Origin of the sequence: Streptomyces silvae, from assembly GCF_016745505.1 — a bacterium.
In the GTDB taxonomy this organism is placed as follows: domain Bacteria; phylum Actinomycetota; class Actinomycetes; order Streptomycetales; family Streptomycetaceae; genus Streptomyces; species Streptomyces silvae.
Genome location: NZ_JAERUC010000022.1, coordinates 1 through 45,527, shown reverse-complemented (window position 1 = coordinate 45,527; position 45,527 = coordinate 1). Strand labels below are relative to the sequence as shown.

The 45,527-nt window shown below is 71.6% G+C and carries 30 protein-coding genes; 12 read left to right on the top strand and 18 right to left on the bottom strand.

Features of this window, described 5'->3' with window-relative positions; genetic code table 11:
* The first annotated feature begins 294 nt into the window (after window positions 1–294).
* Window positions 295–567, top strand: coding sequence for a hypothetical protein (locus JKV81_RS03600; protein WP_030809790.1), 273 nt, complete (start codon window positions 295–297; stop codon window positions 565–567).
* Window positions 564–956, top strand: a complete 393-nt coding sequence (locus JKV81_RS03595) for a type II toxin-antitoxin system VapC family toxin (protein WP_129265567.1) — start codon at window positions 564–566, stop codon at window positions 954–956. Before JKV81_RS03600 ends, JKV81_RS03595 begins: the two co-directional genes overlap by 4 nt.
* 589 nt (window positions 957–1,545) lie before the next feature.
* Here JKV81_RS03595 and JKV81_RS03590 read toward each other — a convergent pair.
* The 7 genes from JKV81_RS03590 to JKV81_RS03560 all read right to left on the bottom strand — a co-directional run bounded on the left by JKV81_RS03590 (window position 1,546) and on the right by JKV81_RS03560 (window position 10,648).
* Complete coding sequence (locus JKV81_RS03590) at window positions 1,546–2,160, bottom strand: TOPRIM nucleotidyl transferase/hydrolase domain-containing protein (protein WP_129265566.1); 615 nt, start codon at window positions 2,158–2,160, stop codon at window positions 1,546–1,548.
* Window positions 2,153–3,949 carry a non-ribosomal peptide synthetase gene (locus tag JKV81_RS03585; protein WP_129265565.1) on the bottom strand — a complete coding sequence of 599 codons (1,797 nt, stop codon included), beginning with the start codon at window positions 3,947–3,949 and terminating at the stop codon, window positions 2,153–2,155. The genes JKV81_RS03590 and JKV81_RS03585 overlap by 8 nt, the downstream gene beginning before the upstream one ends.
* Entirely contained in the window at window positions 3,946–5,367 is a 1,422-nt protein-coding gene (locus JKV81_RS03580; protein ID WP_202074892.1) for a lysine N(6)-hydroxylase/L-ornithine N(5)-oxygenase family protein, read from the bottom strand. The genes JKV81_RS03585 and JKV81_RS03580 overlap by 4 nt, the downstream gene beginning before the upstream one ends.
* 18 nt (window positions 5,368–5,385) lie before the next feature.
* On the bottom strand, window positions 5,386–6,246 hold the full coding sequence (locus JKV81_RS03575) for a hypothetical protein (RefSeq protein ID WP_129265563.1): 861 nt from the start codon (window positions 6,244–6,246) through the stop codon (window positions 5,386–5,388).
* An 81-nt stretch (window positions 6,247–6,327) separates the two neighbouring features.
* Entirely contained in the window at window positions 6,328–7,626 is a 1,299-nt protein-coding gene (locus JKV81_RS03570; protein WP_202074891.1) for a trans-sulfuration enzyme family protein, read from the bottom strand.
* A gap of 115 nt (window positions 7,627–7,741) precedes the next feature.
* The gene (locus JKV81_RS03565) at window positions 7,742–9,457 is read right to left on the bottom strand and encodes a DUF885 domain-containing protein (RefSeq protein ID WP_129265561.1); all 1,716 of its coding nucleotides are present in this window, start codon (window positions 9,455–9,457) and stop codon (window positions 7,742–7,744) included.
* Window positions 9,458–9,625: 168 nt separating this feature from the next.
* Window positions 9,626–10,648, bottom strand: a complete 1,023-nt coding sequence (locus JKV81_RS03560; RefSeq protein WP_202074890.1) for an ornithine cyclodeaminase — start codon at window positions 10,646–10,648, stop codon at window positions 9,626–9,628.
* 79 nt (window positions 10,649–10,727) lie between these two features.
* On the opposite strand from JKV81_RS03560, the gene JKV81_RS03555 reads away from it, so the two are divergent.
* Window positions 10,728–11,495 carry a thioesterase II family protein gene (locus JKV81_RS03555; protein WP_129265559.1) on the top strand — a complete coding sequence of 256 codons (768 nt, stop codon included), beginning with the start codon at window positions 10,728–10,730 and terminating at the stop codon, window positions 11,493–11,495.
* A gap of 72 nt (window positions 11,496–11,567) precedes the next feature.
* Here the strand turns inward: JKV81_RS03555 and JKV81_RS03550 are convergent, their stop codons facing one another.
* The 10 genes from JKV81_RS03550 to JKV81_RS36645 all read right to left on the bottom strand — a co-directional run bounded on the left by JKV81_RS03550 (window position 11,568) and on the right by JKV81_RS36645 (window position 35,021).
* Window positions 11,568–13,877, bottom strand: coding sequence for a penicillin acylase family protein (locus JKV81_RS03550; protein WP_202074889.1), 2,310 nt, complete (start codon window positions 13,875–13,877; stop codon window positions 11,568–11,570).
* Window positions 13,874–20,215 (bottom strand): non-ribosomal peptide synthetase, encoded by a 6,342-nt coding sequence (locus JKV81_RS03545; protein WP_202074888.1) that lies wholly within the window; start codon window positions 20,213–20,215, stop codon window positions 13,874–13,876. The genes JKV81_RS03550 and JKV81_RS03545 overlap by 4 nt, the downstream gene beginning before the upstream one ends.
* The gene (locus tag JKV81_RS03540) at window positions 20,212–20,475 is read right to left on the bottom strand and encodes a phosphopantetheine-binding protein (RefSeq protein WP_164992720.1); all 264 of its coding nucleotides are present in this window, start codon (window positions 20,473–20,475) and stop codon (window positions 20,212–20,214) included. The genes JKV81_RS03545 and JKV81_RS03540 overlap by 4 nt, the downstream gene beginning before the upstream one ends.
* Before the next feature lie 5 nt (window positions 20,476–20,480).
* Window positions 20,481–23,546, bottom strand: a complete 3,066-nt coding sequence (locus JKV81_RS03535; RefSeq protein ID WP_129265555.1) for a non-ribosomal peptide synthetase — start codon at window positions 23,544–23,546, stop codon at window positions 20,481–20,483.
* Window positions 23,547–23,548: 2 nt separating this feature from the next.
* The gene (locus tag JKV81_RS03530) at window positions 23,549–29,917 is read right to left on the bottom strand and encodes a non-ribosomal peptide synthetase (RefSeq protein WP_202074887.1); all 6,369 of its coding nucleotides are present in this window, start codon (window positions 29,915–29,917) and stop codon (window positions 23,549–23,551) included.
* A complete protein-coding gene (locus JKV81_RS03525) occupies window positions 29,914–31,098 on the bottom strand; it encodes a cytochrome P450 (protein WP_164992719.1) in 1,185 nt (394 codons plus the stop codon). The genes JKV81_RS03530 and JKV81_RS03525 overlap by 4 nt, the downstream gene beginning before the upstream one ends.
* A gap of 2 nt (window positions 31,099–31,100) precedes the next feature.
* Window positions 31,101–32,051, bottom strand: a complete 951-nt coding sequence (gene sbnA, locus JKV81_RS03520; protein WP_241748524.1) for a 2,3-diaminopropionate biosynthesis protein SbnA — start codon at window positions 32,049–32,051, stop codon at window positions 31,101–31,103.
* Between the two features lie 34 nt (window positions 32,052–32,085).
* On the bottom strand, window positions 32,086–32,931 hold the full coding sequence (locus JKV81_RS03515) for a formylglycine-generating enzyme family protein (protein WP_129265552.1): 846 nt from the start codon (window positions 32,929–32,931) through the stop codon (window positions 32,086–32,088).
* A 9-nt stretch (window positions 32,932–32,940) separates the two neighbouring features.
* Entirely contained in the window at window positions 32,941–34,557 is a 1,617-nt protein-coding gene (locus JKV81_RS03510; RefSeq protein WP_129265551.1) for a DUF885 family protein, read from the bottom strand.
* An 86-nt stretch (window positions 34,558–34,643) separates the two neighbouring features.
* A complete protein-coding gene (locus JKV81_RS36645) occupies window positions 34,644–35,021 on the bottom strand; it encodes an MbtH family protein (protein ID WP_129265550.1) in 378 nt (125 codons plus the stop codon).
* A 515-nt stretch (window positions 35,022–35,536) separates the two neighbouring features.
* Here JKV81_RS36645 and JKV81_RS03500 point away from each other — a divergent pair.
* The 4 genes from JKV81_RS03500 (at window position 35,537) to JKV81_RS03485 (ending at window position 39,929) form a co-directional block, all read left to right on the top strand.
* Complete coding sequence (locus tag JKV81_RS03500; RefSeq protein ID WP_202074886.1) at window positions 35,537–36,436, top strand: cupin-like domain-containing protein; 900 nt, start codon at window positions 35,537–35,539, stop codon at window positions 36,434–36,436.
* 50 nt (window positions 36,437–36,486) lie between these two features.
* Complete coding sequence (gene ectB, locus JKV81_RS03495; RefSeq protein WP_129265548.1) at window positions 36,487–37,749, top strand: diaminobutyrate--2-oxoglutarate transaminase; 1,263 nt, start codon at window positions 36,487–36,489, stop codon at window positions 37,747–37,749.
* 115 nt (window positions 37,750–37,864) lie between these two features.
* Window positions 37,865–39,151 (top strand): MFS transporter, encoded by a 1,287-nt coding sequence (locus JKV81_RS03490; protein WP_164992717.1) that lies wholly within the window; start codon window positions 37,865–37,867, stop codon window positions 39,149–39,151.
* Between the two features lie 19 nt (window positions 39,152–39,170).
* A complete protein-coding gene (locus JKV81_RS03485; RefSeq protein WP_129265546.1) occupies window positions 39,171–39,929 on the top strand; it encodes a thioesterase II family protein in 759 nt (252 codons plus the stop codon).
* An 83-nt stretch (window positions 39,930–40,012) separates the two neighbouring features.
* On the opposite strand, the gene JKV81_RS36060 is transcribed toward JKV81_RS03485, so the two are convergent.
* Entirely contained in the window at window positions 40,013–40,990 is a 978-nt protein-coding gene (locus tag JKV81_RS36060) for a ketoacyl-ACP synthase III family protein (protein WP_164992716.1), read from the bottom strand.
* A gap of 415 nt (window positions 40,991–41,405) precedes the next feature.
* On the opposite strand from JKV81_RS36060, the gene JKV81_RS03475 reads away from it, so the two are divergent.
* From JKV81_RS03475 to JKV81_RS03455, 5 genes are all read left to right on the top strand, one after another.
* A complete protein-coding gene (locus JKV81_RS03475; protein WP_129265544.1) occupies window positions 41,406–42,974 on the top strand; it encodes an AMP-binding protein in 1,569 nt (522 codons plus the stop codon).
* Entirely contained in the window at window positions 42,971–43,240 is a 270-nt protein-coding gene (locus JKV81_RS03470) for a phosphopantetheine-binding protein (protein ID WP_129265543.1), read from the top strand. The genes JKV81_RS03475 and JKV81_RS03470 overlap by 4 nt, the downstream gene beginning before the upstream one ends.
* A gap of 49 nt (window positions 43,241–43,289) precedes the next feature.
* Window positions 43,290–43,991 carry a hypothetical protein gene (locus tag JKV81_RS03465; RefSeq protein WP_129265542.1) on the top strand — a complete coding sequence of 234 codons (702 nt, stop codon included), beginning with the start codon at window positions 43,290–43,292 and terminating at the stop codon, window positions 43,989–43,991.
* On the top strand, window positions 43,988–44,233 hold the full coding sequence (locus JKV81_RS03460; protein WP_129265541.1) for an acyl carrier protein: 246 nt from the start codon (window positions 43,988–43,990) through the stop codon (window positions 44,231–44,233). Before JKV81_RS03465 ends, JKV81_RS03460 begins: the two co-directional genes overlap by 4 nt.
* Before the next feature lie 92 nt (window positions 44,234–44,325).
* On the top strand, window positions 44,326–45,483 hold the full coding sequence (locus tag JKV81_RS03455) for a cytochrome P450 (RefSeq protein WP_129265540.1): 1,158 nt from the start codon (window positions 44,326–44,328) through the stop codon (window positions 45,481–45,483).
* Window positions 45,484–45,527 lie beyond the last annotated feature (44 nt).

Below are 45,527 nucleotides of genomic sequence, written 5' to 3'. Positions count from 1 at the left end.
ACGGCGCGGGGCGGGCTCGCGGTGAACATCATCGAGTGCTGAGGTCCTAGGCCCTGACCAGCGCGTTTACGTCTTTCAGCGCTGTCAGGGCCTTCCCTGCTTACGGGGCGGAAAGTCCCTGGAATCTCCCTGCGACAGACGTGGAAGTCCCTGCAAAGTCCCTGAGGATCCCTCGCCGATGTGGCGCTTGACCTGGAAGTTCGCGACACCCGCTCAGCGATGGATGTCCCTCCGACACACCCGCTCGGAGAATCACTCTCCTCCAATAACAAGAGTTTTGTTAAACTCGGCCCCATGGCTACCTCCCAGGCGCCCGGCGAAGGACCCGTCCGGCCCGTATCGGTCTCCCTCCACGAAGGCACCATCGCTGCCCTCAAGGCACGTACGGGCAAACGAGGCATGTCCGCCTACGTCGAGACCCTCATCCAGCGCCAACTGGAACGGGACCGACTGCGCGAGCTCATCGAAGACGCGGAAACCGAACACGGCCCGGTCGATCAGGCGGCGGTCGACGCCAAACGCGCCATTCTCCGCGGCGACGCCGCGGGCTCGGCGGACGCCGCGTGAGCGGCACGCTCGTCCTGGACTGCGAAGGCCTGTCCAAACTGGTGCGACGCACGCCCGAGACCACCGAGTGGCTGGCCGCGGCCGAAGCCGAAGACATCCGCGTCGTCACCAGCTCCGTCACCCTCGTCGAAGCACGCGACCCCAGGGTCAACCAGGCCCGCTTCGACTACGCAGTCTCCCGCGTGAACATCATCCCGCCCACCGAAGCCATCGCCCGTCATGCGAGCAAGCTCCTGGCCGCGGCCGGACTGCACGGCCACAAGTACGCCCTCGACGCCATCGTGGCCTCCACCGCACTCACCTCGCCAGCCCCAGCGACCGTCCTGACATCGGACCCCGAAGACCTCCTGATGCTCTGCGGCCCCAGCATCCGCGTCATCAAGGTCTGACCGCGAGGCCGCGACTCGACCCACCTCTTGTACGAATCAGAGCGCTGCGCGGAAGGCCTCGGGCATTGACATCCTCATCGCCCTGAAGGACAGCGAGGCCCGCCTACCGCGCCGTTGAAGGCTGCGGTGTCGGCCGGGTTCCTGCTTCGCTGCGAGAAGCCGACGCTCGCAGCACAGGGGGAGGATTGGCTTCGCGAGATCCAAGAAGAACTGCTCTGGCACCTGAAGGATGTCCCGGCGCTTGGCAAGGACCGACTACGCAACGACTTCGGCGCGCCTGCGCTCTTCCGCTCCCTGCTGGTCACGCGAATCGCCGTCCAACTCGCCCGGGGCAAGAACACGACGAACATCAGGGACATGCTGGCCTCCAGTCCGGTCTTTGCCGCGTCCGGCCCCAATGTTGACGAGCTCACCGCCTCCCGGGCCGGCCAGGCGCCCTTGGGGCTGGGCGAACAGGCCTGGTTTCAGCTCGGTGAGGTCGCTCCTGAGGAGCCGGCGATTCTGACCGAGGTCCGCATGAACGCCCCCCGGCCGCCGGTCCCCGGCCGCCTGTGGGGCGGCCGGGCCGCAGCGGGTACTGCCCCCTGCCTCAGACGAAGTCGATCAGGTCCCGCAGCGGCGGGGGCACGAGCTCGTGCGGGAGCGCCTCGACCAGCACCGTGCCGTAGTGGATCTTCCGGCCCTTCTTGGTCCCGATGAACCGGCGCAGCTGCTGGTGCGTGCTGCGCTCCCGCTGGGCGGGCTGGGACTGGAAGGTGAGCAGCGGGCGCAGGTCGCCCTGCTGCCGGACGAGCTCCGTCACCTGTTCCACCCCGAGAGCGCGGATGAGCTCGTCCTCCAGGTCCACATCGCACACGAAGAAGTCCGGCTCCAGCCCGGCCCGCGCCCAGGCGCGGGCGAAGTAGCCGCGTTCCCCCTCGTCGCACAGACCCGTCAGCTGCACATTCAGGCCGTTGGGTCCGGCCCGGTCGACGAAGCGGGCCACGTTCATGGCGCCGCCCATCGCCAGGACGCAGATCTCCTCCTCCGCCAGGTCCCGGCCGTAGCCGTGCGCCAGCGCGTCGACCGCGGCGACGTCGCTCGGCCCTTCCACCAGAACGATCCCGCGGACGGGCAGCAGCGTGGCGAGCTCGTACGCCGGGGCGGCGGGACCGCCCCACGCCCACGAGGTGATCGCGTCCCGGAAGGACCTCATATCAGCCAACAGACACATCCATTCGTGCTCTGGCGGTATGCCGCTCGACCAGCTCCGCAAGTCCGGCCACCGTAGCGTCGTCGAAGAACTCCGCTGCCGGCAGGTCCACGTGCAGGAGGGTCCTGATCCGGGCGAGGAGATCCATGCCCGACAGCGAGTTGCCGCCCATCTCGAAGAACTCGTCGTCGATGCCGACCTCCTGGAGGACGAGCGCGTCGGCCACCAGGTCCGCCAGCAACTCCTCGGTGGGAGTACGCGGGGCCGCGAACGGCGTGGGCACGGTCCGCGGCAGGTGGGCGGGGGCCGGCAGCGCCCGCCGGTCCGTCTTCGAGCCCAGCGTGAGCGGGAACTCCTCCATGACCACGATGACGGACGGGTGCATGTACCGGGGCAGTCTGTGGTGCAGGGCCAGCCGCAACCTCGGCACCAGCCCTTCGGCGGAGCCGCTCGGCACGACGTACGCCACCAGGATCTTCCGTCCGGGCACGACGTCCTCCCGGGCCAGCACGACGGCCTCCTTGAGATCCGGCAGCCCGGACAGGGCCGCCGCGACCTCACCGGGTTCGATGCGGTAGCCGTCGACCTTGACCTGATCGTCGATCCGTCCGCGGAACTCCAGGGCACCGCGGGCGTCGAGACGGACCATGTCGCCGATGCTGTACATCCGCTCGCCGGGGACGAACGGGTCGGGCACGAACTTCTCGGCGGTGAGCGCCGGGCGGCCCACATATCCGCGGGCCACACCGCTGCCGCCGGTGTAGAGCAGACCCCACTCGCCCTCGGGGACCCGCTCCAGGTTCTCGTCCAGGACGTACAGGCGGGTGTCGGTGACGGCACGTCCGATCGGGACGCTGTCACCGATGCGGTCGTCGATGACGTGACAGGACGTGAAGCAGGTGTCCTCGGTGGGGCCGTAGCCGTTGACGATCAACAGCTCCGGGTAGGCCTCGCGGAGCGAGTTCATGTGCAGAGGGGACAGCGGTTCTCCGCCGCCGAGCATCTGGCGCAGTCCGGCCATGCTGTCGAGGTGGTCGTCGACCAGCCGGTGGAACAGGCCCGTGGTCAGCCACAGCGTGGTGATCCGCTCCTGTTCCAGGAACGCGGCCAGCTCGTGCATCGCCACCGTGCCCGGCGGATAGACGACCAGCTTGGCGCCGTTGAGCAGGGAGCCCCAGATCTCGAAGGCGGAGGGGTCGAAGCGCAGCGAGCAGAACTGCAGGAACGTCTCGTCCGCCGTCAGCGAGGCGTAGTCGCCGTCCTGCACCAGCCGCACCACCCCACTGTGCCGTACGGCCACGCCCTTCGGCATGCCGGTCGAGCCGGAGGTGTAGCAGATGTAGGCCAGGTTGTCGGGGCCGGTGCCGGGGGTGATCGGTCCCGGGACGGGGTCCGTCTGCCACGGGTGGTCGAGGTTGACCACGGTGCCGTCGATCTCGGGCACGCGGTCGCTCAGCCGGTCGTGGGTGAGCAGGACGCGTGCCTGCGCCTGATCGAGCATGTACCGGAACCGCTCGGGGGGCTCGTTCTGGTGCACGGGCAGATAGACGCCGCCCGCCTTCAGGATGCCGACGAGCGCGACGACCATCTCGAACGAGCGCTCCACGAACAGGCCGACCACGCTCTCCGTGCCGACGCCGAGCCCGCGTAGCTGCCGGGCCAGCAGATCGGCCCGCCGGTCGAGTTCCGCGTAGCTCATGTCGACGCCGTCGAAGCGCAGGGCGATCGCCTCGGGGCGAAGGCGCACCTGTTCGTCGAACAGATCCGTGATGCTCGCGCTCCGCCAGTTGTCGATGGTCATCGGATGCTCCCCTTGTCGAACGCCGCTTCCAGCTGCCGCTCCGGGGAGCCGGCGAGGTCGAAGACCTCTGTTTCCCACGCATACGCTTCCGCGTCCGGTGCAGGAGCCGTCCCACCCGCCTCCCTGAGACCATTCAGAATGGTCTCGGCACGCAGCGACAGCAGACTGAACGAACCCGCGTCACCGATGCCGTGGCTCGATTCGCACAGTCCGTTGAGGAACAGCGGCGGGGTGCTGTCGCTGTGGGACCGCAGCCGGTAGTCCGGCTCGACGACCAGATGGCCGTCGTCGTCGACCTGGAAGCGGTCGATCACGCCGGCCAGCAGCGCCGGATACGGCTCCTGGTGCTCTCCCGGTCCGAGGTCACGGAATCCGGTCGCGAGGATCACCAGGTCCGCGTGGTCCGTCGACACCTCCTTCGTGTGCACCTCCTCCACCTCGAGGCGCACTCCGGTCCCGGCCGGTTCGGCGGTCCTGATCGCGCTGTTGCCGCGGACGAACACCCGCTGGTCGCCGTCCAGGCGCTGCTCGTACATGAGCGCGTACAGATGGTGCAGGACATCGGCGTCGGTCGACGAATAGTTGGTGGGCCGCATGTACGCGTCGAGCTCGCGCTTGCTCGCCCGGTCCGCCCGGTAGTAGTAGTCCGTGAACGAGGGGAAGAAGCCCTCCTCGCTGAACGGGCTGGTGTCCTTGAGCCGCAGCCCGAATTTCCGCACGTAGTTGACGATTTTCGCGTGCGGGAAGCGGTGGGCGAGGTCGAGGACGATCTCGACGGCGCTCTGGCTGCCGCCGATGACGGCGATCGACCGCGGGGGCTCGCCGGTCAGCTCGCGCACGGTGTGCAGGTAGCGGGTGAGGTGGCACACCCGGGGGCTGTCCAGGCCCGCGAACGGCTCGGGGACGAACGGGGTCCGGCCGGTGCCCACCACCAGCGACCGGGCCCGGTGCTCCGATCCGTCCGCGCACGTCACCACGTACTGCGCGGTGCCGCCGGTCCCGGACACGGCGACGTCCGTCGCCCGCGCGCCGAACGCGACCTGTGGCCGGAACTGCCGGGTGACCCAGTCGATGTACTGCGCGTACTCCTTGCGCAGCGGGAACTCCAGGGGCAGGTTCAGGTGCTCGATGAGCCTGCCCTGCTCGAAGAGGTAGTTGAGGAAGCTGTAACGACTGCGCGGGTTGCGCAGGGTGACGAGGTCCCGATTGGGATGGTTCTGCATGTTGGAACCGTCCAGCAGCAACCCTCCCTGCCACACCGGGTGGGCTGCGGCCTCCAGGAAGAAGGCGCGCGTACCCGGCTGCTCCTCCTGGAGCGCGATGGCGAGCGACAGGTTCGCGGGTCCGAACCCGACACCGAGCACATCCACGGGTTCGGAGGTCGGCGCGGTCGCCTGGACGTCGGATCGATCAGTCATGCGCCACCTCGGATTGCGTCATCCCGCGTCAGCATTGTTCTCCCGTTCCGCGGACCGGCCGACGATCAGTGCCGGGTCCGCCCGCATCTCCTCGTACCAGTAACGCCACTTCGCCACGTCGCCCGCGAGGCCGGCGGCGGCGATGATCTCTTCCTCTTGCTCCCAGCGGACCTCGCCCCGGGGCTGAATTCCGCTGCTGCCCAGGACCTTGCGGTAGAAGGGGTCGTCCCCCTTGCGGACGTCGCTCATCAGGGCGCCCACCTCGGGCGAGACCAGTTGCAAGCCGGGGCGGGGCGCCCAGCTCTCGAGACCGACGACCGGGGGCAACCCGAGCGCCGCCATCAGAGCGGCCGTGAGTCCGGCAGGGTCGGCCCGCAGGTCGTCGGAGTCGACGAGGACGTACGGGACGCCCCGTGACCGGCACTGCTCCACCTGCTCGCGCAACGACTGCCAGCCGCTCTCGAAGACCGGGAAGGTCTCCGCGCCGTTGAGCTGGCGCACGATCCGCAGCCGGGAGGTCGTGGACAGGCGGGGGTCGCAGATCACGAAGACCGGCGCGGCCGTGGCGAGCCCGACGAGCTGCCCGAACTGGGCCTCGCTGAGCTGGAAACTCATCTCCTTCATCAACAGGCCGCCGCCGTGCGGCACGTCGGCCAGCGCGACCCGGCGGCCGGACGCCACTTCCATGGGGTTGGCCAGGACGCTTTCGACGGATTCCGGACCCTGGTCGCCCCAGTAGCAGGCCTCGAAGGGTTCGTGGCAATGGTGGGTCACCGCGGGGTGCTGCCACAGCAGCCGCGCCACGGCGGTCGACCCGGTGCGCGGCGGCGATATCAGCGCCAGCCGGGTCCTGTACACGGAGGTCAACGCAGCGTCCAATTCCACTGTCTCCTTACTGCCAGCTCGGCCCGGCAAACGGCCGGAGCCATGGGGTTCGTCAGGGGGTGGTGTCACGAAATCTCACGGCGCTCGGAGCGCTTGGTCGAGATCGGCGACGATGTCGTCCAAGTGCTCCATGCCGATGCTCAGCCTGACCATGTCCGGCGGCACCGGAACCCGGGCCGTGCCGGCGTCCGCGGCCTGCTTGTGTGTGGTGGCGCCGGGGATCGTGGCCGTGCTCCTGACCTGGCCGAGGTTGTTCGCCCGCCAGACGAGCGCGAGCCGGTCCATCACCTCGTGGGCGGCCCGGACGCCGCCGGTCGGGCGGAAACAGAGCAGGAAACCGAACCGGTTCTCCGCCTCTCCCCCGTCCAGTTCGCTGTCGACCAGCCACATGTCGCGCTTGGCGATGTGGTTCGACCGGTGGCTCTCGAGTCCGGGGTGGAAGACCTCGACGACGCCGGCGTGGCCCTCGAGGTGGCGTGCCACCTCGAGCGCGGTGCGGGACATGACGTCCACCCGGCCGCGCAGCTCCCGGATGTCGGCGAGGATCGTCCACGCGTTGAACGGGCTGATGACCGCGCCCATGTCCCGCAGCGGACCGCGGCGCAGGTGTCCCGCGTAGTCCGCCGAGAGCTCTGCGGGCTGGCCGCGCAGCTCCAGACCGTGCCGGGCGATCACCGCTCCGCCCATGCTCCGGCCGCTGGCGCCTGCCGCCTTGGTGAGCGAGTGCACCACGATGTCCGCGCCGAGCGCCAGCGGCCGGAGCAGGGCGGGCGTGGCGAGGGTCGCGTCGACGATGAGCGGGACCCCAGCCGCCCGGGCCAGCTCCGACAGCGCGGGGATGTCCACGAGCTGGACCGTCGGGTTCGACGGCACCTCCGCGTAGAGGAACCGGGTCCGCTCGTCGATGTGCCGGGCCCAGTCCCCGACCGTCAGCGGGTCGTCGACCCAGCGCACATCGACGCCGCGTTCCTGCCCGTACCGCTTGTCGAAGACCATGGTGGTGGAGCCGTAACACTGCGGCGACGCCACGATGTTGGGCCTGTCACCGGCGGCCGCGGACAACAGCGGCATCGTGGCGAGGGTGATCGCGCCCATCCCGGTCGCGGTGAGCGCGGCGCTCACCGAGGCGTCGACCCGGTATCCCTCCAGGGCCGCCACGGTGTGCTCCAGGATGCGGACCGTCGGGTTGCCCCGCCGCGTGTAGACCCACCCGTCGCCGTCCTCCGCGGTGGCGGCGAGCATCGCCTCCATCGACGGGAAACTCTGCGCGGTGGCCAGGTGCGCGGGCTCGCTCAGCGCACCGAGGTGGTGGGCCGACTCCGCATGGTCGTAGGCGCCGCTGACGGCCAGGGTCGTGAATCGGGCGCCCGTCACAACAGCGCCTCGTCTTCCACCCGCGTCGGCCCGTTGCTCACGGTTGCTTCCTTTCCGTCACAGTGTTGCGGTGAACTGGTGGTCTGTGGGGCAGGAGGGTTTTCGCGGGCGCGGCCTAGAGCCGGGCCAGCTCGTCCTGGAGGTCGTCGAGACCGAGCGGGCCGAGCGACAGCGCGGCCGAGTGCCAGGACTTCAGGTCCAGCTTTCCTCCGCGCTCCGCGTGGGCCGCCGCGGCCGCGGTCCGGCCGTCGATCCAGGCCTTCTCCCCGAGCTTGTAGGAGATCGCCTGGCCGGGCAGGCCGAGGTAGCGGTTGACCTCGCTGTCGAGGTATTCGGCGGACTGTCCGCTGTGGGCGGCGAGGAACTCCCGCGCGAGGCCGGGGGTCCAGCTCTGTCCGGCGGAGACCGGCGCGTCCTTCGGGATGTCCAGGGACAGGTGCACCCCGATGTCGACCAGGACCCGCACGGCGCGCAGCATCTGCCAGTCGAGGAAGCCCAGGCGCTCGCCTGGGGTGCGCAGGTGGCCGAGCTCGTCCATCAGTCGTTCCGCGTACATGGCCCAGCCCTCGGTACAGGCGTCGATGCTGGCGAGGGCCGACTGGTACGTCGACAGCTCGTTTCCCAGATGCCGCCACTGGGCGAGTTGCAGATGGTGGCCCGGTACGCCCTCGTGGTACCAGACACTGCGCAGGCTCCACAGGGGGAAGCGCGTACGGCCCTGGGTGGGCAGCCAGGTACGGCCGGGGCGCGTGAAGTCGACGCTCGGCGGGGTGTAGTAGGCGGCCGAGCCGGTGCCCGTCGGCGCGATGGCGGCTTCCACCACGCGCACGGGAGGCGCCAGATCGAAGTAGGTGCCGTCGAGGTCGTCGATCGCCTGGTCCATCCAGTCCTGCAGGCGCTGCCGCACCGCTTCCACCCCGTCCACGGCCTCGCCGTGGAGGTCGAGATGGCGCATCGCCTCGACGGCGGTGGCCCCCGGCAGCACGGACGCGGCCTCGGCCCGCATCTCGGCCCGGATCCTTCGGTACTCCTCCCACGCCCAGGCGTAGGTCTCCCGCAGGTCGAGCGTGGCGCCCGTCCAGAACCGCGCCCAGGTGCGGTACCGGTCGGCGCCCACGCCGTCAGGGCGGCCCTCGGTCGCGGGCAGATGGTCGGCGCGCAGCCAGTCCCGCAGTCCGGCCAGTGCCGCCGCGGCCTTGCGGGCCGCGGTGTCGAGTTCGGCCCGCAAGGCCGGCGGCACGTCGGCGGCCTCGCAGAAGCCCGCGTACCAGCCTCGGCCGTCGCAGTCGCGGCTCCAGGCGTCGAGCTGGTCGGCGATGACCAGGATCTGTCGCGGGGCCGCGACGAAGGTGCGCTTGTCCAGGCCCTGGGCCAGGGACTCGCGGAAGCCGTCGAGCATCCGCGGGACGAGACTCATCCGGCGCGCGACCGCGGTCCAGTCGTCCGCGGTCTTCGTCGGCATCAGCTGGAAGATGTCCTGGACGCGCTGTTGCAGGCCGAAGACATTGACGATCTCCCGCAGGTACTCGTCGTCGACGCTGATGGCCAGGTCGGCCTCCAGGCGCTCGCGTAGCAGGCGCCCGCACCGTCGCTCCTCGGGCGACAGGGCGCCGGCCGCGGCCCGCTCCGCCCGGTCCAGATCGCGCAGGGACGTGCGGAACACATCGTCCATGCGGGCGCGGCCCTGCGGAGAGAGGTCGGGCATCTCGCCCCGGCCCTGCGGAACCCCCAGCCATGTGGCGATGCCCGGCTCCACCCGGGCGAGCTGCGTGACGTAGGCATCCGCCACCTCGCGCACCGCACGGGAGCCGGCGGATATGTCGTCGCCCATGTGTCTCCACCCCACCCTGAATCGTTCGGTCGTCGGCACTTTCCGGGGGCACGGCGATGCGCCGTGGACCACGCAACGGACTTGGAAAACGCGGTGCGCCGCACCGCCGGGAAACAGACTGGCCCGGCCCGATCGGCCGGTCAATGAAGGCCGGATTGAACGCGGCGATCAGCGGGGCAGAAGCATTCCGGCGCCCTTGTCACGGGCGAGGGAGTGGACGCGGGTCGCAAGAGCCACGTCGTGGACGCCCATGCCGAAGGGGTTGATCACCGTCCGGTCGGTGGAGGTGATCGGGCGCTCGTAGGCGCCCGCCAGCAGTGTGGCGAGGTCCGCGTCGACCTGCCGGGCCCCCGGCGCCTCCGTCCCCGGACCGGTGGCCCGCCCGGCTCCGGCGAGGCGGCCCAGGAGGCGGGTGTCGTCCTCGCTGACGAGGTGCCAGTCGTCGACGAACAGGTGCTCCACGCCAAGGAGTACGTCCTCGGCGGCGTCGTCGAGGGACACGTTGACGAAGACGGAACCCTCCGGCAGCCAGGCCAGCGGGACGTAGGGGGTCGTGGTCGTCGTGCAGGCGAGGGTGACCGGGGCCGAACGGACCGCCGATTCGGGGTCGGTCGCGATCTCGAACTCGATCTGGGGCAGCGATGTGCGCAGGTCCTCGGCGAACGCCCGGCTTCTGGCCGGCGACAGGTCGAAGACGCTGACCGACTTCACCGCGCCGTGCGCCGCGAGCAGACCCAGGTGCGTGCGTGCCTGTACGCCGGACCCCAGCAGGGCCACCCGGTCCACGGTGGACAGCGGGCGGACGGCGCGCAGCGCGGCGACGGAGACGGCTGCGGTGCGCAGCGCACTGATGTGCGCGCCCTCCATGACGCAGACCGGTTCGGCCGTTTCGCTGTCGAAGAGCAGGATCAGACCGGCGGCACGCGGCAGGCCCCGGTCCGGATTGCCCAGGCTGGCGTTGATGACCTTGCATCCGTACGCGCCCTCGTGCCAGGCGGGCAGGACCAGGCTGCGGGCCGCGGCTCCGTCGGGGGCCTGCCAGCGCAGCGCCGCCTCGGCCGCCACTCCGGACCGGTGCGCGCGCACTCCGAGGAAGGCCTCGGTGACCGCGGTGAGCGGGTCGATCTCCGCGCACAGCGACCGGACGGTGGCACCGTCGAGGTACCGCAGAGGTCTGGGTTCGGCTCGCATGGACTGCTTCCTCTCGTTTCGGAACATGGGTATCTGCGCCCCTTGAGGGGCTCGGACGGGCTCCCTTACGGTCGCCCGCATGACATCTCCGCGACCTCGTCCCAAGAAGCCTCCGCGCTGGCTCCTGCGCACCCCGGACCCGGACGCAGCGGCCCGGCTCTTCCTGTTTCCCTACTCGGGGTGCGGCGCCTCGATGTACCAGGCGTGGCCGCGGCGCATCGGGGCGATCGACGTCTGTCCGATCCAGCCGCCGGCCCGGCAGAACCGCATCGCCGAGCCGCACTACGGCACGTACGAGAACATGGCGCGGGACCTCGTCGAGTACCTGCGGCCCTACCTGGACCGGCCCTTCGCGTTCTTCGGGCACTGCGGAGGGGCGCTTCCCGGGGTCGAGGCGGCCCGGCAACTCGCCGCGGCCGGGCTCCCGTTGCCCCAGCGGATCTTCGTCTCGGGACAGGTTGCGCCGCACGACGGGCCGTACAGCCGGCTCTTCGCGCTCGGCCGCGACGGGCTCCGTGCCGAACTGGGCCGCATCATCACCGCGCTCGGTGGTGAGCCGAGCGGCCCGCTCGTCGAGATGGGCCTGACGGTCCTCGCCGACGATCTGGAGGCGAACCGGCGGTACTCCCCCGGCCGGATCGTCGCCCCTTCGGGGATCACGGCGATCGGCTGGTCCGAGGACACCGAGATTCCCACGAAGCTCATGGACGGCTGGCCGGACGTGTCGGTCGACTGCCGGTCCGTCGAGCTGAGCGGCGACCACTTCGCGTTCCTCTCCGCGCCAGAGGCCCTGCTCGCCGAGATCCGTCGGGACCTCGGTCCGGTGGCCGGGAGCCCGTCCGAGTAGGAGTGGGTGGCCGGTCGGGCCGCGGGCGGCGGGTGTCCCACGCCGCCCACACGCTCTTTTCCGCCGGCCACCTCAGCGGCTCTCCAGAGGCCGCAGCGCATGGCGGCAGCCGGTCCGGCGGGCCCGGGGCCGAAGCGGCACCGGGCTCGCCCACCCTGCGTGGCGGTCCGCGTAGTGCCGGCTCAGCGGATGCCCCGACTGCCCGGCGGGCAATTCTGCGGTGACGAGGTCGTCCACCGTGACCACGACCCGGCCGGCCGCGCCGAAGCCCGGCACGGCGGTGCGCACGGTGTGCAGCGTTCCGGCCTGTGCGCGGGGGCGGATGCCCAGCAGCCCGTCCGCCCACGGCGCGAGTGCGGTGAGGGGATGCCGGAAGCCGACCCTGTTCAGCCGGCCCCATTTCTGCGGGCGTGCGGGCAGCGCCGCCCGCACGCAGTCGGCGACGAAGCTGTCCACGTCGCTGGTCCCGGCCGGCAGGAGTGCCGGATCACGGGCGCCGAGGATCGCGAGCACGGGACGGTCGTAGTCCCGGAACGGGAAACGGAACGAGGCTTCGTGCTCGCGGCAGACCGCCACGTACGGGGCGAGGACGCGCCGGGCCAGGATGTCGCGCAGGCGCACGAGGACACCGAAGGCACGCGAGCCGGTCGATGCGGTGCCGTCCCACTCCGCGAGCAGGGCCCGGACCGGATCACCGCGCCGGAGCGCGGAGACCGCCAGGTCCCGGTAGGGCAGGTACAGAGCGGCCGTGACGTCGTGCTGCAGCGCGCGCATGCCCGCCGCGTCGTGCCGCTCGGCCGTGCCGAGGACCTCGCGAATGCGGCGCGCACGATGGCCCGGGTCCAGGTCGAGGCTGATCCGGAACTCGTCCTCGGGCAGGGCGCCGTCGTTCGCCGAGACGAGGACACCATCGGCGGGTTCGACGATCCGGGGGCGCTCCTTACCGGTGAGGTGGCCGTCGGCCGGTTCGCCGCGCGGGCTGCCGGCCGGGCGGCGGGGCAGCAGCCCCGTCGCCACGTGCCTCAGCCGGTTCCGGTCCGTGACGAGCACGTTGAGCGCGACCCCGTGGGCGTCGTCCAGGACCGAGACGGCCTCGTCGACGTCACAGGCGTGGGCGAGCCGCTGGAACCGCAGGTCGGCGGCGCGCGGATCGTGCCCCGCCCAGCGGACGGCGACCTTCTCCCCGCTCAGCGCGTCGGGCGCGACCGGCATCGTGCCGACGGTGGTGACGTCCACGGTGACCGGCCTGCGGCCGCGTATGCGGATCTCCTCCGTCCGCGTCCGCAGGTCCTGTTCCTCGGCCGGCACGAGGTCGAGCACGTCGGCAGTGAGGTTGGTGACGCCCCAGGCGATCCGTCCGTTGGTACCCGCCAAGACCACCGGCAGGCCCGGGCTGGCCAGGCCGCGCAGGCGGGTGCCGGGCCACGCGAGGTCGACCTCGTACAGGACATTGGGCACGCCGAGGGCCAAGTGCAGGTCGTTGGCGAGCAGTGGCCCGTCGTCCCCGGGCGCGATCCAGCAGTTGGAGCCTGGAATGGCGCTGTCCAGGGCGAGGAGGTCGTCGGTGACCTGCTCGGCGCGGTGACGTGCCAGGCCGGGGGGCGGGCCCGCGGCGCTCCCGCCAGGCAGCAGGAACTCGGCGACGGGTGCGGGCAGCGCGCGGCGCACGACCGCCTCCGCCCGCTTGGCGTCCTCGTTCCAGGAAAGCGAATGCGACAGCACGAGCGAGGTGAGAACGCTGTCCTCCACCCGCCACGGCTGTGGCCGGTACGACAGGAAGCTGCACTCGAACGGGGTGTCGTGCGCGTAGGCGGCGTTGACCCCGTCGGCGAACGCTGTCAGCAGCTCCCGCTCGGGCTCGGCGAGCTGCTCGGCCGCGACCCGGGCGGCGGTGTCGAGCCCGAGGCGGCGGTACACGGTGTCCACCGGCAGCGCCGTCCTGCCCCACACCTCCGAGAGCCTGCCGCCCCCGGTCCGGCGTACGAGGTCGAGCTGGAATCCGCGGTCACGGCCCATCGCGTAGCCGAGGGCGCGGATCGCGTCGTGGTAGGTCCGGGCGGTGATCCGTGTGACACCGTCGCCACCGCACTCGACCTGCACCGGCGCGGTCAGCGTGGGCACCTCCGTGTCACCGGGGCAGCGCGGGGCCGAGTCCCTCAGGGCGCGCAGCAACCGCCGCTCAACTGCGACCCGGCCCCAGTTGCGATGCAGGTAACCGGCGATGCCGGCCGCGCCCGCGACGAGCACGGCCGCCGACGCCCAGGGCCACGGGAAGAGCACGGCGGCGAGCAGCACGGAGGCCGGGCCCGCCGCGCCCACCACCCGGACTGTCGGCAGCCGCCACAGGCGGCGCAGGCGCGGACGGTGCGCCGGGCAGGTCACGAGGTCTCCAGCAGGGCGGTGGCGGCGTCCCGCACGGCGGTCGTGATCGCGTGGAGCAGTTCGGCGGCCAGCTCCTTCGGCGTGCTCGCGGGCTTGAAGCGTAGTTCGAGCACCAGGGTGTCGCCGGCGGGCACAAGCCCGAGGACGAAGCCGGACTCGGTGGCCACGACCTGGGCGCCCAGCACCTCGCGGCCGGGTGCGTACGGAGTGAAGACGAGGCCGTCGTCGGGCGCGACGGTGGCGACCTCCTCCTGTCCGACGAGCACCGCCTCGAACACCGGCCCCTCGTCGGGGCACCGGTCCCGCAGGTCGGCGAGCACCTCCTCGAACGGAAGTTCCTGGTTGTCGAAGGCGTCGACACAGACCTCTCGGGCCTGCCTCGCGACCGCGACCGGATCAGTGTCGTCCAGCCGCATCCGCAGGACGACGGTGTTGGTGACGAGCCCGACGACCTCGTCCATGCCCGGCTCGACGCGATTGGCGAGCATGGTGGCGATGCGGACGTCCTCCCGGCCGCTCCACTGTCGCAGCGTCGTGGCGTAGGCGCCGAGCACCAGCATGAAGTCGGTCATGCTGTGGGCGCGGGCCGCGGCGCGCACCGTCCGTACGTCATCGGCGGAGAGCGTCGTCCGGGTGACCGCCGACCGCAGCCGCTGCACGAACGAGGCCTGGGTGTTCAGCTCGGCGAAGCGGCTGCCGGGGCCGTCGGCGAACGCGGGGAACGGGGGGGCGAGCCGGTCGCGCCAGAACTGGCGCTGGCGCGCGCCCTCGTCGGTGGTGAGCCAGTGGGCCCGGTCCCTGGCGAGGGCGCCACTGCCGCGGGGTACCGGCCGGGGCGCGGGTGCGCCGTCGGCGGCGATCTCGCGATAGATCCGGGCGGCTTCGGACAGCAGCACCGAGAGCGACCGGCCGTCGCACACGATGTGGTGCACATTCACGAAGACGACGTGCTGGTCCTCGCCGATCCGGTGGACGACCACGCGCAGGAGCGGAGCCCGGTCGAGAGGGAGCGCCGTTCGGGCGGCGGCGGCCATGCGCTGCTCGCACCGACGGGCCGGATGCCCGTCGGCCGTGTGGTCCTCGATGTCGATCCGGATCATGACCTGGGGTTCGACCACCTGGACCGGGCCGTCGCCAGTGTCCTCGAAGCGGGTGCGCAGCGCCTCGTGACGGGCCGCCAGTTCAGCGAAGGTCCGCTCCAGGAGCGCGATGTCGAGGGGCCCCTCGGCGTGCAGCGCACCCGCCATGGCGAACAGTCCGATGCCGGGGAGCCGGCCGGCCACGTCCCACATCTGGCGCTGGGCGCGGGAGAGCGGGTGGCGGGACGCGGGCCCGGCGGCCGCGGGTGCCGTGGCCGGCACCGTGCCGCCCCCCAGGGCTCTCGCCACGCCCGCGATCGTGGGCTCGGCCATGAAGGCGCGCATCGACAGTGCGCCGTGGCGGGCCCGGAGCCGGCTGACCACCTGCATGGCGGTCAGCGAGTCGCCGCCGGCGTCGAAGAACGGCGTCTCCGCGTCGATGTCCGCGATGCCCAGGACCTCGGCCCAGACCGCGCGGACGTCGGCCTCCACCGCAGCGCGGACGGGCTTCGGTGTGCCCGCCGGGGTGGTGACGGGGGCGGTGACGGGGACACCGGGCACGAGCGGGGCGAGCGCCCGCGCGGGGGCCCCGGCCTCGTCGGCGGCGCCACGGGCCAACAGACGTGCCAGGTCGGCGATGCCCGGCAGCGGCGTCGCGCGGAAGGGCTGCCCGGCGTCCTCGACGAGCGCGGCCAGCGACCTGCGGTGCACCTCGGCCGCGAGGACCATCGTGCTCTCCGGGAGCGCCGCCGCGTCGTACTCCATCAGCAGCCGCAACTCCTGGGTGCGGACGTCGACGGTGTAGGCGGAGCTGTACGTGTAATGCGTGGACTCCAGCTCCTGCGAGTCCAGCAGCTCCAGTCCGCCGGCACCGATCATCCGGCGGGTGTCGTGGTAGTCGGTGAAGTTGAAGCTGGAGTCGAACAACGGCTCCGCGCCGTGCGCGGTCTGGATCGCCGCGTTCGGGTACCAGCGGTGCCGCATAATCTCCCGCTCCTCCTCGTGCAGGCCTGCCGCGAGCTGCGCCCACGACCGCTCGCCCAGCGCGACCCGCAGGGGCAGCTGGTTGAGGAAGAGACCGAGCACGCGGTCGGCGTCGGAGATCTCGGGCCGGCAGCCGAACACCATGCTCGTGGTCACCTCGTCGGAGCCGGTCAGCCAGGACACGACCCGCAGGTGCGCGGCGCTCAGCAGGGTCTTCACCGGCACACCGAGCCGGCCGGCGACGGCCCGCAGGTCGTCGAGGCGGCCCGCGAGATCCACGTGGAACTGTCGCATCACGGGCGTGCCCGACCGCTCCGGTGCGATCAGCCGGGCCTGGCCCGCGGTACGTCCGGCCCAGAACCTCTGGTCCTCCTCATCGGCGAGCGCCCGCTGTTCCAGGGCCACGTAGTCGCCGAAGCCGGCGGGCGGAACCGGCCGCGGTGTCACCGTCCCCGCCGCGTCGAGCAGTTCGAGGTACCGGGCGTGCAGGTCCTCGAAGAAGACGTTCACCGACCAGCCGTCGAGGATGACGTGGTTGTGGGTGAAGATCAGCTGGTAGTCGGTCGCGGACGTGGCGATTCCCACGAGCCGGAACAAGCCCGGCCGGGACAGGTCGAAGTCCTCGGCGGTCTCGCGCGCCACGACCTGCCGGATGCGCTCCTCCTGACCCTCGGCATCGAGCCCGGTCAGGTCCTCGAACACGAACGGCACCTCGACACCGGTGTGCACCCGCTGCACCGGTCCCAGCTCGCCGGCCAGGTCGAAGCTGGTGCGCAGCACCGGATGAGCGTCGGTGACGGCCTGCGCGGCCGCCCGGAAGGCCTCCGGGTCCAGTACGCCGCGCACCCGGTAGCTCAGCATGATGTGGTAGACGCGGGCGTCCGGCGTCATTTCCTGGTGGTACACCATCCCCGACTGCAGAGCGGTCATCGGATAGGCGTCGACGACGTCCGGTGGGAAGACGCCACCGGCCGGCAGGCCAGAGAACGGCTGGCGGACGGTCCGTTCCGCTCCCCCGGTTCCGGCGAGCGGCGCGAGGGCGGCGACCGTCGGCGCAGCGTACACGTCCCTCACCGTCAGGTCCAGGCCCCGGTTCTTGGCGAGGCCCACCACGCGGATCGCCCGCATGGAGTCGCCGCCGACGTCGAAGAAGTCGGTACCGGTGGTGACGGACGGATCCATGAGCACATCGCGGAACACGTCGAGCAGCAGCGCCTCGGACGGATCGGCCGGAGCGGTGTCACCCGGCGCCGACGGCACGCACCCGGGCACCGGGGCGGTGGCTGCGGCCGCGACCACGGCCCGCCGGTCGAGCTTGCCGTTGTGGGTGAGGGGCAGGTTGTCGACCACCACGACGGTTCGCGGGACCATGTAGCGGGGCAGCGTCGAGCGCACCGCGGCCAGCAGCTTCGCCGGTTCGGGCGTGGCACCCGCCTCGGGAACCACGACGGCCACAAGGTGCGCACCGCTGTCGTCCGTGCCGACCGCGACGCCGGCCGCGGCGATTCCGGGCCGTGTGCAGAGTGCCGCCTCGATCTCGGCGAGTTCCACCCGGAAGCCGTTGACCTGTACCTGCTGGTCGCGGCGGCCGAGGTAGGCCAGGGTGGTCCCGTTGCGCCGGGCGAGGTCGCCGGAGCGGTACATCCGGGCGCCCGGGACAGGGGTGAACGGGTCGGGCAGGAACCGCAGGGCCGTCTCCCGGGGTCTTCCGAGGTAGCCGTCGCTGACCTGCGGACCGCCGACGTAGATCTCGCCGACACACCGGTCGGCGACCGGTACTCCGTCGTCGTTCAGCACGTGCAGCGCGGTACCGGGCAGCGGCGTGCCGATGTCGGACTCCACCGTCCGGGTGTCCTCGGGACGCAACCTTCGCCACGACGCGTGCACCGTCGTCTCTGTGATCCCGTACATGTTGACCAGTTCGGCGCGGTGCCCGACCTCCTCGTACCAGCGCTCGACCAGCCGCCGGTCCAGCGCCTCGCCGGCGAACAGCACGTACCGCAGATGCTCGGTGGAGTCGGGCCGCGCGGCGAGCGCGGGCAGCATGACGGTCAGCGCGGACGGGGTCTGGCTGAGCACGGTCACCCGCTCGCGCGCGCACAGCTCGGCGAACTCCTCCGGCTCCCACGTCGTCAGGCGCGGCACCACGACGAGCCTGCCGCCGTGCACGAGGCAGCCGAACATCTCGTACATCGACACGTCGAACGAACAGGCGTGGAAGAGGGTCCACACGTCGTCGGGGCCTAGTCCGTAGCCGTCGGCGGTCGCGTCGAGCAGGCTCAGCACGTTCCGGTGGGTGACCCTTACGCCCTTGGGGCGGCCCGTGGAACCGGAGGTGTAGATCACATAGGCCACGGCATGGGCGGGCACGTGGGCGGGCCGCGTCCGGGCCGCCGGGACCACGAGTTCGGCGGGGGCGGCCCGCTCCCCGGGCACCGTCGCGTCATCGGTGATGGTGAGGCGCGCGCCGGAGTCGGTGAGGATGTCGCTCACGCGCGCCGTCGGCCAGGACTCGTGCAGCACGAGGCCGGCACCCCCCGAAGCCATCACGCCGATGATCGCGACGACGAGATCAAGGCCTCGCGGCAGCGAGACGGCCACCACGTCCCCGGCGCCGATCCCGCGCGCCCGCAGGCCCTCCGCGGTCGCTTCGATCCGCGCCCACAGGTGCGCGTACGTCAGCTCGCCCTCGGGTGCGCTCACCGCGATCGCGTCCGGCCGGGAACGGGCCGTCGCGGCGAGGCGGCCGGTCAGTGATTCGCCGGCGTGCGGTTGCCGGCCGGGCGCGGCGAGCGCGCCGGGGGCGGCGGCACCGAAGGTTCCGGCGGCGAGCGCCGTGCCCGGGGCGTCCGGGTCGGCGCCGGCCGCGGCCAGCACCGCGAGGACGGTGCTCGCGATGGCCTCGACGTCCGCGTCGGCCACGGCCCGGCGATCCGCCTCGACGTACAGGGTGAGGGTCTCGCCCTCGTCGCGGACCAGGAAGTTCAGCCCGTACTTGGCGCCGACCTGTGCCACCTCGACATGCTCGATCGCCAGACCGGGGAAGTCGGGCGCGGGCAGCGCGGTGCCGAGGTCGGTGACGATGACGTTGAATGCGGACCGGGCGGCGGGGACGTCCTCGGGTACGGGCGCGTGCCGGACGCCGCCGAGGACGGCCGTTCGGGTCCGCCGCACCAGGTCGGCGAAGGGGGCGTGGCCGGCATCGAGCCGGACCGGGACCATGTCGATCAGCAGGCCCACGACCCGCTCAAGGCCGGTGCGGTCGCGCCGCGAGACGGGCATGCCGACCACCAGGTCCTCGCGCCCGGTGTAGCGGGACAGCGCGACCGCGACGGCGGTGGTGACCACGGTGAAAACGCCGGAGCGGGTCCGTTCGGCAATCCGCCGCACCGCGGCAGTGGTGCCGGCCGGGACGACCACGCGGTGGGCGTGGCCGCGCCCGGCGGCGGCCCCGTCGAGCAGCGGAGGCAGCGGAAGGCCGCTCAGCTCCGCGTCGTCGAACGTCTCCCGCCAGTACCGGCGGGCGGAGGTGAGATCGGCGTGGGCGACCCGCTCGGCCTCCCAGCGGGCGTAGTCGGCCACGGCGACGTCCCCGGCGGGGGCGGGCGGCCGCTGCCGCGCGATCCGGCTGCCGTAGCAGCGGGCGAGATCGTCGAGGAGCGGGCCGAACGACGTGCCGTCGGCGATCACGTGGTGGAGGACGAAGAAGAAGACGTGGTCCTGCGGCGCGAGCCGGAACAGACGCATGAGCACCGGAGGGGCCGTGTCCATGGGCAGGGGCAGGTCGGCGAGGCGCGCGCACTCGGCCAGGCAGGCGTCCAGGTCCGCCGCGCCGGCCACGGTCAGCGGGGGTTCCACCGACGACAGGACCCGCTGCCTGGGCTCGCCGTCCGTCACCGGGAAGACGGTGCGCAGCGACGGGTGCCGCTCGTGCAGGTCACGCAGCGCCGTGACGAACGCCTCCTGGTCGAGCGGGCCGCGCAGGCGCAGCGCCCCGCACAGGTTGTAGGTGCCGTCCTCGGCGAAGTACGCGGTGGCCCACAACGAGCGCTGGGCGGCCGTCAGCGGACCGGTGTCCGCGCCCGAAGCGGGGGGCCAGGTCAGTGCCTCGCGTCGGCCGACGAGACCGATGAGGTCCTCCCGGTGCTGCTTCATCTGCGCCAGCAGCTCGGCGGACAGTTCCTCGCCCCGGCCGCGGTACCGGAGCCGGTCGTCGACGAGGCTCAGGGTCACGCCGAGGTCGTCCAGGCGACTCAGTACGTCCCGCGCGCTCACAGCTCCCCCTCGAAGACCGGCTCGGCGGAGCGACGGTCGGTGCGCAGGCGGTCCAACTCGGCGGCGACCTCCTCGACCGTGCCCAGCTCGAAGAAGTCCTCGAGCGCCAGCTCGACACCGGTCACCTCGGTGAGCCGGTAGAGCACCTGCACCGCCAGCATCGAGTGCCCGCCCAGTTCGAAGAAGTCCTGGTCGACGGCGACCGTCTCCCTCTCGAGCAACTCTCGCCAGACCGCGGCGACCTGATCCTGTGTCGACACCTTCATCACCTTTCGCCGAAAGTCAGTACCGCGTCGGGGTGGGCCGCGCCGGCGCGCAGCACGTCGGCCATCGCCCGCGCCCAGGCCGCGACGGTCGCGGAGTCGACCGTCTCCGGCCAGAACAGGAGTTCCAGCCGCAGCCGGTCGTTCTCGCCGGAGACGTCGATCATCAAGTCGAGGTCCATCACGGGGTCGGCCAGCTCGCGCGGCTCGACCCGCAGGTCCCCGATCCGCATCCCGGTGCGCCACGCGCTCTGGTGCGTGACCTTCACCTGGAACAGCGGGAACCGGCCCGGGCGGCGCGGCGGGTTCACCGCCGCGACCATCGTGTGAAAGGGGAGCCGGTCGTGCTCCTGCGCGCCGAGCACCTGCCGCCGGGCCAGGTCCAGCAGGTCGCCGAAGGACGGTGCCGCGCCGGGCGCGAGCCGTACCGGGAGCTGATTGACAAACGTGCCGACAAGCTCTTCGCTGCCCGGCCACGAGCGGTTCACCGAGTCGATGCCCAGCACCAGGTCGGTGGTCGAGGTCGCCTCGCGCAACACGACGTACGAGGCGGCGAGCACGGCCATGAACGGCGTGGCGCCGTGGGCCCGGGCCGTCTCGGCGAGCGCCTTGGTGTCGTCCGCCGAGAGGAGGGTGACCGTGTGGTCGGTCTCGAAGGTCGGTTTGGCCGGCCGGGGCCGGTCGAGCGGCAGGTCGAGAGCTCCGGGGGCACCCGCCAGCTCCCCGGTCCAGTAGCGCGTGCACTCCTCGGCGTCGGGGCTCTCCAGCCAGGCGCGTTCGGCGGCGACGTAGTGCGAGAACGCGGTGCGGGGCGGGAACACCCTGGTGTCGCCCGCCAGGGCCCGCTCGTAGTACTCGGCGATGTCCCGCTTGAGTACCTCCAGGGACCAGCCGTCGGCGATCAAGTGGTGCAGGGCGATCGCGAGGACGTGGTGGTCGTCGGCGATCCGCTCCAGCCGGGCCTGCGCCAGCGGTGGTTCGGGGGTGCGGGCGGAGATCTGGAACCCGTCCGCGGTGCCCGGCTCCAGGAGGAACGTGGCAGCGGGCCGCAGGACGGCTTTCGGGACGCCGCGCTCCTGGGTGAAGGCGGTGCGCAGCGGCTCGTGCCGGGCGACGACGGCTGCCAGCGCGTGCTGAAGCGCTTGCTCGTCGAGCGGGCCGTACAGGTCGAGGGAGAGGATCAGGAGATTGGGCGCCTTGCGGCGGTGCAACTGCTCGAAGAACCACAGCCGTTCCTGTCCGGAGGACACGGCGCCCACGGCGCGCGCTTCCTCGCCACGGGTCACCGGTTCCGCGGCCTCCACGGCGGCGAGGAGACCTCGTGGGGTCGGCCGGGACAGGAACGCCCGCAGCGATGTGCCCTCCGCGCCGAACCGGGCGCGGGCACCCGCGACCAGGGTCATCGCGAGGAGCGAGTCCCCGCCCGCGGTGAAGAAGTCCTCGTCCGGACCTGTCACGGCCACGCCGAGTGTTTCGGCGACCAGTTCGCGGACCGCGTCGAGGTCGAGCTCCTGGGCGGTGGCCGCGCCGGTGTCCGCGGCGGGATCGTCGGCGCACAGGACCGCAAGTGCCCGGTGGTCGGTCTTCCCCGAGGTGTTCACGGGCAGTCGCTCCAGCACGGTCACCTCGTGCGGGACAAGGTAGTGCGGGGCGGACGCGCGCACGGTAGCGGCCACGTCGGTCGGAGCGTCCATCGTCACGAAGGCGCGCAGCCGCCCTCCGGTGAACACACAGGCGGCCGACCGGACGCCGGGCACCCGCAGCAGCTCGGCCTCGGCATCGCCCAGCTCGACTCGGTGGCCGCGGATTTTGACCTGCCGGTCGCGGCGGCCGTGGAAGTCGATGGTGCCGTCGACGGCACGGCTCACGCGGTCGGCGGTGCGATACAGCCGTGCGCCCGGCGCCCCGGACAGGCCGTCGGGGACGAAGGTCAGCGCGGTGCGTACCGGGTCGCCGATGTAGCCGCGCCCGACCCCGTGGCCACCGACCAGGAGTTCACCCTCGGTGCCGTCCGGCACCTCGTGGCCCTCCGCGTCGACCACGAACAGCCGGGTGTTGAGCACTTCCCGGCCGATCGACGGCCAGGACCGGGCAGCGCTCTCGGCGGCGGTCACCACGTGGTGGGTGACGTCGTCCGAGCACTCGGTGGGGCCGTAGGCGTTGACGATCGGAATGTCCGGGCAGTGCTCGTACCAGCGTTGGGCGACCGCGCCCGGGAGTGCCTCCCCGGTGGCGACGAGGTACCGCAGCGAGGACAGCCCGGCACGCAGATCGTCGTCGAGCTGTGCGGTGAGCACGGCGAGGAAGGACGGCACGATCTCCAGTACGGTCACTCCGTGCCGGCGGACCCACGCCACGAGCTCGGCCGGCTCGGAGATGTCGCGGGGCGCGGCCACCGCGGTCCGTGCGCCGACGGTGAGCGCGACGAGGGTCTGCCACACGGAGATGTCGAAGGACAGCGGCGCGGTGAGTCCGACGACGTCGGCCGGGCCGAGCCCCAGGTCCGCGATCTTGGCCGCCAGGTGGTTGTCCATGCCGCCGTCCGCGACCATCGCGCCCTTGGGCGTACCGGTGGACCCGGACGTGAAGATCACGTACGCGAGGCCGTCGCGCGGCCGCACCGTCTCCCGGGCCGTACGGGGGTCCGGCCCGCCGGGCTCCGTGGCGGCGAGGAGGACACTCGGCCGGGGGTCGAGCCCGGCCACGACCTCGGCGGCGAACGCTTCGTGCCCCGGCTCGACGAGGAGCGCCCGTACCGTGGCGTCGGCGCACATCCGGCGGGCGCGCCGCACCGGCACGCTCGGCTCCACGGGGACGAAGGCCGCGCCGGCGAGCAGGACGCCGAGCATCATCGCGACGTATCCGGGGCCGCGGTCGGCGACCAGCGCCACCACGGTCTCCCGCCCGGCGCCGGCTGCCCGCAGCGCCTCGGCGTGCCGCCGGGCCAGGGCGTCCAGTTCCGCGTACGTGTGGGTGACGCCATCGGCGACCACGGCGGGGGCCCCGGGCCGCTCGTGCCGCGACGAGGCGAACCGGGTGAGCACGGGGCTCGCGATCGGATCGGTCATGATCAGGTCCTCTCCACCAAGTCGCGTACGGGAAGCAGCTCGGCCAGGGACGCCGCGTCGGCACCGGCCAGCGCGCGCACCGTGGCACGCAGCCGGCGGGCCAGGTCCTCGATGCCTGCCGCGTCGAACCGGTCGGTCCGGTAGCGGTAGGTCACCCGGTAGCCGCCGTCCCGCTCCTCGATGTCGATCAGCAGCGGGTACGGGGCCGCGGCGATGTCCAGATCGGTCGCCGTCACGTCCAGACCGGTCAGTTCGAGGGGCCGGGAAGGCGGCTGCATCACGAGCATCACGTCGAACGGCGATCCGTCGCCGCCGGCGGCCGGTGCGAGGAGCGGCGCCAGGTCCTGGAAGGGCACGTGCGCCGATCGGTAGGCCCGCAGGGCGCCCGCTCGGACCGCGGCCAGCGCCCGGTCCGGTGAGTCGGCCGGGGCCAGGTCGACGGCCAGCACCGAGACGTTCAGCAGCGGGCCGACGATCCGGCGCCACTCGGGCCGGTCGCGCTGGGCGATCAGGGTGCCGAGCACGATCTGCTCACGCTCGTCCGTCCCGCTGTGGGTGAGGGCGGCCAGCGCGGTCGCGAACACCATGTACGGGGTGGTGTGGGTACGGACGGCGAGGTCGCGCACCGACGCGCCGAGGTCCGCGTCGAAGGCGTCGCGGTGTCCGGCGGACGCCGCTTCGTCGGGCCCTGCCGGCACGGCCCGGTCAGGCAGTGCGGACCGCCTGGCCGGACGGGCGGCCACGTCCCGCCACAGGGCCGCGGTCTCGCCGCGGTCGCGCCCGTCCCGCCAGGCTCGCTCGTCGAGGCAGTAGTCCGCGAACCCGTAGTCGGCCGCCGCAGGCCGCCGCCCGTCGTAGCGGTCGGCCAGCTCGCGCAGGAACACCTCGACGGACCAGCCGTCGCACACGATGTGGTCGACGTTGACGAACAGGGCCCAGTCCCGTTCCCCGAGCCGTGCGAGCAGCGCACGGAACGGCAGCTCCCTGCGCAGGTCGGCCACGACCGCGGCCTCGTCCTCGACGAGTCGGTCGAAGACCTCGTCACCCAGCTCGGCCACCGGCCCCCGCAGGTCCATGCGGCCGAGCTCGAACTCCTCGAGCGGGCGGGCGGTCCAGGTAAGTTCGCCGTCGGCGGTGGCGAACCCGGCCCGCAGCACCGGGTGCGCGGCCAGGGTCGCGCGCAGCGCCGCCTCCAATGCGTCCGCGTCCAGGTCCCCGCGCATCCGCAGCACGCCCGGCATGTTGTACGTCGGTGCGTCGGGATCGATCTCGCGCAGGAACCAGAAGCGCTGCTGTGCGGCGCTGGCGGGGACCGGTTGCGACGGATCCGCGGGAACCCGGTCCCGCACCCGGTCGGCGGTGGCCGGGTCGGCCGCGCGCACGGCTGCGACGAAGTCCCGCAGCCGCGGGTGGGCGAAGACGACATCGACCACCAGCCGCACGTCGAGCAGGGCGTTGACCCGGTCGATCATGGCGAGCGCGAGCAGTGAATGGCCGCCGAGCTGGAAGAAGCTGTCGTCCCAGCCCATGGCGTCGAGTTCCAGCAGGTCCGCCCACAGGTTCCGGACGGCCGCGGCGAGCGGGTCGTCCGGGCCGGCCGTGGTCGGCGTGGCCGCAGGCGCGGTAAACGACAGCGACCGGTAGTCCACCTTCCCGTTCTTGGACCGGGGCAGTCGGCCGAACTCGGCGATGATCGTGGGGATCATGTGCCGGGGCAGCAGGTCGGCGAGGAGGGCACGGAAGTGTTCGTCCTCGTCCGGGCCGAGCACCGTCGCGGGGCCCTGCGGCCCGCCGGGACGGGACACGTACCCGACGAGCGAGGCGCCCGCGGGCCCATGGTGGACCTTCACCGCGGCCTCGACGACGCCGGGGCACCGGCGCAGCGCGGTCTCGACCTCGCCGACCTCGATCCGCTGGCCGCGGATCTTGATCTGGGTGTCGGCGCGGCCGAGGAACTCCAGATCACCGTCGGCGTTGACGCGGCCGAGGTCGCCGGTGCGGTAGAGGCGACCGCCGGGCGCGGGCGCGTACGGGTCCGGCACGAACATCTCGGCGGTCCGCCTCGGGTTCCCGCGGTAGCCGCGGCCGACCGCGCCGCCGCCGATGTGCAGCAGGCCGACCACACCGGGCGGCACCGGCTGCAGGTGCTCGTCGAGGACGTGCACGGTGGTGTTGGCGAGCGGACGGCCGACCGCGGTGGTCATCGGCGCGCCGGGACCGGCCGCGCACAATCCGGCGGTGACGTCGTCGGTGCACTCGGCGGGACCGTAGGCGTTGGACACCGGGATGCCGGGCAACTCCCGTGTCCAGCGGCGCAGCACGTCGTGGGTGAGGCTCTCGCCCGTGGACAGCATCACCCGCAGGGCGCCGGGCGTCGCGGCGAAGCCCGCGTCGAGCAGCGCCATCATGTTGGACGGCACCAGCTCCAGCATGGTCACACCGCCGTCGACGACGGCCTTCAGCAGGCTCGCGGGGGACTGCGAGTCCGGTTCGGGCACGATCCGTACGCGACCGCCGATCATCAGCGGAGTGAGCAACTGCCATACGGAGATGTCGAAGGAGACCGGAGCGGTCTGCGCCACACAGTCGTGCTCGGTGAGCCCGAACTGCTCGGCCATCTGCCACATGTGGTTGGTGACGCCGTAGTTGGTGGAGACGGCGGCCTTGGGCACACCCGTGGACCCGGAGGTGTGGATGATCGTCGAGGTGGCGTGGTCGTGGCAGAGGCGCGGCGGCCGGACGCCGGTGGCGCCCGACACCAGATCGGTGAGATCGAACACCTCCCGGTCGCCGAACAGATGGCGGCCCGAGGGTCCGGCGACGATGACGGCGGGGCCGACGGAGTCGACCATCGCCTCGGCACGCCGGGGCGCTTCGCGCGGGCTGATCGGCACGTAGGCGCCGTCGGCCTTGTGCAGGGCGACCAGGGCAACCAGGTAGTCGGCGGATCGGTCGGCGCACATCACGACGGTACGGTCGGTGGCCACGCCGGCGGCCCGCAGCCGCTCGGCCGCGCGGTTCGCACGGGCGTCCAGCTCGGCGTAGGTCAGCCGGACCCGTCCGTCGTCGACGGCGATGCTGTGGGGAGCGCGGTCGACCCAGGACTCGAAGGAGTCGAGGTAGTTCCCCGGGCGCGGCACGTCGGGGCCGGTCCCCCGGGCGATCAGCGCGGCGGCCTCGTCCTCGGCGAGCAGGGGCGGCGGGCCCGGTGTCCCCGCGCCGACGCCGGCGAGCAGCACCGGCAGGGTTCTGGCCACCAGCTCGGCCTGGTGCCGGGAGACCGATGCGGGGTCGTACTGCAACTGGAAGTCCAGCACGTCGTCGCGGACGGCCACGTTCAACCCGAGGTCGGACTGCGTGGTGTGGTCGGGGACCGCGTGGCCGTGCAGGACGACGGCGCCCGCCGCCAGCTCCGCGTGCTCGTCTCCCGTCACAATGCCGGCCGCGCCGGGCAGCGAAGCCGTGTAGCAGGTGAACATGGCCTGGAAGACCGTGGCCGTGGCGGTGTCCCGGTCGGGGTTGACCAGCCGCACGATGTCGGACAGCGGCATGTCCGCGTGATCCAGCACGTCGAGGACGTGGCGGTGAGTCGCTGCGGCGAACTCGGCGAACGGCGTCTCCGGACGGTGGGTGGAGCGCACGGGGACCACATTGACCAGGTGGCCGACCCAGCCGGCCAGCGACCGGTCCGTGCGGCCGGCGGTGGGCACTCCGACGATGAGGTCGGGCTGGCCCGACAGCCGGTGCAGCAGGTCCTGGTACGCGGCGAGCAGCAGGTTGTGCAGCGTCAGTCCGTGCTCGCGGGCGTACTGGGTCAGCCGGGTACCGGGTACCTGGAAAGCCAGGGACTCACGGGGCGCTCCGGCCTCGGGACGGCCGAGGTCGGGCAGGGTGAGGGTGGGCAGTTCGCCGTCGAGCTCGGACCGCCAGAAGTCACCGTGCTCGACGGGCGCGACGGGGGCCGGCAGCGGGTGGGGGTCGGCGTGCTCGCCGCGCAGCGCGGCCGCCAGGTCGGCGGCGACGATCGCGAAGGACGACACGTCGCACACGATGTGGTGCAGGGACAGCGCGAACAGCCAGTCGTCCGCCCGCCGCAGCAGCGCTCCGCGCAGCGGGGTGCCGGCGCCGAGGTCGAACGGACGGGTCGCGATGTCGCGGTACCAGGCTGCGGTCCGCTCGTCGGTCCAGCCCCGCCCGTCCGTGACCTCGACCTCCGGAGCGCTGGTGTCGCGCACGTCCGCGTGCGGGGTGCCGTCATGCGTGGTGATGGCCAGACGCAGGCTCGGATGGCGGGTGGCCACGGCGCGCAGTGCCGCGCGGAAGGCCCCGGCGTCGACGGTCCCGGTGACCCGGAAGGCGCGCGTGACGTTGTAGTCGCCGCTGTCCGGCACCGCCCGGTGCAGGAACCACACGGCGCGCTGGGACGGGGTGAGCACATAGCTGTCGCCACCGTCGGGCGCGACGGCGGGGGCCGCCGGCGAGGTCGCGGCGACCGAGGCCGCGGCGGAGAGCCCGGCGATGGACTCCGCGCGCAGCGCGACGGTGGGCGACAGGACGACGCCGAGCGCCTCTTCCAGGTCGTGCCGCAGACGGACCGCGGTCAGCGAGTCGGCGCCGAGGTCGGCGAGGGCGGCGTCGGCCGACGGGGGCTGCGCGAGACCGAGCAGGGATCCGATGTGCAGGCGCAGCGCATCGGTCAGGGAGTGGCCCGTCAGCAGGTTCGTGAGCGAGGAGGCGCGTCCGTCCAGCGTGTCGTCGTGCAGGACCGGCAGTACGGCGTCGAGGTGGCGCCGGCGGGCCGCGTAGCGCTGGACCTTGCCGCTGGAGGTCTTGGTGATGGTGCCGGGTGGCACGATCAGGACTGTGCGGGCGGTGACGCCGTGGACGCGCGACAGGGTGGCGCGGATCCGGGTGGCGATCTCCGCGTACCGCGCGGCCGGGGTGCGGGCGCCGACCTCCTGGCAGACCATGACCGCTTCGTCGCCGTCGTGGTCGACGCCGAAGACGGCGCAGCGCCCGGGCCGGACCTCGGGGTGGCAGGTGCCCGCGTCGGCCTCCAGGTCCTCGGGGTAGATGTTTCGGCCGCGCTGGACGATGAGGTCCTTGGCGCGGCCCACCACGAACAGTTCGTCGTTGTCGCGGAAGCCGAGGTCACCGGTGCGCAGATGAGTCCCGAAGCTCTTCCCGCCCCAGTAGCCGTCGCCGTTGCTGTCGCTCGCGACGGCGATCTCGCCGACCTGGCCGGCGTCGAGCGTGGTGTCGCCGTCCTGGGCGAGGATCCGCACGTCGGCGTGGTCGGGCAGCCGGTAGGCGGTCAGCTCCCGGCCGTCCGCGAAGGTCCGGGAGACGGCCGGGGCCACGGTCGTGACCAGCAGCGTCGATTCGGCCAGGCCGTAGCAGGGCAGATGCGCCGAGGAGCGGAACCCGGTGTCGCGGAACGCTTCGGTGAAGGCGCGCAGGGTCCGGGGGTAGACCTGGGCGGCACCGTTGAACGCGACGCGCCAGCGGGACAGGTCGAGCCCGGCCTTCTCCTCCTCGGTGACCTTGCGCACGCAAAGGTCGTAGGCGAAGTTCGGGCCGCCGCTGATGTCGGCTCCCTCGGCGCTGATGGTCTCCAGCCAGCTCGCGGGGCGTCGGATGAACGACAACGGATCGAGGATGACGCCCTTGGCACCGGTGTGGAGGGGCTGCAGCATCGCGCCAATGAGACCCATGTCATGGTGCAGGGGCAGCCAGCTGACAATCGTGGAGTACGGCGTGACGCCGAACGACCGCTGGATGGCCGCCTCGTTGTGCATCAGTGCGCCGTGGGTCACGACCACACCGCGGGGGGTACTGGTGGAGCCGGACGTGTACTGGAGAAAGGCGACGTCGTCGGCGGCCGCCGTCGGCAGGTCCGCGCCGACGTCGGCGGTGTCGGGCTCGATCAGATCGGCGAGCAGCCACTCCTGAGCCTCGGCGAAAGCGCGCAGTTCCGCGTCCTCCCCGGCCAGAGCAAGATCCCGGACGAACGACAGCGAGACGACGAGCGAGACGTCGCAGTCCCTGGCCACGTTCAGCACCCGGCGCCGGGTGCCGTCGTCGACCGGCAGCGGCACGGGCACGGCGATCACCCCCGCGGCCAGACAGCCGAGGAAGGCAGGGGCGAACTCAGGTGCGGTGGGGAACAGCAGCAGCACGCGCGAGCCGGGCCGTACCCGCTCGGTAAGGGCGCGGGCCACCGCGAGCGAGCGGCCCCACAGCTGTCCGTAGGTCAGATCGACGCGCGGGCCGCCGCCGAGCGACGCGATGGACAGCGCCGGCTTGCCGGTCGACTCCTGCGCGTGTGCGGCGAGCCGTGCGACCAGCCCGCCCGGGACGAACCCCTTCATTGCATTTCCTTCCACGCGAACCGGATGGTCGCCTCACTCGCGCCGAACATGAGACGTGGGTCGAGCAGGCGGGTGCCCGCCGGGTCGACCGTGAAGTCAAGGGTGGAATCGAGCAGTGCACGCAAGGCGATGCGGATCTCCAGGCGCGCCAGCGGTGCGCCCAGGCAGTAGTGGATGCCGTGCCCGAAGGCGATGTGCGGACTGGTCGTGCGCTCGATGTCGAAAATATGGGGGTCGCTGAAGACCCGCGGGTCCCGGTTGGCGGCCGCGATCCAGACCGACACCGATTCGCCGGCCGGGATCACGTGTCCGCCGATCACGGTGTCCCGGACGGTCCTGCGTTCCACTCGGGTGGTCTCCGAGCGGTAGCGCATGACCTCTCCGATGGCCGAGTCGAGCAGGTCCGGCCGGGCCCTCAGCGTGGCGACGGCCTCGGGGTGGCGGCCGAGGACGATCATCGCGTTCACGAGGGTGATGGTCGCGGCCTGGCCGGTGGACATCAGCAGTGCGATCAGCCCGGCGGTCTCGTCGTCGCCGAGACATTCGCCGTCGATCTCCGCCGCGATGAGCTTGCTGGTCAGGTCGTCGGTGGGCGCGGCACGCCGCTTGGCGACGAACTGGTGCAGATACGCCTCGGCGACCTGGGTGAGGGAGAGCACCTTCTGCAGCCCGTTTCCCTCGGCACTCGGGTCGGCGAGCGCTAGCAGACTCCTCGACCACTCCTGGAAGAGCCGCTGTCCCTTCTCGGGTACGCCGAGCATGCGGGCGATGACCGTGGCCACGACCGGTGAGGCGAAGTCCCGTACGAAGGCCACCTCGTCGCGGCCGCGCAGGCCTGCCAGGAAGGTCTCTACGGTCTCGCGGATCATCGGTTCGAGCTCGGCGGCCCACCGGGGCGTGAACGCCTGGCTCACCAGGCCCCGCAGGTTGCGGTGCCGGGGCGGGTCCATCCAGGTCAGGTTGCCGGTGCGGTAGAGGCGCATCGGCGAGTCCTCGGGCACCGACCGCACCACGGCGTTGGAGAACGAGCCGTGGTCGGCGAGCACCTCCTTGACCTCGGGGTAGCCGAAGACGTGCCATCCGCCGGCTCCCGGGGCCCGGGTGACCGGGTCGCGGACACGCAGCCAGTCGGTCAGTGCGGCCTCGTCGGCGGGTGGCGGCGTCCACGTGCTCGTCGTCACGCTCATGCTCCCTCGGTTGCTGCCGGTGTGAGATGGTCGGCGACCCACTGATCCGCGTAGACCGTGTCGGCGTACGGGTTGCCGCTGTCGGCGCACAGGAATGCCACCACCGGCTCCGGGCCTTCGTGTCCGTCGAAGTAGCGCGTGATCGCGGCGTAGACGCAGCCGGTGGAGCCGCCCGCGTAGATCCCGTGATCGCGCAGCAGGTTCCGGCAGCCCGTCACTTCGTCCCGCTCGGACAGCACGACCACCTGCTCGATCCACGCGCCGTCGATCAGCGGGGGCCGGATGCTGGAGCCGATGCCCGGGATGCGCCGACGGGCCGCCGGGGCGCCGAAGATGGCCGAGCCCTCGACGTCGACGGCGACCACGGTGGCGTCCGGGTACTCCTCGCCGAGCCGGCGCGAAAGCCCGCTGATGGTCGCGCCGGTGCCGACACCCACGAAGAGGTAGTCGATCCGGCCGACGTCCTCGAGCAACTCCCGCGCCGTCAGCTCGTAGTGACCGTGCGCGCCGTCCACGTTGGCGTACTGGTTCGGCCAGTACACGTCCGTGAGTTCCGCGCGCAGCCGGCTGACCCGTGCGAGCCGGCTCAGCAGATAGCCGCCGGTGCCGTCGGGCTCGGTGACCTTCTCCACCCGCGCGCACAGCCTCCGCAGCGTCCGCTCGGTGGCCGCGTTCACGTTCGGGTCCAGCACCGGTACGAACGGCACGCCCAGTTCGTTCAGGAACGAGGCCAGGGCGAGGGCGAAGTTACCGGACGACGACTCGACCACGGTCGTGGTGCGGGTGATATCACCGCGCCGCACCGCTTCGCGCAGGATCCAGATCGCGGCCCGGTCCTTCGCACTGCCCGTCCGGTTCTCCAGCTCCATCTTGGCGTAGAGCTGGAGACCCGGGTGCGGCAGCCGCACGACCGGGGTCCTGGGCAGATCGTCCAGGAGCGTTTCCACCCGGGCGAGCAGCTGCCTGTCTGTGCGTCCTTGGTCAACGCGCGCAGACACGGAAGCCCATGTCGTAGCAGCTGTAGTCGGGCAGGTTGTAGATCCGCACCCATGCCAGGCAGCCGCGGGGGTCACAGTTGTTGTAGAACGAACCACCGCGAATCACGCCCAGCTCGACCTCTCCCTCCTTCGTCTTGATGACGCGACCGGGCTTGCTCGCGTCGTACGGGTAGTGGTGGAAGGCGCTGGCGGTGATCTCCCAGACGTTGCCGGTAAGGTCCACGACGCCGTACGGCCCGGCCGACTGCGGGTAGGCGTCGACGGGGGTGGTGTCGGCCACGTTCATGGTGTGGTTGCAGTGCTCGGCGGTGGGCTCCTCGTCGCCCCAGGCGTAACGGCGGCCGTCGGTGCCGCGGGTAGCCTTCTCCCACTCGGCCTCGGTCGGCAGCCGCGTCCCGGACCACGCGCAATAGGCGGCGACGTCGAGGGAGCTGACGTGGGTGACCGGGTGGTCGTCCTTGCCCTCCAGGGTGGACTCCGGGCCGTGCGGGGTGCGCCAGGACGCGCCGTCGATGTTCTTCCACAGGTAGTCCTGGTCGGGGACGACGACGCTGGGGTCGCCGATCCAGACCCAGCTCCTGCCCTTCTTCTCCGCGTCGGTCACATGGCCCGTCGCCTCGACGAAGCGGCGGAACTCGGCCACGGTCACGGGGTACTTGGCCATGCGGAACTCGGCCACGTCGACCTGGTGCTCCGGCGCGGCGGCGCGTGGCTTGCCGTCCTCCCGCAGCTCGTCGGAGCCCATCGTGAAGGGGCCGGCGGGAATGGTGACCCAGTAGTCCGCGGGGAGTGCCTCGGCGAGGGTCGGTTCAGCCGTCAGCTGAGTCACGGATTCTCCTTATGTCGTGGTGGAGGATGCGGCCGGAACGAGCCGGCCGTCGAGGTAATAGCGCCATACGGCGGACAGGGGCGCGCTGCCGCAGCGCAGCAACCGATCGTGGAAGGACTTGAGTTCGGCGTCCGAACCACTCACGCCGGCCCTCTCGCGCCAGCGCCGGATGTGGAGTTTGCCGAGGGTGTACATGGCTCCGGCGGGGTTCGCGACCACGGCCAGCACCTCACGGCCGGCCCGCTCGGGCGACCACGCGCACAGCGTGGCGGCCTCGGCGGCGGCCGCTCCGAACTTCCGGCGTCCGGAGTGGAGGGAGAGGAACACCAGCAGGCGGGTGGCAGCCTCCAGCGCGTGGCGCAGAGCGGCGACCTCGACGAGCGGGCGGCCTTCGGCGAGGCCGCGCTCGATCGCCAACTCCTCCGCATAGTGGGCCCACCCCTCGGTGGTCCCGGGGAACCACGGCACGCACCTGCGGATCACGCCGGCCTGCCGGGGAGTGGCTTCGTGGTGCAGGTAGTGGCCGGGCACGGCCTCGTGCACGGCGATCATCTCGAGCATCGGCTCGTTGAGATAGTCGCGCAGTGCGGCGGGGTCCCGCGGCTCGGGTACGTGCAGCACGTGTGGCTGCGGCACCGGTTCGAGGGCACCGGCGTGGTCGAAGACGACCGCGGCGGAGGTGGCGGCGTCGCGGGCGGGACGGATGTCGAGACCGTACCGGTTGGTGAGCGTCACGACGTCCTGCTCGGCCCAGAACTCCCGCAGCCGCTCGATGATCCCCGACAGCGCGGTGACCACCGGTCCGGCGGGCAGCCGCGCGTTCATGAGTCCGTACGCCTCCTCCCTGCAGCTCACCCCCAGTCGTGCGGCGAGCGCGTCGAGGCGGGCGACCAGGCGGCGCACCTCGGCCTCGGCCTCGGCGAGCAGTTCCTCCACCGGGATGTCGATCCCCTCGGCCGCCTCCAGGTAGGCGGCGAGTCGCTCGGGGCCGTGGACCGCCCGGATCGGCCGGGTGGTCGCGACGGCGTCCGCGAAGCCCAGGAACGCGACGCGGGCCGCGTCGGCCAGCCGCAGCAGTGAGTCGCCGGCTACCTCCGGCCGGACCGCGACGAGTTGGGCGGCGAGGTTCGCCACCGACGCCGCGCGGGACCTGGCGTTCTCGATTCCGCTGATCCGCTCACCCGCGGGCAGTGTGTCGCCGAACGTCCTCCCCGCTGCGGCGAGGAAGTCCGGCAGCCCCGCGAGATGGCGGGACAGCGCCCCGACGCGTTCGTCGAGCGGCGCGTAGTCGCCCCGCAGGTACCCGAGGACGTCGGCTTCGGCCAGCCACAGCTCCGGCCCGCGGTGAGGCCGGCCGAGCTCGGCGATGCGGAACCGCTCGTCGGTGAGTACCCGCATCGCCGTGCCGAGGTCCGCCCGCACCTCCGGATCCGCATTCTCGGGCAGGATGTCGAGCTGCGCACGGACCGCCGTCAGCAGACGGTCCACATCGCAGAGCGCGTCGGGCAGTACGGCCGGCAGCCGGGCGTCGAAATCGTGACGGCCCGCCCGCCGAGCCACCTGCGGATAGCGCTCGAAGACGTGGTCGACCACAGCAGAAACGGAACTCAGGGCAGCAGACGTCATGTCACTTTTCTCGGAGAACAGTGGGCCGGTGACGTGCGGAGGAGGGACGCGTACGTGCGTCACGGAATTCGAGCCGGATATTCCGGCTAAGCCGCCCCGTTACCCGGGTCGGGCTCGATGATGTTCCCGTCGTCGCCGTAGATCACGTCGTCGTCGAGGTTGGCCAGCATATTGCGGAGCTCCTCGGGCGACATAGCCTTCAAATCGTCGGCGTCGACCAGTTGCGAGAGTACCATTCGACTTCCCTGTGCAGTGAGAGATCCGGAGTTTTCGAGGGCCTTGCGCACGCTCTTCGGTCGCATGTCGGTCCACACTCTTTCGATGTGATCGAGACATTCCTGTCGGGGGCGGGGGTCACCCATCGAAGCCCAGCCATTCGGCAGGTCACGAACCGCGGGCCATATCGAGTACTGCTCCTCGCCATTTATCACCACGAGGTACTGGGTGTTCTCGTCGTCAAACATCGGATAGAGGTCCCCTACTGTCGGCCCCGGTGAGGGATTGGCGGGATGTGCTGCCTGCGGGAGATGCTGTCGGACATTCGGCTGACGTCCATTTGATCAGGCGAGAAATTTATTCTCGCAAGTTCCACCGGATGGAAGCTAGGTCAGGCCGATTGACAGTGTCAAGAAACGGAAAATGGCTGGGTGCTCAACCGGTGGGGCGCACCCGGTTTCCCTTGACCATATGACCGGGCGTGGGAATGCTCGCCCCTCGGTACAGGTACTCCGCCAGGCTCGGGAAAAGGAGCTGGAGTAACCGCCACGACCGAACTCGCGCTCCCCGACCCGGAAGGTTACGAGCCGCGCGGAAGCCGTCCAAGCGGTCCGCCCGAACACGGGGCGTCCCCGAGCGGCGGTCCTGCTCTGTTCGACCGATGCCGCGCCTCACTTGGACAGCGGCCGGCGCGGACTCCGGTCGCCACGGCACCCGCACGGGTGCCGGCGGCCCCTGCCAGGACGACGAATAGGAGATGTCAGTGACAACGACGGCCCCACCGGTACCCGTGGATGTGCGGACCGAGCTGAGCCCGGAGGAGTTCCGCTCCACCTACATGGGGCGCAGGCCGGTGGTGATGCGTGGCGCGGCCGCACACATGCCCGCGGTGTCCACTTGGTCGGCTGCCCACCTCGGCACGGTGGCCCCCGAGCAGCGGGTACGCGTCAAGGTGGGCACGGTCTCCACAGGCCGCACCGCCGTCGTCCGGCTCGGCGAGTACGCCCGTCAACTCGCCGAGTGGGAGGCATCGGTCGCCCAGGGGGGCGATGCCGGCGATCCCCCCGGCTATCTGCACGACGTACCGCTGCTCTCCATGCTTCCGGAGCTTCGGCGCGACCTGGAACCGTTCCCCGTCGACTACTTCCCGGCGTTCTTCCGCGACCAGTGGTGGAAGTTCACGCAGTTCTTCGTCGGACCCGCGCGCGCGGTGACTCCGCTGCACTTCGACACCCTGCTCACCCACAACCTGTTCTTCCAGGTCCAGGGATCCAAGCGGTTCGTCATGGTGGCCGATGCCGAGCGCGGCAAGTGCTACACCTACAACTGGCGTTGGGCCGGGGTCGATCCTGAGGACCCCGACCTCGACCGGTACCCGCACTTCCGCGACGCAACGGTGCTGACGTGCGACGTCGAGGCGGGTGACGTCTTCTACATGCCACCCGGGACCCTGCACAAGGTGATCTCCCCGGGAGCGTCGATCTCGTTCAACATCGACTGGCACGACCGGGCCAGCGCCCTGCGCGGCGTCGCCGCGGTGCGCGAAGGCATGCCACTGAGGAACCTGCGGTACAACGCGCTGTTCGCGCTCGGGGTCGTCGCCGGTCTGCCGCGCGGTCTGCTCATGCCGGGCCTGCGCTCGTACTACTCCTACATCTCCTGACAAGGGCCGGCCCTCGGTCGCGCCACTCCTCGTACACAGAAGGGGCTTCCATGAGCATCTTCGACCAGCACGAGTCGAACGTGCGTACCTACAGCAGGCGTTGGCCGGTCGTCTTCTCACGCGCGACCGGCAGCCGCCTGCACACCGATGAAGGACGAAGCTGGCTCGACTTCTTCGCCGGAGCCGGTTCGCTGAACTACGGCCACAACAACCCGGTGCTCAAGCGGGCGCTGCTCGACTACATCGGCAACGACGGCGTCACCCACGCGCTCGACATGTTCACCACCGCACGGCACGACCTGCTCGACACGCTCGTCGAGGTCGTGCTGCGGCCACGGGGCCTGGACCACAAAGTGGTCTTCCCGGGCCCGGGGGGCGCCAACGCCGTCGAGGCGGCTCTGAAACTGGCCCGCACGGTCACCGGCCGCAGCGAGGTCGTGCACTTCACCAACTCGTTCCACGGGGCGACGCTCGGCGCACTCGCGGTCACGGGCAACCCCGCCCACCGCCGGGCCGCCGGGATACCGCTGACCGGCGCCACCCCGGTGCCGTTCGACGGCCAGGACGGCCGGTCCGGGCCGGACTTCCTGGCGCAGCTCCTGGCCAATCCGGGCAGCGGGCTGGACCGGCCGGCCGCGGTGATCGTGGAGACCGTGCAGGCCGAGGGCGGGGTGAACGTGGCGAGCACCGAGTGGCTGCGCGCACTCGCGGACCTGTGCCACCGGCACGAGATCCTGCTCATCGTCGACGACATCCAGGCCGGCTGCGGCCGGACCGGCCCGTTCTTCAGCTTCGAGGACGCGGGCATCGTGCCGGACCTGATCTGCCTCTCGAAGTCGATCGGCGGATACGGGCTGCCGCTCGCGCTCACCCTGGTCCGGCCGGAGCTGGACGTCTGGCGGCCGGGTGCCCACAGCGGCACGTTTCGCGGTGTGAACCCGGCGTTCGTCACCGCCACGGCTGCGCTGTCCGCCTACTGGCGGGACGACGCGCTCGAGAAGTCGACGCGCGCCAGGGGCGAGTGGACGGCGAACGCCCTCCACGACATCGCGCAGGCACACCCCGGTCTCGGCATGTCCACCCGCGGCCGCGGCCTCATCCAGGGTCTGGTGGTCGGGGAGGGGCTGGCCGACGAGGTCGCCGACGAGGCGTTCACACGGGGCCTGCTGGTGGAGACCGCCGGTCCGCGGGACGAGGTGGTCAAGCTGCTGCCGCCGCTCACCGCCTCCGACGCCGAACTCTCCGAGGGGCTCTCCATCCTCGAACAGTCCGTGCGCGCGGTCGCCGGGCGGACTGCTCGAGCACGCTCATGACCGTTCCGGCTGTCGGCACGACAGCGATCTCAGACAGGAATCCGCTTGTGAACCCACCGCGCACCGACCCCGTTCGCTGCCAGCCGCACGTCCCGGCCCGACGGGAGGCATGCTGATGGCACGGAGTGGGAGCGACAGCAAACGTCTCGCCCGGACCCGCGCTCTGGAGCCGCTCCGCATCCGGGAGTTCCGCATCCTGTGGATCGGACAGGCCGTCTCGGCCGCCGGGGGCGGGATGACCAAGGTGGCGCTGATCTTCGCTGTACTGGCGGTGGACGGCTCGGTGACCGACATCGGGCTGGTCATGACCGCGCAGGTCCTTACGCAGGTCGTCTTCTCGCTGATCGGCGGGGTGTGGGCGGACAGACTGCGCCGCCAGGTCCTGATGCTGTCGTCCGACCTGATCCGCGCGGCCGCGCAGCTGGCGCTGGCGGCTCTCCTGGTGACCGACACGGCCAGGGTGTGGCATCTGGCCGTCGGCGCCGCGATCTTCGGTGGCGCCCAGGCGTTCTTCGGCCCGGCGTCCAGAGGGCTGATGGCGGAGATCATGCCCGCGGAACAACTCCAGCGCGGCAACGCGCTGATGTCGTTCTGCATCAGCGCCTCCACGGTTCTGAGCCCGGCGCTGGCCGGCGTGGTGATCGCCTGGTGGGGACCGGGCCTGGTCCTGGCGGCCGACGCCGTCACGTTCATCGTGAGCGCCGTCTCGCTGGGGATGCTGCGGCTGGCACCACGCACGCTTCCCGCGGCCGAGACGTTCTGGCGCGATCTGGGCACCGGGTGGCGCGAGCTGTCCGTCCGGCGGTGGCTGTGGCTCAACATGATCGTCCACATGCTGCAGAACCTCGCGGTCGCGGCCTACTACGTGCTCGGCCCGGCGATCGCGAACGAGTCCCTCGGCGGGCCGTCCGCCTGGGGCATCGTCGTGTCGGGCTTCGCGGCCGGCGCCCTGACGGGCGGGTTCGTCGCACTGAAGCTGGAGCCGCGCCGCCCTCTGGTCGTCGGTAACCTCGCGCTGGTCCTGACCGCGTTGCCCCTGCTGGCGCTGGCCGTGCCGATGCCGCTGTGGTGCGTGGTCGGGTCGGCCTTCGTCAGCGGTGCGTCGACGCTGTTCCTCGACGCCCTGTGGCAGGCGTCGATGCAGCAGCTGATCCCCGTCGAGGTGATGTCGCGGGTCGAGTCCTACGACTGGCTCATCTCCACCGTCGCCGCGCCGCTGGGCCTTGCCCTGGTGGGCCCACTGGCCGCCCAGGCGGGTCAGGCCGAGGCTCTGCTGATCGCCACGGTGATGATCGTCGTCCCGTGCGGCCTCACCCCGCTGGTGCCCGGCATCCGAGCGGTACGGCGTGCTCCCGACGGAAAGATCACCGGACCGGCCGTCCCCCAGCTCACCAGTGCGTGAGCCGACCGAACGAGGAGTCATGGCCAAGGGACAAGGCGAATGGATCCGCCGGTTCAGGGCGGCGCCCGACGCGGCGGTGCGGGTGATATGCCTCCCGCACGCCGGGGGGTCGGCGAACTACTTCAGACCCCTGGCTGCGGCGCTGTCTTCCGCGGCCGAGCTGCTGGCCGTGCAGTATCCCGGGCGGATGGACCGCGTCAACGAACGGTACGTCACCGACTTCACGGAGTTGACCGAGCGCACGCTCGACGCGGTGCGCCGGGTGGCGGACCGGCCGGTGGTGCTGTTCGGACACAGCATGGGCGCGCTGCTGGGCTTCCAAGTGGCCAAGCGCCTGGAGGCCGAGGGAATCGCGCCGCTGACGCTGTTCGCGTCCGGAGCGCGGCCACCGGGCCTGTCGCTTCCCCCGCACACACGGCCGCGGGACGACGAGGAGCTGATGGCGGACCTCGCCCTGCTGAACGGCACCGACATGAGATTGCTGGACAACGCGGAGATGCGTGCTCTGGTGCTGTCGGCGCTGCGCGCGGACTACCGGATGCTGCGGACCCACCGACGCGACGACTCGGTGCTGGCCTGTCCCGTCATGTCGCTGACCGGGGACGACGACCCGGTGGTGTCCATCGACGACGCCCGTGGGTGGGCACGCCACACCGCCGGCCTGTTCGGCCTGCGGGTGTTCACCGGCAAGCACTTCTACCTCGACGGCCGGTGGGGCGAGGTCGGCACGGTCATCACGGATCGTGTCGCGGCGATGGGGCCGCTGCGTGCGGGCTGACACCACGACGAAGCACCCCCTCGTCCGCCGAGCGCGGTGAGGGGGTGCTTCGTCGTGGGCCGGCGTGCCCGGACCGGCCGGCGTCAGCCGTCGGCCTGCCACGCCGGCCGGGCCAGGACCTCCAGAACGGCGCAGCCGAAGCTGAACCCGGTGGAGTCGCCCAGCATGACGACCCGGTCACCCGCCTCGACGGCCGTCGTCTCCAGCAGGTGGGTCAGTCCGACGAACGAGTCGCCGCCGCTGATGAGGTGACCGACGGTGCGCCCCAGCTCCCAGGTCGTGCACTTCTCGTCGATTCCGAACTCGGCGAGGAAGTCTTCCTCGACCAGAAAACGTCCGGTGTAGGGGAGAAGCCAGTGCTTGATGTCGCCGGCCTCGAGACCGGCGTCCGCGAGCGCGCCCCGCACACAGTCACGCTTCGCCTCGGTCATCGTCTGCATCATCGACATGATCCGTGCACGCTGCGCACGGAGGTACGCGCGGCGATCCTCGAACCGGGCGGCGTCGAGTCCGGTGAGCCCGCTGAACCTGCCGTCCCCCACGATCTCGGTGGCGAGCAGCCGTGCAACGCCGCTCCCGCCGCCCACCACCATGGCGGTCGCCCCGTCGGCGGCCACCGCGCCATGGTCGTCGCGGTACCGGTCACCCTCTCTCGCGTACTTGTCAGCCGAGGTCAGTACCGCCGCACGGCCGGCGGAGACGTACATCGCGCCGACCTCCAGCGCCGCGAGCGCCCCGTTGCATCCCTGCCGCAGTCCGAAGGCCCGAGCCCGGCCGTCGTGGGCCATGCCCTGGACGTAGGACGCCGGTTCGGCCACTCCCTCCGGGCCCTGTTCGTCCACGTAGGCGTGGACGAACAGGCCGATCTCGGCCGGGTCGGCGGGGGACCGAGAAAGAGCCTTCCGCGCGGCCTCGACGGCCATGTCCGCGGCGCAACCACCGCTCGCGACCGCTATCGACGCGTAGCCGTGCGCCTCGCGGACGGCGGGGTCGTACCGGCCGGCGGCCACGGCGTCCGCCACCGACTCGCGCTCCCCCAGGACCACAGCACAGGACCGCACATACACATCGTCCCAACGCACGAAACAGCCTCCGGAAGTCATCAGGGTGGTGGTTCTGGGCGTGAACGGCTGCGACCGTAACGGCGCGCGTCCCGCCCCGGCAACGTCCGTCCGGCACTGGCGGAGCGCGCCCGCCCGCACGGTGTTCACGCTCGTCGTGCGCGCCTTCACCGGGCGGTGGGCCTGGGGGTACGATCCCGCGACGAACCACGCCGGGAACGGCAGCCGGTCGCACCGCGCCCCGCGTGCCCCTCCCCCCGTCTCCTCCGGCCGGAGGGCGTGCGGTACAGGCCGCGTGCTGCCCGGGCGGCGGAGCTGAGACGCAGTCAGGCAAGAGGTCCTCGCGATCCGCGAGCGGACCGCCACGAACACGCTCGACGACGGTAACGGCAGCCGTCGCACGTTGGGAGTCCACATGTGCCAAGCAGAACAGGCAGATACAGCACGACCACTGACGCTGTGGGGCGGTGCCGCGGAACCGGGGTGCCTGCTCGACGGACTGGTCCGTGCGGTGGAACGGCGGCCCGGACGGCTCGCCGTGGTCGACGGGGCGACCCGGCTGACGTACGAGGAACTGTGGGCCCGGGTCGGCGCGCTCGCGGCATCCCTCGGCCGCCACGGCATCGGTCCTGGCAGCCGGGTCGCGGTGACCGGCGCGCGCGGCGCACCCACCATCACAGCTCTGCTGGCCACCATCGCCGTCGGCGCCACCTGTGTGCCGCTGGACGCGTCCTACCCGGTGCGCCGCCTCGACTTCATGCTGCGTGACAGCGGCGCGAGCCTGCTGCTGCACGACGGCCCCTCGCCGGTGACGGCGTGCGGGATCACGACCCTCGCCATCGAGGACGCCGCCGGGGCCGGGGGCGACGGCTTCCGGCCGGTGGCCTGCCGGCCGGACCTCCCGGTCTACGTCATCTACACCTCCGGGTCGACCGGCCTGCCCAAGGGCGTTACGATTCAGCACAGTTGCCTCGACCCCCTGGTGGCCTGGCAGCGTGGCGACTCCGTCCGGCCGACACTGCGGACCGCACAGTTCGCTCCCCTGAACTTCGACGTGAGCTTCCAGGAGATCCTGGGCACCTTGTGCGACGGCGGCACCCTCGTCATCGCCCCCGAGTCGCTGCGACGCGATCCGTTCACCCTGCTGAAGTGGCTGGCGGACCACGCCGTGGAGCGGCTCTTCCTTCCCTACGTCGCCCTGCACATGCTGGCCGTGGCGGCCTCGGCGCACGACGGCGACCTCGGGCTCTCGCTGTTGGAGGTGAACACGGCGGGCGAACAGCTGCTGTGCACACCACCGATCAAGGCGCTGTTCACGGCGCTCCCCCGGGCCAGGCTCAACAACCACTACGGTCCGTCCGAAACCCACGTGGTGACAGCCTGGACGCTGCCCCGCGACCCCGCCGACTGGCCGCTTGTGCCGCCCATCGGCCTGCCGCTTCCGGGCTGCGAGCTGCTGGTGGACCCGGGTGAGGCGGAGACCCCGGCCACCGGTGAACTGCTGGTGGCCGGTGCCCCGGTCTCCCTGGGCTACCTCGACCGACCCGAGCTGAACGCCGAGCGCTTCGTCACCGTCGCGCGTACGCCCCAGGGACACACCCGCGCGTTCCGCACCGGCGATCTGGTGCGCGTCGAGGACGGTCTCGTGCACTTCCTCAACCGTCTGGACCACGATGTCAAGATCCGCGGTGTACGCGTCAATCTCCTCGAGATCGAGGCCTGCCTGATGCAGCAGCCCGGCGTCGCCACCGCGGTCTGCACAGCCGTCGAACCGGTCCCCGGCTCACGACAGCTGCGGGCCGCCGTCACCCTGCACCCCGGCGCAACCGGACCCGGCGACCTGCGCGCGGCGCTGGCCGAACTGCTGCCGGAGGCCTCGGTGCCCGCCTCGGTGACCGTGCTCCCCGGACTGCCCCACACTCCGAGCGGCAAGATCGACCGCAGCTCGGTCGCGCGGTCCCTGACGACCGGAGGCGGACGATGACGGCCGAACCGGCCCTGGACGACGCCGCCACGCCCTACCGGCGACGCATCGCCGAGATCTGGTCGGCCGCACTGTGCAGCGAGGTCACCGCGGCGGACCACGACTTCTTCGCCGCGGGCGGCGACTCCTTCCAGGCGGTGCTCGTGACCGCCTCGGTGCGCCGCGAGTGGGACATCGACGTCCCCGCCCAGCTCCTCCTCGATCACCCGGTGCTTGCGGACTTCGCGGGTCACGTGGCCCGGCTGGCGGACGAGCGGGTCCGGTGAGGTCACGCAAGGCGGCGAGGACCGCCGGGGAGCTGGAAGGACACGGACGTTGCTGAGGATCCTGGACTATCCGGGGCGCCGGCCGGAGGCGCCGGTCACCGCGCTGGGCCTTGACGGCATGGTCGGTCTGCTCGACGACCCCCTGCCTGTCGAGGGAACCGGCCCCGCGTACGCGGCCCGGCTCGACGTCGGCCCCGAGCCGATCCTGGCGTACTGCGCCGCCTCGGCGATCGCGGTGCACCTCGCCCACCGGTCCGCACGGCCGAACCCCCTGGTCCTCTTCGACCCGATGCCCGCCACCGACGACGACATCGCGCGCGCCTACGCCGCCGCGGTCGCCCAGGTGCCGGGGGGCTCCGAAAAACCACTGCCGTTCGATGAACTGCCCTCCGAACCGACGCAGTTCCTCGACTCCGTGCGCGCGGACCTCAATCGGCGTGTTGACGCGGCGCTGCGGGCCCAGGGGCTGAGCGGTGACGTGATCGCCGAACCGGCGGCGCACTTCGTCCGGCAGCACCTTTCGTATCTCTCCTACCTGCTCGCGGCACGGGGCGCACTGCCCGACGGGCCGGTCGGGCCCATGCTGCAGGTCCTCTCCCGCGAACATTCCGACCACCGTGGCTGGCTCCCCCCGGGGCAGCTGACCACCCTGCGTATCGACAGTGACCGGGCCGGTCTCACGGCCCACGAAGCGGCGAGGAGCGGCACGGCGTCGTTCCTGGCCACGGTGATGAGGAGGCAACACATATGACCGACGACGACCTGCGGTCCGCGGTGCGGACGGTCTGGGAAGAAGTGCTCGACACCGTCGTCGACGACGACACCGAATTCTTCGATGCGGGCGGTACCTCGTTCGCCGCACTGCGCATCATCGCGACCATCAACGGCCGCCGGGGAACCTCGGTCTCGGTGAAGGTGCTGTTCGACAATTCCCGCTTCGGTGACTTCACCGCCGCCCTGGGCCACGAACCCGGGGTCGTCCAGCACGCCTGACCCGGCGTGAACCGTTCCGCACACCACCACGAGTTTTTCCGGGCCATCGAAAGCAGGGGGCAGCCTTGTCGGTTTCGTTGACGGTCGATCTGTTGGATCCAGCGCTGTACTCGGAGGGAAATCCGCACGAGGTCTGGCGGGCCATGCGCGAGGCCGGTCCCGTACACCACCAGGTGGCGCGGACCGGCGCGGAGCACTGGGCCGTGGTCGGCCACACGGCGGGCAAGCAGGTGCTGCACGACTGGAAGACATTCACCTCCACCCGCGGGGCGCTGCTGCGCGCGGACGACAACGCCGCCCCCTACCCCGGCGCCGGCAGAATGCCGGTCCTCACCGATCCGCCGCGCCACACGGATCTGCGCCGGGCCGTTGCCCGAATGTTCACCCCCCGTGCCGTGGAGGGGCTGAGCGCGCTGGCGCACGAGGTGGCCCGCTCGCTCCTGACGGATCTGTGCTCGCAGGGCGGTGGCGACTTCGCCACCGAGGTGGCCGCGCGGTTCCCGCTCGCGGTGCAGGCCGAGATCCTCGGCATACCGGTGGAGGACATCCCCCTGATCCTCGATGCCACGCGCCGCTCCGTGGACGATGCGGAGCACGATTCCTTCGGTCACCACGATGTGATGACCTACTTCCTGGGGGCGCTCGGCACGACGCGGGGCGCAGCCGGCAGCAACCTGATCGACACTCTGCTCGCAGCGCGGGCGGACGGCCTTCCCCTGTCGGACGAGGAGATCGTCCTGACCTGTGACAACATCGTGGTGGCCGCGAGCCAGACCGTTCAGCACGCGGTGAACGGCGGCCTGTTGGCTCTGATCGAGCACCCGGCGGCGTGGGCGGAACTGCGCGAGGGACGGGTGGACACCGGCTCCGCGGTGGACGAACTGCTGCGCTGGACCGCACCGGCCACACATGTGATGCGCACCGCGGTACACGACACCGAACTGGCGGGAACCACGATCCGGGCCGGGGACGCGGTGGCGGTGTGGATCCCCTCCGCCAACCGGGACGCCACCGTCTTCGACCGTTCCGGGGAGCTGGTCCTGGCACGCAGTCCCAACCCGCACATGTCCCTCGGCGGCGGCATGCACTTCTGCCTAGGCGCCGCCCTGGTACGCGTGCTGATGCGGGCGCTGCTCACGGAACTCACCCGCTCCGGGGTGTCGCTGACGCTCGCGAGCCGGCCTGTGTGGCACTCCACCTGGGCGGTCAACGGCATGCGCTCGCTGCCCGTGGAGATCTCTCCCGTCTGACCCGCGATACGGACAGAGGTGTGGGGCCCGCCGCGTACGCGGCG

What these genes read in the sequence shown, in the direction of transcription:
- JKV81_RS03485 (WP_129265546.1), top strand. Translation starts at nt 39,171, where the DNA reads ATGGCCAAGGGACAAGGCGAATGGATCCGCCGGTTCAGGGCGGCGCCC.
- JKV81_RS03460 (WP_129265541.1), top strand. Translation starts at nt 43,988, where the DNA reads ATGACCGACGACGACCTGCGGTCCGCGGTGCGGACGGTCTGGGAAGAA.
- JKV81_RS03560 (WP_202074890.1), bottom strand. Translation starts at nt 10,648, where the DNA reads ATGCGAGCCGAACCCAGACCTCTGCGGTACCTCGACGGTGCCACCGTC.
- JKV81_RS36645 (WP_129265550.1), bottom strand. Translation starts at nt 35,021, where the DNA reads ATGTTTGACGACGAGAACACCCAGTACCTCGTGGTGATAAATGGCGAG.
- ectB (WP_129265548.1), top strand. Translation starts at nt 36,487, where the DNA reads ATGAGCATCTTCGACCAGCACGAGTCGAACGTGCGTACCTACAGCAGG.
- JKV81_RS03535 (WP_129265555.1), bottom strand. Translation starts at nt 23,546, where the DNA reads ATGACCGATCCGATCGCGAGCCCCGTGCTCACCCGGTTCGCCTCGTCG.
- JKV81_RS03490 (WP_164992717.1), top strand. Translation starts at nt 37,865, where the DNA reads ATGGCACGGAGTGGGAGCGACAGCAAACGTCTCGCCCGGACCCGCGCT.
- JKV81_RS03510 (WP_129265551.1), bottom strand. Translation starts at nt 34,557, where the DNA reads ATGACGTCTGCTGCCCTGAGTTCCGTTTCTGCTGTGGTCGACCACGTC.
- JKV81_RS03475 (WP_129265544.1), top strand. Translation starts at nt 41,406, where the DNA reads ATGTGCCAAGCAGAACAGGCAGATACAGCACGACCACTGACGCTGTGG.
- JKV81_RS03530 (WP_202074887.1), bottom strand. Translation starts at nt 29,917, where the DNA reads ATGAAGGGGTTCGTCCCGGGCGGGCTGGTCGCACGGCTCGCCGCACAC.
- JKV81_RS03580 (WP_202074892.1), bottom strand. Translation starts at nt 5,367, where the DNA reads ATGACTGATCGATCCGACGTCCAGGCGACCGCGCCGACCTCCGAACCC.
- JKV81_RS03585 (WP_129265565.1), bottom strand. Translation starts at nt 3,949, where the DNA reads ATGACCATCGACAACTGGCGGAGCGCGAGCATCACGGATCTGTTCGAC.
- JKV81_RS03600 (WP_030809790.1), top strand. Translation starts at nt 295, where the DNA reads ATGGCTACCTCCCAGGCGCCCGGCGAAGGACCCGTCCGGCCCGTATCG.
- JKV81_RS03470 (WP_129265543.1), top strand. Translation starts at nt 42,971, where the DNA reads ATGACGGCCGAACCGGCCCTGGACGACGCCGCCACGCCCTACCGGCGA.
- JKV81_RS03565 (WP_129265561.1), bottom strand. Translation starts at nt 9,457, where the DNA reads ATGGGCGACGACATATCCGCCGGCTCCCGTGCGGTGCGCGAGGTGGCG.
- JKV81_RS03555 (WP_129265559.1), top strand. Translation starts at nt 10,728, where the DNA reads ATGACATCTCCGCGACCTCGTCCCAAGAAGCCTCCGCGCTGGCTCCTG.